General features: G+C 67.8%; 50 protein-coding genes (1 of these 50 running past the window's edge). 22 read left to right on the top strand and 28 right to left on the bottom strand.

Annotated features, from left to right (window positions below; translation table 11 throughout):
• Positions 1 to 759, top strand: the 3' portion of a protein-coding gene (locus tag CDO44_RS15465) for a lysylphosphatidylglycerol synthase domain-containing protein (protein WP_087781103.1). Its footprint begins 228 nt before the window's first position; the window shows 759 of its 987 coding nt (coding positions 229-987); its start codon lies beyond the left edge, outside the window; the stop codon is at positions 757 to 759.
• A gap of 1 nt (position 760) precedes the next feature.
• Here CDO44_RS15465 and CDO44_RS15460 read toward each other — a convergent pair whose 3' ends face one another.
• Together CDO44_RS15460 and CDO44_RS15455 are read right to left on the bottom strand one after the other, a co-directional pair.
• Positions 761 to 1,192, bottom strand: a complete 432-nt coding sequence (locus CDO44_RS15460; RefSeq protein WP_158213301.1) for a MarR family winged helix-turn-helix transcriptional regulator — start codon at positions 1,190 to 1,192, stop codon at positions 761 to 763.
• Positions 1,193 to 1,413: 221 nt separating this feature from the next.
• Positions 1,414 to 2,502 carry a porin gene (locus CDO44_RS15455; RefSeq protein ID WP_087781101.1) on the bottom strand — a complete coding sequence of 363 codons (1,089 nt, stop codon included), beginning with the start codon at positions 2,500 to 2,502 and terminating at the stop codon, positions 1,414 to 1,416.
• A 160-nt stretch (positions 2,503 to 2,662) separates the two neighbouring features.
• On the opposite strand from CDO44_RS15455, the gene opgC reads away from it, so the two are divergent.
• Positions 2,663 to 3,895: an OpgC domain-containing protein gene (gene opgC / locus CDO44_RS15450; RefSeq protein ID WP_233146201.1), complete on the top strand. Its 1,233-nt coding sequence runs from the start codon at positions 2,663 to 2,665 to the stop codon at positions 3,893 to 3,895.
• A 28-nt stretch (positions 3,896 to 3,923) separates the two neighbouring features.
• On the opposite strand, the gene CDO44_RS15445 is transcribed toward opgC, so the two are convergent.
• A complete protein-coding gene (locus CDO44_RS15445) occupies positions 3,924 to 4,613 on the bottom strand; it encodes an SGNH/GDSL hydrolase family protein (protein WP_087781099.1) in 690 nt (229 codons plus the stop codon).
• Between the two features lie 209 nt (positions 4,614 to 4,822).
• Here CDO44_RS15445 and CDO44_RS15440 point away from each other — a divergent pair, with 209 nt between their 5' ends.
• Positions 4,823 to 5,122 carry a hypothetical protein gene (locus tag CDO44_RS15440; RefSeq protein WP_087781098.1) on the top strand — a complete coding sequence of 100 codons (300 nt, stop codon included), beginning with the start codon at positions 4,823 to 4,825 and terminating at the stop codon, positions 5,120 to 5,122.
• A gap of 72 nt (positions 5,123 to 5,194) precedes the next feature.
• Here CDO44_RS15440 and CDO44_RS15435 read toward each other — a convergent pair whose 3' ends face one another.
• The 3 genes from CDO44_RS15435 to dusA form a co-directional block, all read right to left on the bottom strand.
• Positions 5,195 to 6,061, bottom strand: a complete 867-nt coding sequence (locus tag CDO44_RS15435; protein ID WP_087781097.1) for an SDR family oxidoreductase — start codon at positions 6,059 to 6,061, stop codon at positions 5,195 to 5,197.
• A 70-nt stretch (positions 6,062 to 6,131) separates the two neighbouring features.
• A complete protein-coding gene (locus tag CDO44_RS15430) occupies positions 6,132 to 6,770 on the bottom strand; it encodes an AAA family ATPase (RefSeq protein WP_087781096.1) in 639 nt (212 codons plus the stop codon).
• A 191-nt stretch (positions 6,771 to 6,961) separates the two neighbouring features.
• Positions 6,962 to 7,975, bottom strand: a complete 1,014-nt coding sequence (gene dusA, locus CDO44_RS15425; RefSeq protein ID WP_087781095.1) for a tRNA dihydrouridine(20/20a) synthase DusA — start codon at positions 7,973 to 7,975, stop codon at positions 6,962 to 6,964.
• 155 nt (positions 7,976 to 8,130) lie between these two features.
• Between dusA and CDO44_RS15420 the strand changes: the two genes are divergently transcribed.
• Positions 8,131 to 8,316: a hypothetical protein gene (locus CDO44_RS15420; RefSeq protein ID WP_087781094.1), complete on the top strand. Its 186-nt coding sequence runs from the start codon at positions 8,131 to 8,133 to the stop codon at positions 8,314 to 8,316.
• Between the two features lie 9 nt (positions 8,317 to 8,325).
• Here CDO44_RS15420 and CDO44_RS15415 read toward each other — a convergent pair whose 3' ends face one another.
• The 3 genes from CDO44_RS15415 to wrbA are packed head-to-tail and all read right to left on the bottom strand — an operon-like array spanning position 8,326 to position 10,794.
• Entirely contained in the window at positions 8,326 to 9,729 is a 1,404-nt protein-coding gene (locus CDO44_RS15415; RefSeq protein ID WP_087781093.1) for an FAD-binding oxidoreductase, read from the bottom strand.
• Positions 9,730 to 9,787: 58 nt separating this feature from the next.
• On the bottom strand, positions 9,788 to 10,186 hold the full coding sequence (locus CDO44_RS15410; protein WP_087781092.1) for a DUF2069 domain-containing protein: 399 nt from the start codon (positions 10,184 to 10,186) through the stop codon (positions 9,788 to 9,790).
• Positions 10,183 to 10,794 carry an NAD(P)H:quinone oxidoreductase gene (gene wrbA / locus CDO44_RS15405; protein WP_087781091.1) on the bottom strand — a complete coding sequence of 204 codons (612 nt, stop codon included), beginning with the start codon at positions 10,792 to 10,794 and terminating at the stop codon, positions 10,183 to 10,185. Before wrbA ends, CDO44_RS15410 begins: the two co-directional genes overlap by 4 nt.
• A gap of 42 nt (positions 10,795 to 10,836) precedes the next feature.
• Here wrbA and CDO44_RS15400 point away from each other — a divergent pair, with 42 nt between their 5' ends.
• Together CDO44_RS15400 and CDO44_RS15395 are read left to right on the top strand one after the other, a co-directional pair.
• Entirely contained in the window at positions 10,837 to 12,279 is a 1,443-nt protein-coding gene (locus CDO44_RS15400) for a YihY family inner membrane protein (protein ID WP_087781443.1), read from the top strand.
• A gap of 11 nt (positions 12,280 to 12,290) precedes the next feature.
• Positions 12,291 to 12,491: a hypothetical protein gene (locus CDO44_RS15395; protein ID WP_087781090.1), complete on the top strand. Its 201-nt coding sequence runs from the start codon at positions 12,291 to 12,293 to the stop codon at positions 12,489 to 12,491.
• A 13-nt stretch (positions 12,492 to 12,504) separates the two neighbouring features.
• On the opposite strand, the gene CDO44_RS15390 is transcribed toward CDO44_RS15395, so the two are convergent.
• The 12 genes from CDO44_RS15390 to CDO44_RS15335 form a co-directional block, all read right to left on the bottom strand.
• Positions 12,505 to 13,353: a hypothetical protein gene (locus CDO44_RS15390; RefSeq protein WP_087781089.1), complete on the bottom strand. Its 849-nt coding sequence runs from the start codon at positions 13,351 to 13,353 to the stop codon at positions 12,505 to 12,507.
• Between the two features lie 14 nt (positions 13,354 to 13,367).
• Positions 13,368 to 13,673, bottom strand: coding sequence for a hypothetical protein (locus CDO44_RS15385; RefSeq protein WP_087781088.1), 306 nt, complete (start codon positions 13,671 to 13,673; stop codon positions 13,368 to 13,370).
• 35 nt (positions 13,674 to 13,708) lie between these two features.
• Positions 13,709 to 14,428 carry an ABC transporter ATP-binding protein gene (locus tag CDO44_RS15380; RefSeq protein ID WP_087781442.1) on the bottom strand — a complete coding sequence of 240 codons (720 nt, stop codon included), beginning with the start codon at positions 14,426 to 14,428 and terminating at the stop codon, positions 13,709 to 13,711.
• On the bottom strand, positions 14,425 to 15,183 hold the full coding sequence (locus CDO44_RS15375) for an ABC transporter ATP-binding protein (protein WP_087781087.1): 759 nt from the start codon (positions 15,181 to 15,183) through the stop codon (positions 14,425 to 14,427). Before CDO44_RS15375 ends, CDO44_RS15380 begins: the two co-directional genes overlap by 4 nt.
• Entirely contained in the window at positions 15,180 to 16,166 is a 987-nt protein-coding gene (locus tag CDO44_RS15370) for a branched-chain amino acid ABC transporter permease (RefSeq protein ID WP_087781086.1), read from the bottom strand. Before CDO44_RS15370 ends, CDO44_RS15375 begins: the two co-directional genes overlap by 4 nt.
• Complete coding sequence (locus tag CDO44_RS15365; RefSeq protein ID WP_087781085.1) at positions 16,163 to 17,044, bottom strand: branched-chain amino acid ABC transporter permease; 882 nt, start codon at positions 17,042 to 17,044, stop codon at positions 16,163 to 16,165. The genes CDO44_RS15370 and CDO44_RS15365 overlap by 4 nt, the downstream gene beginning before the upstream one ends.
• 14 nt (positions 17,045 to 17,058) lie before the next feature.
• On the bottom strand, positions 17,059 to 18,222 hold the full coding sequence (locus tag CDO44_RS15360; RefSeq protein WP_087781084.1) for an ABC transporter substrate-binding protein: 1,164 nt from the start codon (positions 18,220 to 18,222) through the stop codon (positions 17,059 to 17,061).
• Positions 18,223 to 18,242: 20 nt separating this feature from the next.
• The gene (locus tag CDO44_RS15355) at positions 18,243 to 19,106 is read right to left on the bottom strand and encodes an alpha/beta hydrolase (RefSeq protein ID WP_087781083.1); all 864 of its coding nucleotides are present in this window, start codon (positions 19,104 to 19,106) and stop codon (positions 18,243 to 18,245) included.
• Positions 19,103 to 20,095 carry an MqnA/MqnD/SBP family protein gene (locus CDO44_RS15350; protein ID WP_087781082.1) on the bottom strand — a complete coding sequence of 331 codons (993 nt, stop codon included), beginning with the start codon at positions 20,093 to 20,095 and terminating at the stop codon, positions 19,103 to 19,105. The genes CDO44_RS15355 and CDO44_RS15350 overlap by 4 nt, the downstream gene beginning before the upstream one ends.
• A gap of 19 nt (positions 20,096 to 20,114) precedes the next feature.
• Entirely contained in the window at positions 20,115 to 21,098 is a 984-nt protein-coding gene (locus tag CDO44_RS15345) for a tripartite tricarboxylate transporter substrate binding protein (protein ID WP_087781081.1), read from the bottom strand.
• A 90-nt stretch (positions 21,099 to 21,188) separates the two neighbouring features.
• On the bottom strand, positions 21,189 to 22,289 hold the full coding sequence (locus CDO44_RS15340) for an amidohydrolase family protein (RefSeq protein WP_158213300.1): 1,101 nt from the start codon (positions 22,287 to 22,289) through the stop codon (positions 21,189 to 21,191).
• Between the two features lie 143 nt (positions 22,290 to 22,432).
• Positions 22,433 to 23,956 carry an isochorismatase family protein gene (locus CDO44_RS15335; protein ID WP_158213299.1) on the bottom strand — a complete coding sequence of 508 codons (1,524 nt, stop codon included), beginning with the start codon at positions 23,954 to 23,956 and terminating at the stop codon, positions 22,433 to 22,435.
• A gap of 127 nt (positions 23,957 to 24,083) precedes the next feature.
• Here CDO44_RS15335 and CDO44_RS15330 point away from each other — a divergent pair, with 127 nt between their 5' ends.
• From CDO44_RS15330 to truA, 10 genes are all read left to right on the top strand, one after another.
• Positions 24,084 to 24,806, top strand: coding sequence for a GntR family transcriptional regulator (locus CDO44_RS15330; protein ID WP_233146199.1), 723 nt, complete (start codon positions 24,084 to 24,086; stop codon positions 24,804 to 24,806).
• Between the two features lie 106 nt (positions 24,807 to 24,912).
• Positions 24,913 to 25,377, top strand: a complete 465-nt coding sequence (locus CDO44_RS15325) for a CBS domain-containing protein (RefSeq protein WP_198951372.1) — start codon at positions 24,913 to 24,915, stop codon at positions 25,375 to 25,377.
• 115 nt (positions 25,378 to 25,492) lie between these two features.
• Entirely contained in the window at positions 25,493 to 26,593 is a 1,101-nt protein-coding gene (gene aroC, locus CDO44_RS15320) for a chorismate synthase (protein WP_087781078.1), read from the top strand.
• Between the two features lie 57 nt (positions 26,594 to 26,650).
• A complete protein-coding gene (locus CDO44_RS15315) occupies positions 26,651 to 27,493 on the top strand; it encodes a M48 family metallopeptidase (protein WP_369824682.1) in 843 nt (280 codons plus the stop codon).
• 344 nt (positions 27,494 to 27,837) lie between these two features.
• Positions 27,838 to 29,241 (top strand): 3-isopropylmalate dehydratase large subunit, encoded by a 1,404-nt coding sequence (leuC, locus tag CDO44_RS15310; protein WP_087781076.1) that lies wholly within the window; start codon positions 27,838 to 27,840, stop codon positions 29,239 to 29,241.
• Positions 29,242 to 29,252: 11 nt separating this feature from the next.
• Positions 29,253 to 29,918, top strand: a complete 666-nt coding sequence (leuD, locus tag CDO44_RS15305) for a 3-isopropylmalate dehydratase small subunit (RefSeq protein WP_087781075.1) — start codon at positions 29,253 to 29,255, stop codon at positions 29,916 to 29,918.
• Positions 29,919 to 30,070: 152 nt separating this feature from the next.
• Complete coding sequence (leuB, locus tag CDO44_RS15300; RefSeq protein ID WP_087781074.1) at positions 30,071 to 31,144, top strand: 3-isopropylmalate dehydrogenase; 1,074 nt, start codon at positions 30,071 to 30,073, stop codon at positions 31,142 to 31,144.
• 80 nt (positions 31,145 to 31,224) lie between these two features.
• On the top strand, positions 31,225 to 32,352 hold the full coding sequence (gene asd / locus CDO44_RS15295) for an aspartate-semialdehyde dehydrogenase (protein WP_087781073.1): 1,128 nt from the start codon (positions 31,225 to 31,227) through the stop codon (positions 32,350 to 32,352).
• 184 nt (positions 32,353 to 32,536) lie between these two features.
• Positions 32,537 to 34,495: a FimV/HubP family polar landmark protein gene (locus CDO44_RS15290; RefSeq protein ID WP_087781072.1), complete on the top strand. Its 1,959-nt coding sequence runs from the start codon at positions 32,537 to 32,539 to the stop codon at positions 34,493 to 34,495.
• Between the two features lie 8 nt (positions 34,496 to 34,503).
• Positions 34,504 to 35,295, top strand: a complete 792-nt coding sequence (gene truA, locus CDO44_RS15285; protein ID WP_087781071.1) for a tRNA pseudouridine(38-40) synthase TruA — start codon at positions 34,504 to 34,506, stop codon at positions 35,293 to 35,295.
• Positions 35,296 to 35,367: 72 nt separating this feature from the next.
• On the opposite strand, the gene CDO44_RS15280 is transcribed toward truA, so the two are convergent.
• On the bottom strand, positions 35,368 to 37,239 hold the full coding sequence (locus CDO44_RS15280; protein ID WP_087781070.1) for a tannase/feruloyl esterase family alpha/beta hydrolase: 1,872 nt from the start codon (positions 37,237 to 37,239) through the stop codon (positions 35,368 to 35,370).
• A gap of 251 nt (positions 37,240 to 37,490) precedes the next feature.
• Between CDO44_RS15280 and CDO44_RS15275 the strand changes: the two genes are divergently transcribed.
• The 5 genes from CDO44_RS15275 to CDO44_RS15255 all read left to right on the top strand — a co-directional run bounded on the left by CDO44_RS15275 (position 37,491) and on the right by CDO44_RS15255 (position 41,857).
• Positions 37,491 to 38,132, top strand: coding sequence for a phosphoribosylanthranilate isomerase (locus tag CDO44_RS15275; RefSeq protein ID WP_087781069.1), 642 nt, complete (start codon positions 37,491 to 37,493; stop codon positions 38,130 to 38,132).
• A 73-nt stretch (positions 38,133 to 38,205) separates the two neighbouring features.
• Positions 38,206 to 39,405, top strand: coding sequence for a tryptophan synthase subunit beta (gene trpB / locus CDO44_RS15270; protein WP_087781068.1), 1,200 nt, complete (start codon positions 38,206 to 38,208; stop codon positions 39,403 to 39,405).
• Positions 39,406 to 39,416: 11 nt separating this feature from the next.
• Positions 39,417 to 40,292 (top strand): tryptophan synthase subunit alpha, encoded by an 876-nt coding sequence (gene trpA, locus CDO44_RS15265; RefSeq protein WP_087781067.1) that lies wholly within the window; start codon positions 39,417 to 39,419, stop codon positions 40,290 to 40,292.
• Positions 40,289 to 41,158: an acetyl-CoA carboxylase, carboxyltransferase subunit beta gene (accD, locus tag CDO44_RS15260; RefSeq protein ID WP_087781066.1), complete on the top strand. Its 870-nt coding sequence runs from the start codon at positions 40,289 to 40,291 to the stop codon at positions 41,156 to 41,158. The genes trpA and accD overlap by 4 nt, the downstream gene beginning before the upstream one ends.
• 162 nt (positions 41,159 to 41,320) lie before the next feature.
• The gene (locus CDO44_RS15255; protein WP_087781065.1) at positions 41,321 to 41,857 is read left to right on the top strand and encodes an acyloxyacyl hydrolase; all 537 of its coding nucleotides are present in this window, start codon (positions 41,321 to 41,323) and stop codon (positions 41,855 to 41,857) included.
• Between the two features lie 75 nt (positions 41,858 to 41,932).
• Here the strand turns inward: CDO44_RS15255 and moaA are convergent, their stop codons facing one another.
• Positions 41,933 to 43,036: a GTP 3',8-cyclase MoaA gene (gene moaA / locus CDO44_RS15250; protein ID WP_087781064.1), complete on the bottom strand. Its 1,104-nt coding sequence runs from the start codon at positions 43,034 to 43,036 to the stop codon at positions 41,933 to 41,935.
• A 209-nt stretch (positions 43,037 to 43,245) separates the two neighbouring features.
• Here moaA and CDO44_RS15245 point away from each other — a divergent pair, with 209 nt between their 5' ends.
• Positions 43,246 to 44,811, top strand: a complete 1,566-nt coding sequence (locus tag CDO44_RS15245) for a hypothetical protein (RefSeq protein ID WP_087781063.1) — start codon at positions 43,246 to 43,248, stop codon at positions 44,809 to 44,811.
• Between the two features lie 144 nt (positions 44,812 to 44,955).
• Here the strand turns inward: CDO44_RS15245 and CDO44_RS15240 are convergent, their stop codons facing one another.
• Genes CDO44_RS15240 through bcsQ form a run of 5 tightly spaced genes read right to left on the bottom strand, consistent with a single transcriptional unit; the run spans position 44,956 to position 55,978 of the window.
• Complete coding sequence (locus tag CDO44_RS15240) at positions 44,956 to 49,479, bottom strand: cellulose biosynthesis protein BcsC (protein WP_087781062.1); 4,524 nt, start codon at positions 49,477 to 49,479, stop codon at positions 44,956 to 44,958.
• Positions 49,455 to 50,693 carry a cellulose synthase complex periplasmic endoglucanase BcsZ gene (gene bcsZ, locus CDO44_RS15235; protein WP_369824681.1) on the bottom strand — a complete coding sequence of 413 codons (1,239 nt, stop codon included), beginning with the start codon at positions 50,691 to 50,693 and terminating at the stop codon, positions 49,455 to 49,457. The genes CDO44_RS15240 and bcsZ overlap by 25 nt, the downstream gene beginning before the upstream one ends.
• A 4-nt stretch (positions 50,694 to 50,697) precedes the next feature.
• Positions 50,698 to 53,007 carry a cellulose biosynthesis cyclic di-GMP-binding regulatory protein BcsB gene (gene bcsB / locus CDO44_RS15230; protein ID WP_087781060.1) on the bottom strand — a complete coding sequence of 770 codons (2,310 nt, stop codon included), beginning with the start codon at positions 53,005 to 53,007 and terminating at the stop codon, positions 50,698 to 50,700.
• A complete protein-coding gene (bcsA, locus tag CDO44_RS15225; RefSeq protein ID WP_087781059.1) occupies positions 53,004 to 55,208 on the bottom strand; it encodes a UDP-forming cellulose synthase catalytic subunit in 2,205 nt (734 codons plus the stop codon). Before bcsA ends, bcsB begins: the two co-directional genes overlap by 4 nt.
• Positions 55,205 to 55,978 (bottom strand): cellulose biosynthesis protein BcsQ, encoded by a 774-nt coding sequence (bcsQ, locus tag CDO44_RS15220; protein ID WP_087781058.1) that lies wholly within the window; start codon positions 55,976 to 55,978, stop codon positions 55,205 to 55,207. The genes bcsA and bcsQ overlap by 4 nt, the downstream gene beginning before the upstream one ends.
• Positions 55,979 to 56,138: the final 160 nt, after the last annotated feature.

Below are 56,138 nucleotides of genomic sequence, written 5' to 3'. Positions count from 1 at the left end.
CTGGCGATCGTCAGCCACCTCTTGTTCGGCGCGTTCGACCAACTGGGCAGGCGCTATGTCGGACACCGGCTCGGCGCGGGCCAGGTCGCCGTGATCGCGGGCGTCTGCTATGCCTTCACCTTGAACCTGGGGGCGTTGGTGGGCGGCGTTGCCTTCCGCTATCGGCTCTATTCCCGGCTGGGTCTTTCCGCGCCCGATATCACCAAGATCTATGCGCTGAGCGTGGTCACCAACTGGCTGGGATACCTCATCCTGCTCGGAGCGGTGCTGGTGTGGGGCGGGATACAGCCGCCCCGCCAGTGGGGCGTGCCCGCCGGCGTTCTGCCGGTGGCCGGCATTGCCGCGTGGATCGTGGCGGCGGCTTATCTGGCGATGTGCGCCGGCGCGGGGCGCCGCCGATTCACTTTGCGCGGCGTCGAGATCGCGTGGCCCAGGTGGCCGATGGCCTTGGCGCAGCTCGCGATGTCGATCGCAAACTGGTTGGTCATGGGCCTGATCATCCACCTGCTGCTGGGCAGCCGGGTCGACTATCCGATGGTGCTCGGCGTCATGCTGATCAGCGCGGTAGCCGGCGCGCTGACGCACGTGCCGGCCGGTCTGGGCGTGCTGGAGGCGGTGTTCCTCGCGCTGCTCTCGGGCCGTATCCCTGCCCATGAGCTGCTGGCCGGCCTGCTGGCCTACCGGGCCATCTACTACCTGTGCCCGCTCGTGCCGGCGGTCGTGCTCTACGCGGTGCTCGAGGCGCGGGCGCGCCGGTAGTTCAGGCGCGCGTGCCGCGTGCGATCTTGGAGAGCAGCTCGCCGAGGATTTGCCTTTCGCCCCGGCTGAGGGGGGCAAGGGCGGCTTCCTCGATGCCGTGCGAGCGGCGTTCGGCTTCCAGGGCGAGCGCCTGCCCGGCCTCGGTCAACACCACATGATGGGCCCGGCGGTCGGTGTCGCTGCGCTCGCGCGACAGCAGTCCCCGCTCCTGCATGCGGTCCAGGATCAGTGCCAGCCTTGGCGCCGACAAGGCGAGGCTGCGGCACAGGTTTTGCTGGTTGGCCTTGTCGTTGTGGGCCAGCAGCACCAGGATCGAAAACTCCACGGGGCGCAGGTCCAGTTCCTTCATGTGCGCGAAGAAGGCCTTCTGCAGCCTGACGTGCGCAAGCGAGGTCTGGAAGCCCAGCAGGTGGGAGAGGTGGGATTGATCCAAGTCGGATTTGGTCGATCGCGGCGAGGCGGTTTTGCTAGGCGCGGTCTTCGGCATGTGGCGATTGGATGGATGAGGGAACGCCCTGGTGCTTGCTGCGAGGCCTTCCCTGCGGGGGAGCGGGCTTCGCCCAGCGGCGGCCCGGGCAAAAAAAGGCCGCCGCGAAGGCGGCCCAGTCCAGTGCCACAACATACCATGCGAGGCGGCTGCGCGCCGCCCCATGCTCAGAAGCTGTGCCGCATGCCCAGCATGACGCCGGTCTGGTTCAGGCCGTTGGGAAGACCGGCCAAGGCCTGGCCGCCGCTCACCGAGAGGTTGGCGTTTTTGTTGTTGTCGATGTAGCCCACCAGGCCATAGACCGCCGTGCGCTTGGAGAGCGAATAGGTCGCGCGCACCGTGGCCAGCGTCGAACGGCCGTCGGTAGTCTTGTTCTTCAGCCGGGCAACCTGGCCGTCGATGGTCCACGCCGACGACAGGGCGTAGGAGGCGCCGAGGTAGTACAAGTCGGATTCCGAACGGGTGGCCGCCCGCGTGGTGCGTCCCATCCAGCCGCCGCCGATCTTCAGGCTGCCGAAGCGGTAATAGCCGTTGAGCAAGGTGCGGGTGTCGGACGTGTCGCTGCTCGTGAGGCCTCCGGCCGCCCCCGGCCCGCCGCGCATCTGGTCGTAGCCGGCGGCGATGCCGCCCGGGCCGAGGTCGTACTTGAGCATCGCGGTGACCTGGCGGCAGGCCTTGCGGTCGCCCGGGACTTCGCCCGCGCAGTTCGTGGCGGCGGGGCCACCCGCGGCCGAGGCGTCGCGCCCGAAGCTGTAGGTGGCGCCCACCGTCAGGCCGGAGAACGTGCCACGGTAGCCGATGGCGTTGTCCGAGCGGGTGTTGGGGATGTAATTGTCGAGCGAGCCCAGTCCGAAGACCGCCGGCCCCATGACGTCCGAGTCGAGCAGGGTGTAGAACGTCATGTTGTATTGGCGGCCCAGGGTGAGCGTGCCCCAGTTGCCGCTGAGGCCCACCCAGGCGGCGCGGCCGAACAAGCGGCCGCCCTGGCCCGACGTGCCGGTATCCACGCCGAAGCCGCTTTCGAGATTGAAGATGGCCTTCATCCCGTTGCCGAGATCCTCCGTGCCGCGCAGCCCCCAGCGCGACGGCATGATGCCGCCGGTGTTGCTGGGCATGCGCCATACCGAATCGCCGTTTGCATTGGCATGGTTCAGGTATTCGATCCCGGTGTCGATGATGCCGTACAGCGTGACGTTTTGCGCGTGGGCGCCGGTGGCGGCCAGGCCGAGAGCGCTGGCCAGCAGGATGCGTTTCATGAGTCTCCGTCCCCTGTGGTGGTTCATTGAATTGTTTAACAATGATAAATATTAATCTTGTGAAGTAATTAGGGGCTTACCCGTATCCGAATGCAACAAGTGCGAATTGTTCGCAGTTCGCATGGTCCATGTTGTCCGACCCTGACTCCGTATCCGTCCCGTGTCCGCCGCTCCTCCTTCTTCCTTCGCTTCGCCGCTGCCCGCTTCTTCCCGCCGCTGGGAACTGGATGCCTTGCGTGGGCTGATGCTGGTGCTGATGACGTCCACGCACCTGCCGACCTGGTTTTCCATCCCGGCCAGCCAGCCTTTCGGCTTCGTGTCGGCCGCCGAGGGGTTCGTCTTCCTGTCCGCCTACATGGCGGGACTGGTCTATACCCAGCGCGCCGTGCGCGACGGCATCCCGGCCATGCGCCGCGCCTTCCTCCGGCGCGCGTTGATCATCTACGCCTGCCAGGCCGCTTCGCTGCTCTTCCTGTTCACCGTCATCGCCGCGCTCGGCATGAAGTTCCACCAGCCCGCCGCGAACAACCTGATGTCGTTCTACCTGCATGCGCCGCTCACCGGCCTGTGGACCGGGCTGCTGATGATCTACAACCCGCCGCTGCTCGATATCCTGCCGGTCTACATCGTGTTCATGCTGGCCAGTCCATGGGTGTTGAGCCACGGGTTGCTGCGGGGATGGAAGCAGGTTCTGGTCGCCAGCGTCCTGCTATGGGGGGCGGCGCAGTTCGGCCTATCGAGAGTGCTGTACGACGCGCTGGTGGCCGCCACGGGACTGCCCGTGCCGTTCCGCGAGACCGGGGCGTTCGAGACCTTCGCCTGGCAATTGCTGTGGATGCTGGGGCTGTGCCTGGGGTCCTACCATGCGCGGGTGCCGGCGGACCAGCGCATCGTCCTGCCTCGCTGGCTGGCGCTGGGCGCCCTCGGTGTGGCGGCGGGGTTCTTCGTCTGGCGGCACTTGACGGGTCTCGCGCCGTTTCCCGAGGGCGATCCGCTGAACCTGTGGTTCGACAAATGGCACGTCGGGCCGCTGCGGCTGCTCGATTTCCTCGCGCTGGTCGCGGTGCTGCTGCACTACGGTGAATGGTTGACTCACCATCTGCCGCGCGTGCGGCTGCTCGAGACCCTTGGATCGGCATCGCTGCCGGTCTTTTGCGCTCACCTGGTGATCGTGCTGGTGGCGCTCGCGGTGGTGGGCGAGAGTCATCCCGGCCGGCCGGTCTGGTTCGACCCGCTCATGTTCGCCTTGAGCATAGGCGCCCTCTATGCGGTGGCCAAGCTGGTGCACATGTTCGGGTCCGGCTCGAATCCCGGGGCGGGGCGGCGCCCGGCCGCCGTACATCGTTCCGCCGGCGCCCGGCCCATGCTGCGGACGAGCGCCGGACCGCGTTGAGCGCTATCCGCGGGAGGCGATGCAGGCCCTAGCGCAGGTACGCCGAGATGACCGATGTCCACAGCGCATAGCCGGCCTGGTTCAGGTGCAGCGCGTCCTCGCGGAACAATTCGGCGCGGGGCAGGCCGTCGGCGGTCAGCATGGGCGTGAAAACGTCGATGTAATCGGTGGCGGGTACCGTCCGGGCATAGGCCTCGACCAGCGCATTGGCGGCGCGCGCCCGTGAAATCAGCGAGAACCGGGCCGGGCTCGGCTTGATCGAGATATAGGCGATGCGGGTATCCGGCAACTCGCGCCGCACTCCCTCCACGAAGGCGGCGAAGCTCTCGAGAATGTCGCGCGGCGAGCGTCCTTCGGCGAGATCGTTGTCGCCGGCATAGACCAGGACGACGCGGGGCCGATAGCGCGTGACCAGCCGGCCCAGATGACGCGTGCAATCGATCATGCGCGAACCGCCGAAGCCCCGCTTCAGGACGCGAAGCGGCTTGAAGCGGGTTTCGAGATCGTCCCACATCCGTATCGATGAACTGCCCACGAACAGTACGCCGCCCATGGGCGGGGCATGCAGGCGATCGGCCCGGTCGAACGCCGCGAAACTGGCCGCCCACTGGGAATCGGCAGCCTCGGTGCCGGCCGCGGTTTCCTGGGCGGCCAGGACTGGCGGGCAGGCGCTGCCCATTGCGAGCAGCATGGCGAAAACGGCGTGGCGGGGCTTCATGGAAGCGGCCGGACGACGCCGGCAGGCACGGGGATAAAACTTTGATGATACCGGCCGGTCCTGCGGCCGAAAGCGAAATTGTTGCCGGTGTGGTGCCAGCCGCCACAAGAGTGTAGGGAATGTAAACTTTTGCTAGCATCGGGGAGCCGCGGCTAATTTTTGCACTCCAATGAGCTAGCATCAAAGACATGGACTCTTGGAGACTAGCTATGAACCAAGTCGTCGACCACCCCGCCGTGCAGTATTTCCTCAAGTCGCGGGTTCACGATTTGCCCGAAGGGCAGTTCCGCGGCTATGTCGAGATCAAGGCCCGCGCGGGCAAGGATATGCTGGACAGCCGGCTCAAATACTGCCCGCTCATACGCGGAACGTGGAACGAAGCCATCGAAGATGCGGAGCGCCTGGCGGCAACCATGCGCGCCACCGACTACCAGGACGGCGAGTGCTTCGTGTTCTCCACGCGGGGCGCGAGTAGCTTCGACGCATTCATGACCATGTTCGCGAGATAGCGGGTCCGCGAGGGGCGGGGCTGGACCGGCGAAGCCGGTTCCCCGGCCCCGAGGCGGCGAGCGGCTCTTTCCTCAGCCGTTGATGATCTCGCCGCCGTTGGGATGGAGAACCTGGCCCGTCATGTAGCTGGAGTCGTCCGAAGCGAGAAAGACATAGCAGGGCGCCACCTCCTCGGGCTGGCCGGGGCGTTTCATCGGAACGCTGGCGCCGAAGGTCGAGACTTCCTCGGCCTTGAAAGAGGCCGGAATCAACGGCGTCCAGATGGGGCCCGGCGCGACCGCATTGACCCGTATGCCGCGTTCCACTACGGCCGAGGACAGCGACCGTGTAAAGGCCACAATGGCGCCCTTGGTGGCGGCGTAGTCGATCAGGTGCGCGCTGCCGCGATAGGCCGTGACCGAGGTGGTGTTGACGATGGCCGAACCCGGTCCGAGGTGGGGCAGCGCCTCGCGGGTGAGATTGAACATGCCGAAGAAGTTGGTGCGGAACGTGCGCTCCAATTGCGCGCTGTCGATGTCCTCCAGCGCTTTCTGCGGATGCTGCTCGGCGGCGTTGTTGACCAGGATGTCGATGCGCCCGAATTCCTTCATGGCGCGGCGTACGACGTCCCGCGCGTGCGCCTCGCTCCCCAGGTCGCCGGCCAGGCCCACGCAGCGACGGCCGGTTTGCGCCACCTGGCGTCGAGTCTCTTCGGCGTCGGCCGTCTCGTCCAGGTAGGTGAACAGGATGTCGGCGCCTTCCTTGGCGAAGGCGACCACCACGGCCCTGCCTATGCCGCTGTCGCCGCCGGTCACGATGGCGCACCGGCCTTGCAGCTTGCCCGATGCGCGATACTCCGGCCCGGTGCTCCGGGGCTCGGGGTGCATGTCGCCCTGGATTCCGGGCTGCTTGGGCTGTTCCTGCGGTGGCAAGGTTTGCTGGTCCGATTTGCCTGGCATGGTCGTTCTCCCGTGGATAGGTCCGCGTGGGGCCAGTCTTCCAGCAACAAGCATGCCGCATGCGCGGCGGTCAGCGCCCGGTGTCGATGGCGGCCGGGCTTTCGTATTGCACGTCGAGCAGTTCGAATACCTGCATGGCCAGCGCCACGCAGGCGTTGGTCAGTTGCCAGGGCAGCCCGCGAGGGATACGGTCCTGCAGCAGGAGCTTGGTAGCCCACAGGTGGGGGACGGGGTCGAGCAGCCGGTGGCGATAGGCGCCCAGCAGGAGATCGATCGACGCCTCGGCCGCGCGCCTGGCGGCATCGTCCGCCGGCCATTGCGACGGCAGGCCCCAGGCGCGAGGCATCCATTCGAGGTCGCGCAGCACCGTGCGCATGTCTTCGTGGGAGTCGCGAAAGGGCAGGAGCACGAGATCGGCCTGGTTGGCGAGATGGCTGTCGGCGTCGGATCGATTGCCGCCGCCATCGATGACGCCGAACCAGTCGTCGACGCGGTTCAGGGTGGCAACGACCTTGGACAGGTTGCCGGCCTCGCGAGCGTCGAAGGGCAGGTACAGGCGGCCGTCCTTGGACAGGCGTTCGCGCTCGAGATCGGTCAGCACGCAGACCACGCGCTTGCCGAGCAGCGCCATGCCGTGCGAGATCATGTGGGACAGCGTCGTCTTGCCGGTGCCGCCCTTGTTTCCCAGTACACAGACGATCTGGGCCATGTCTCCATACCTTGCGTGCGCCGTGGAGGGCCATGGCGGCGCGCAGGCCGCTCTCGGGCCGGAGGTGGCCGGCGGGCACGGGCGCCAGCGTATCCGCCCGCCAGTATCGCGCGCCCGCCGCGCCCGCCAAAGCAGGAATAGGGCGCTTTAGGCGGGCTTGTTCGGCCGCGTGTCCGGCCAGGCCGCCGCGCCTACGCGGCCCGCCGTTGGCCGCCCTGGCCGACGACCGCCCAGGCTTGCCCGATCAGGGCCGGGTCGTTGCCGGCGAGCAGGCGGCTGTCGGACAGCATCTGGCGCCAGCGCCGGGCGCCGCCCTGGGCGTTGAACAGGCCCAGCATATGGCGCACCACGGCGCGCAGCGGCACGCCTCGCGCCACTTGCCCGCTCGCGTAATCGGTCATGGCGCGCACGACCGCCTCGTCGTCGGCAATGGCGGCCTCGGGCCATAGTTGCCGCGACAGCTCGGACAGCACGCGCGGCCGATGGTAGGCCTCGCGTCCCAGCATCACGCCATCGAGTTCGCCGCCGCCATGCCCGATGTGAGACAGCGCCGCACCCGCATCGACCAGTCCGCCGTTGAGCACGATGCGTGCGTTCGGGAAATCCTGCTTGAGCTGCCGCGCGACGTGATAGCGCAGCGGAGGAATTTCGCGGTTTTCCTTGGGGGACAGGCCCTTGAGCACGGCGTTGCGGGCATGCACGATGAAGACCTCGCAGCCGGCCGCGTGCACGGTGCCGACGAAATCGCGCACGAATCCGTACGATTCCTCGTAGTCGAGGCCGATGCGGTGCTTGACCGTGACCGGGACGTCGACGGCGTCGCGCATGGCCTTGACGCAGTCCGCCACCAGTGTCGGCTCGGACATCAGGCAGGCGCCGAAGGCGCCTTTCTGCACGCGGTCGGAAGGGCAGCCGCAGTTGAGGTTGATCTCGTCATAGCCCCAGTCCTGGCCGGCCTTGGCGGCGCGGGCCAGGGCCTGTGGCTCGTTCCCGCCCAGTTGCAGCGCGACCGGGTGCTCGGCCGGATCGAAGTCGAGGTGCCGGGCGGCATCGCCGTAGAGAATCGCCCCGGTGGCGATCATTTCGGTATAGAGGCGCGCGCGCGGCGCGAGCAGCCGATGGAAGAACCGGCAGTGGCGGTCGGTCCAGTCGATCATCGGCGCGACGCACAGCTCCCAGCCGCCAAGTTGTTGATTTGAAAGCATAATGCGTAATGATAACCTGTCAGCTGCGGGCACCGGCCGCCCGTGGGGGAACGCCCGGCGATCCGGGCGTTGGGAACCGCGGCTAGGCGCCAGCGGGGAACCACATCCGCGGCACGAAAGTTGCGGCGCCGCGGTTCCTCGTGAAGGAGTGCGCTATGCCCAACAGCCCCGCAACCCCGCCCAGCCCCAAGCAGTCGGACGACCAGCCGCGCGAACAGCAGCGCAGCCATGGCGATACGCAGAACCGGACGAAGAAGGACGGCCACACGGACCAGATCGGCACCGGCGGCGACCAGACATCGCAGCGGCAGCGCGGCGGCGGCGCACGCCGTCCAGGCTGAGTCCGAACGCTAGGGCGGCAGGATCTTGCCCGGATTCATCAGGCCGTCCGGGTCCAGCGCGCGCTTGAGGCGCCGCATCAGTTCGAGTTCCAGCGCGCTCTTGTAGCGCGCCATCTCGCCGCGCTTGAGCTGGCCGATGCCGTGTTCGGCGCTGATCGAGCCGCCGTGCGCGTGCGCGCTGTCGTGCACGAGGCGGTAGACCTCGTCCTGGCGGGCGAGGAATTCGGCCTCGGCGATCTCGGGGGGGCGGGTCACGTTGTAGTGCAGGTTGCCGTCGCCAAGATGGCCGAAGGTGATGTGGCGCACGCCCGGAATCGCCGCCTGCAGCAGGGCGTCGGTCTCGGCCACGAACGCCGGAATGCGCGACGTCGGCACCGAGATGTCGTGCTTGATGTTCTTGCCTTCCCATGCCTGGGCGGCCGAGATGTTCTCTCGCAGGTGCCACAGCGCGCGGCTCTGGGCGAGGCTGGCGGCCACGGCGGCATCCACGGCGGTGCCGTTTTCCAGCGCCGCCTGCAACACATCCTGGAAGCGCGCCTGCGCGTGCGATTCGCTTTCGCTGTCGGACACTTCCAGCAGCGCATACCACGGGGCGGGCGCGAGCGGCAGCTTCTGGTCGGGGAAGGCGCGGGTCACGACCTCGAGGCTGGCGTGCGACATGACTTCGAAGCCGGTCAGGCCCGCGCCGAAGCCGGCCCGGGCCTGACCCAGCAGGGTGACCGCGGCCGCGAGCGAGGGCAGGCTGACCAGCGCGGTGCACTGTGCCACCGGCAGGGGATAGAGCCGCAACGTGGCGGCGGTGATGATGCCCAGCGTGCCTTCGCTGCCGATGTAGAGATCGCGCAGATCGTAGCCCGTGTTGTCCTTGCGCAGGCCGCGCAGGCCATCCCAGATCTCGCCTTCGGCGGTGACCACCTCCAGCCCAAGGGCCAGCTCGCGCGCGTTGCCGTAGCGCAGGACCTGGGTGCCGCCGGCGTTGGTGGCGAGGTTGCCGCCCACCGTGCAGCTGCCTTCGGAGGCGAGGCTGAGGGGGTAGAGGCGACCGGCCTGGCGCGCCCAATCCTGCACCGCCTGCAGCACGCACCCCGCCTCGACGGTAATGGTGTCGTTGTCGGTGTCGATCGCGCGCAGGCGGTCGAGGCGACGCGTCGATATGACCACCGCGCGTCCGCTGGCATCGGGCGTGGCACCGCCGGCCAGGCCGGTGTTGCCGCCCTGGGGTACGACCGGGGCCCCGTACCGCCGGCACAGCCGTACGACCTGGGCCACTTCGTGCGCGGTGGCGGGACGCACGACCGCGCACGCGGCGCCGGTATAGCGTCCGCGCCAGTCGGTGAGGTAGGGCGCGGCATCCTCGCCGGTAAGCACCTGCTCGGCGCCCAGCGTCGTCTTGAGCTCGGTCAACAAATCCATGCATCCTCCATCCGGAGCCGGGCCGGGCGAAAGCCAGGAGGGCGTCCGCGGCCGGCCGTCAATGCGCCGATTCGCCGGCCGCCTTGCGCGCGGCCTTGGCCGCCCGTTTCGCCGGGCGCACGTACAGGATCGCACACCAGAAGAAAATCGTCGTCAGGACGACTTCGACCCACGCCACCTGCGCCGAAAAGCCCGGATCGCTGGTGGCGCGCACCACGCCTTCCATGAAATAGAGCAGGATCAGCATGGAGGCCCATTGGTAGGTATAGAGGTTGCCGCGCAGAATGCCGCGCAACGGCAGCAGCAGCGGGATTGCCTTGAGCACCAGCATCGAGCCGCCCGGGCGCAGCGGCGCCAGCACGGTCTCCCAGACGATGCACAGCGCGATGAGGGCAAGCAGGGATGCCGAGGCCGCCAGGCGCAGGCGCGGGTTGAGGGCGACGGGGGCGGCGCTCATCGGGAACGGGCCTGGCGGCCGGCCTGGAGTTCGAGGGCGGTGCTGGCCAGGCGCGAGCCCAATGCTTCGGCAAGCTGGGTCTCGTCGCGCTGCAGCGGCAGGCTGTTGTCCACTCCCGCGACGTGCGAGGCGCCGTAGGGCGTACCGCCGTGGCGGGTGCCCATGAGCGCCGGCTCGGTAAAGGGCAGGCCCACCAGCAGCATGCCATGGTGGAGCAAGGGCAGCATCATGCTGAGGAGCGTGCTTTCCTGGCCGCCGTGCATGGAGCCGGTGGAGGTGAAGACCGCAGCCGGCTTGCCGGCCAGGCTACCCGCCAGCCATTGCTGGATGGTGTGGTCGATGAAGTACTTCATTGGCGCCGCCATGTTGCCGAAGCGGGTGGGGGAACCCAGCGCCAGTCCGCCGCACTCTTCTAGGTCCGCCGCTTCGACGTAGGGAGGACCGCTGTCCGGGATGGCCGGAGCCGTGGCCTCGCACACGGCCGAGACGGGCGGAACCGTGCGCAGCCGCGCCCGCGCGCCGGGTACGCGCTCGACCCCCAGGGCGATGTGTTCGGCCAACTGGCGTGTCGAGCCGTGCCGGCTGTAGTACAAGATCAGAATATCCATAGGCCGGTATTATCTCTCGTCATGGTCCAGAACGCTTCCGAGATGCCGATTTCCGCCACGTCACCGACGCCGTCCTCTTCCGCAGCGGGGCCCGCCCGTCCCGAATCCCGCACCGCGGCGCTGCGCCGCCATCTGCTGGCGCACGAGTCCTGGCCGGCGCGCGTGGGCAGGCTCTTGAGGTTCGCCCTGCAGCGCGCGGCCGAGGAGCGCATTACGCAAGTCGCCTCCAGCCTGACCTTTACCTCCGTGCTCTCCATGGTGCCGCTGCTGGCGGTGGCGCTGGCGCTGTTCACAGCCTTTCCGCTGTTCCGCGAATTCCAGGGGGCCCTGGAGGCGTTCCTGGTGAGCAACCTGATGCCGCCGTCCGTTGCCGACAACATCATGGACTACCTCAACCAGTTCGCGCAGAAGGCGAGCCGGCTGACGGCGGTGGGCGGCATCTTCCTGATGATCACCGCCGTGTCGCTGATGCTCACCATCGACAAGGCGCTGAACGAGATCTGGCATGTGCGCAAGGGCCGGCCCCTGGCGCAGCGGGTGCTGATCTACTGGGCCACGCTCACGCTGGGGCCGGTGCTGATCGGCGCCAGCCTGTGGGCCACGTCCTTCCTGGCGCGCGAATCCATGGGGCTGGTGGGAGACGTGCCCGCGCCCATCGGCGTGCTGCTGTCCTTCATTCCGCTGATTCTGACTGGATTGGCCTTCGGCGCTCTGTTCATGGTGGTCCCCAACCGCCATGTCGAGACACGCGACGCGATGACGGGCGGTTTCGCGGCCGCCATCGTGCTGGAAATCATGAAATCCGGCTTCGCCTTCTACCTCACCCGCTTTCCCACCTACACCGTGCTGTACGGCGCCTTCGCCACGCTGCCGATCTTCCTGATTTGGGTCTACCTGTCGTGGCTCGTGACGCTGTTCGGCGCCACCCTGGCGGCCAGCCTGCCCCTGATCCGCATGGGGCGCTGGGAAACGGTGCGGCGGCCGGGGCGGCCCTTCGTCGATGCCTTGTCCATCCTGCGCGCCCTGTCTTCCGTGCGGGACCGCAACCCGCCGGGGCTGAGCACGCTATCGCTGCGCAGCCGGCTGAACCTGCATCACGACGAACTGATGGTGGTGCTCGATACCCTGGCCAGCATTGGCTACATCGCGCGCATCGGCGATGCCGGCAGCGCCCGCGAGCGGTGGGCCATGGTGTGCGACCCGACGGTGGCGACCTTGGCGCCGGTGGTGGACCGGCTGCTGCTGGACCGGGGCCCGCTGGCCGATGATCCCATGCTGCTGCGGGCGGTGAACGCGGCCTGGGAAAGCGGTTCGGTCACCATTGCCGAGGCCTTGAAACAACGGCCGGAGGAAGTCGAGGCGGAACTGGCCCTGGATCGCGAACTGGAGCTGGAGCCGGACCAGGGCGAGCGGGAGGCCGAGGCCGAAGAAGAGGCGACCGAAGCCGTGCAGGACGAGAGACTGCGTCGCCTGCGCGCGTCCTGACCGCCGCGGCCATGACAGTCCTTGCCACGCTCCGCGCGTGGGCGCGCCGGATCAAGCGAGACGCGTTCACGCTGTGGGTGGCCAGGCAGGCCGAGGAGCGAGAGCTGCAGGCTGCCCCGCCCCGCAGCGTGGCGGGGGCCGTGGCGATCCTGCTGTTGTGGACGCTGGCCTTGACGGCCTGCGCCGCGTGGATGTTGCGCAGGTTCGCCTAGCCCGGCGCGCCCGTCAATCGAGCCGCCAGTAGACTCCACCCATGCCGCAGCGCATCGGCACCGAGGGCACGTAGAACACGGTTTCCGCACGCGTATTGCCGCATACGCCGGCCGCGCCCATGGCGACGACCCATGCCAGCAATTCGCCCGCGCCGCCGTCGCCCCCGGTCAGCAGCTTGTCGAAGGTGAGTTCGCGCTTGACGCGCTCGGCATCGCCGGATTCCATCAATTCGAGGAACCAGCGGTCGAATTCCTCGTGCACCGTGAAGTAGTCCTTGCCGCCGGGATCGTGCGAGAGGCCGCCCGTACCCATGACCACCACCCGCTCGTCCGACGGGAATTGCTGGACGATGCGCGCGATGGTCTCTCCCACCGCGTAGCAGTGCGCCGCGCTGGGCACCGGCGGCACGATGGGATTCATGTGGATGGGGACGAAGCGCACGTCGTAGCGCGGGAACAGGAACTTGAGCGGCACCGACCAGTTGTCGTCGAACAAGAGCTTGTCGGCGAAGGCATGGTTGATGCCCGCCTTGGCCGATTCGCGCACGAGCGCGCGCCCGAGTTCGCGGTGGCCGGCCACCGTGTAGTCCGGGATGTTGAGCCAGTCGCGGAACCAAGGCGCCGGGCCGGCCCATTGTTCGCCGATGCCCACGCAGAAGTCCGGAATGTTGTCGAGCGAGAAGTTCAGCAGATGGTCGTTGGCGATGCCGATGACCACGTCCGGACGCACCTCGTCCATCAACTGCTGGAACCTGGCATAGCCGGCCAATACGCCGTCCTGCTCATGCTGCGGCGCCTTGTCTATCCAGCCGGTGACGCCGGGAGCGTGGGCCACGCCCAGGGTTGCTACGATCTTTGCCATGCGAGTCTCCGGAGTCAGTCCTTGGATGCGATACCCATTTTCTCGGCATACAGGCGGGCCGCGTCGCTGTCGTTGTGGTTGCGCGAGCCGCCCTTGAACAGGCGCGAGACCTGGGGCAGGAAATAGGGGTGCATGCCCATCGCGCCGAGGGCCTCGATGTCTATGGCGCGCCAGGCGCGTTTCTCTTCCTCGCCCAGGCCGTAGGCCGCCATGGTGGCTTCCAGGTCCTCTTTGAAGGCGAGGTACTTCTGCTCGTCGCGCCGCAGCTCGAACACCATGCGGTTGGAAGGCAGGGTCTTGTCGGTGTCTCGGATTCCCATGCTGGCTCCTTGATTCGATGAAAACGATAAGTCGTTCACTCGGCCGCGGCAACATTGAGCCAGCGGTCGAGTATCTCGGGCGACGCCCGCAGTTCTTCGCTCGAGGACCGATGCACGATGCGGCCGCGGTCCAGGATGATGGCGGTCGAGGTCATGGCCAGGGCGATGACCGGGTGTTGCTCGACCACGATGGTGCTCATGCCTTCCTGCGTGTGCAGGGCAATGATGGCGGCGCCGAGTTCCTCGACGACGATAGGAGCCAGGCCTTCCATGGGTTCGTCCAGAAGGAGCAGGCGCGGGTTGGTCATGAGCGCGCGGCCTATCGCCAGCATCTGCTGTTCTCCGCCGGACAGTTCGTTGCCCAGGTTGTTGCGCCGCTCGCGCAGTCGCGGAAACAGACCGTATACCCGGTCCAGCGTCCACGGGCCGCGGCAGGCCACCACGGTCAGGTTTTCCTCGACGGTCAGCGAGGCGAACACCTCTCGCTCCTGCGGCACCCAGCCCAGCCCGGCGCGAGATCGCTGGCAGGCGTCCAGCCTGGCGAGGTCGCGGCCTTGCCAGAGGATGCGCCCTGCCGTCAGGCGCGTGTTGCCCATCAGGGTTTCGAGCAGGGTGGTCTTGCCCACGCCATTGCGTCCGAGCACCGCCAGACCGTCGCCGGCGCCCACGGAGAACGAGAGATCGTCCAGCACCATCGCGTCGCCGTAGCCGGCGCGCACGTGCTCCAGTTGCAGCAGGCTGTCCGTAGCGCTCATGCGCATGCCGCCTCCAGGGGCGCCGCCTGCCCGAGGTAGGCCTCGCGCACGCGGGGATCGCGGGCGATGTCGCCAGGTAGCCCGGTGGCGATGAGGCGGCCGGCGACGAGCACCGAAATGCGTTGCGCAAAACGGAAGACGAGGTTCATGTCGTGTTCGATCAAAAGGATGGCGATGTCCTGGGGCAGTCGATCCAGGACCGCGAAGACATGGCGGCTGTCGGCCGCCGAGACGCCGGCCGCCGGTTCGTCCAGCAGCAGCACCTTGGGCTTGCGCGCCAGCGCGAGCGCGATTTCCACCAGCCGCTGCCTGCCATAGGCGAGCTGCCGGGTGGGCCGATGCGCGTCCTGCGCCAGGCCGATGCGCTCGAGCAATTCCCAGGCCTCGGTGGCCGCCGGCTCATGCCGGCGCAGCGACCCGAACAGCGAGCGGACGGCTCCGGTGCGCGCCAGCACGACCAGCGTGACCGCCTCCAGCACGGTCATATCCAGGAACAGCGTATTGATCTGGAAAGTGCGCACCAGCCCCAGGTCCACCCGTTTGTCGGGCGGCGCCGCGGTCACGTCCGCGCCGTCCAGCAGCACGCGGCCCGAGGTCGGGCGCAGCATGCCGGTCAGCAGGTTGATGAAGGTCGTCTTGCCCGCGCCGTTCGGGCCGATCAGCGCATGCCGGTCGCCGGGAGCGAGCGACAGGTTCACGTTGTCGGTCGCCACCAGCGCGCCGAAGCGCTTGCACAGGTCCACGGTCTGTATCATCGTTGCGCCTCCTTGTGCGCCAGGCGCCGGGCCAGCCGTGCGGCGGTGCCCATGATGCCGCCGCGGGCAAAGAAGATGGTGAGCACCAGCAGCAGGCCCAGCCAGAAATGCCAATAGGCGGGGCTGATGCCGGACAGCAGGTCGCGGCCCACGACGAATACCAGCGCGCCGATGAAGCCGCCGTACAGGTAGCCCACGCCGCCCAGCGCGGCGATGATCAGGATGTCGGCCGACCGCCCGAAACCGAGCGCATCGATGGTGATGAACTGCGTGATCTGCGTCGTCAGCGCGCCCGCGACGCCCGCCACCGCCGCCGAGGCGACGTAGGAGATCGCCAGGGTGCGGCCGTCGTCGATGCCAACGGCCAGCGCGCGCCGGCGGTTCATGCGCGTGGCATGCAGGGACAGGCCATAGGGCGAATTGACCAGCCTGCGCACGAGGTAGAGCGTGACGAAGGCCACGATGGCCGCGTATGCGTAGGCGGTCGATCCCATGAGGTCGAACGGGAAGAGGCCAAGCAGCGGCGCGAACTCGATGCCTTGCAGGCCGTCGATGCCGCCGGTGACCGCGGTGGCCTTGTTGGCGGCCTCGTACAGCACGAGGCCGATGGCCAGCGTCACCATGAGCCGGCTCAGGTCGGTGCCCCGCACGACCAGCCGGCTGCCGAGCGCGCCCGCGCATGCCGTGACGGCGGCGGCGATGGCCAGCGCCGAGACCGGTTCGTGCCAGCCGTACTTGCCGAGCCAGCCGGCGGTGAACGCGCCCACGCCGAAGAACGCGGCATGTCCCAGGGTGACGATGCCCGCGTAGCCCAGCAGCATGTCGAGCGACAGCGCGAAGATGCCGGTCACCAGCACTTGCGCGCCCAGGCTGCGGTGATCGGGAAAGACGAAGAAGGCCGCGACGACGAGCGTCCAGAACACGAGCTCGGGCACGCGCCAGCGCGAGCGGTCCAGCAGGGGGCGCAGCGGGCTGCCGTTCATGCGGCCCTCCTGCGCGCGAAGAGGCTGTAGAGGCCTTGCGGCCGGTACAGCAGGACCAGCGCCATGAGCACGTAGATCATGAAGGCCCCGAACTCGGGGACGTAGTATTTGCTGCCGATGTCGCAGATGCCCAGCAGCATGGCGGCGAAGAAGGTGCCGTTGACCGAGCCGGCGCCGCCCAGCACCACCACGAGCAGGCACAGCACCAGCGTGCGCGTGGCGAAGGCCGGATCCAGGCCCAGCACCTCGGCCCCGAGTGCGCCGCCCAGCGCCGCGAGCCCGCTGCCGATCGCGAAGGCGATCATGAATACGCGCTTGACCGGTATGCCCATCGCGGCCGCGATGCGCTGGTTGTCGACCGAGGCGCGGATCATCGCGCCCAGGCGGGTCGAGTCGAGTCCCCAGTTCAGCAGGGCGAGCAAGGCCAGGCCCGTGCCGAGCAGCATCAGCCTGTACTTGGAGACGCTGAGATCGCCCAGGTACCAGCGGCCGTCCAGGTACTCGGGCACCCGCACCGCCTGTTGCGACGGCCCCCAGAAATAGTGGACGATGCCGCCGGCCATCAGCATCAACCCGAAGGTCAGGAGGCTCTGGTCGAGCGCCGTGGCGCGATAAAAGGGCGCATAGACCACGCGTTCCAGCACCAGGCTGGCCAGGGCGATCGCCGCCACGACCACGGCCACCGACGCGAAGAACGGCCAGGCCAACTGGTTGACCAGCGTAACGAGGAAATAGCCGCCGAACATGGCGACGGCGGTGTGCGCGAGGTTGACGAAACCCATCAACCCCAGCGTGATGGACAATCCGAGCGCGATCACGAACAGCATGGCGCCGTACGACGTTCCATCGATGATCACGCCGACGAAGTCGGTCAGCATGCGGACTCCTTTGGCTAGCGGGCCTTGACGGCCTTGATCTTGTCGAACTCGACGTTGTAGAGCTCGCCTCCGACCTTCTGGACTTTGCGGATGTAGATGTCTTGCACGATGTCGCGCGTGGCGGGGTCGATCGAGATCGGGCCGCGCGGGCTGTCGAGCTTGAGTCCTTTCATCGCCGCGACGAGCTTGTCGCCGTCGGTATCGCCGCCGGTTTTCTTGACCGCGGCGTAGATGACGGCCATGGCGTCATAGGCGCCCACTCCGATGAAGTTGGGCCGCTTGCGTCCCTGATCCTGGACCGCCTTGACGAAGCCGCGGTTCAGGTCGGAGTCGTGCGCGGCCGAGTAGTGGTGGGCGGTGACGGTATCCAGCGCGACGTCGCCGATGGCCGGCAGCGAGTCGTCGTCGACCAGGTCGCCCGTGCCGATCAGGCGAATGCCCGCTTGCTTGAAACCGCGTTCGTTGTACGCCTTCATGAAGGCGATGGCGGCTTCGCTGCCCGGCACGAACACGAAGATGGCGTCGGCGCGCGCGTCGCGGGCCCGTTGCAGGAAGGGCGCGAATTCCATGCTGCTGACGGGCATGCGTATTTCGCCCGCCATCTGGCCGCCGGCGGCGGTGAACGCATCCTTGAAGGCCTGCGCGGCGTCGTGCCCGGGGCCGTAGTCGGACACCAGCGAGAATACGCGCTTGATGCCGTTCCTGGCCGCCCAGGTGGCCATGGGCGCCGACGTCTGTCCGAGCGTGAACGCGGTGCGCACGATATAGGGAGACTTCTCGGTGACGATGGCCGTGGCCGCGAGCGCGATCATCGGCGTCTTGGCCGCGGTGGCGATGGGCGCGGCGGCCAGCGCGTTGGGGGTGAAGTTGAAGCCCACCAGCGCGTCGACCTTGTCGCGGGTGACCAGTTCCTGCGCGTAGCGGCGCGCGTTCTCGGGCGAGATGCCGCCGGTGTCGCGCAGGATGAGCTCGACCTTGCGGCCGGCCACGGTGTCGCCGTTGAGCTTCATGTAGGCGCGCATCGCGCTTTCGATGGACTGCCCGGCGGAGGCATAGGTGCCGGAGAACTCGGTGACGACGCCGATCTTCAAGGGCTTGTCGGCGGCATGCGCAGGGCCGTGCGCGGCCGCGGCGGCCAGGACGCATGATGCGAGGCAAGAGCGAAGATGCAGTTTCATGATTCGGGCTACTCCTTTATTCAGGTGTGGGCGCGGGAAGCGGCGCCGCGGTTGCGAAGGCCGATCTGTTCGAACATCGCCGCCAGCAGCGGGCCGTCGGGCCGGTTGAGCTCGTCGATGATGGAAAAATGGTCATGGCCCGGCATGGGCATGAAGCGCGAGGGGTAGCCCGCGGCGGCCCATGCCCGCGCATAGCCGGCGGACTGCTCGATGAATTCGGGCAACTCCTTTTCCCCCACGGCGCAGACCAGGGGGCAGGCCACGCGAGGCAGGTGCAGGAGGGGGCTGTTGCGCGCGGCGCTTTCCGCATCCAGGCGCAGCCACTCGTTCATCAGCGATCGGGCCATGGGCCGCATGTCGAAGATACCGCTCACCGTCGTGATGCCCTTGACGAGGTCGGCCGGCAGGCCGTGCGCCGCCCAGTCGGTGGCCGCCGCCATGCCGGCCAGATGGCCGCCCGCGGAGTTGCCGCAAAGGAAGATGCGGCCGGGATCGCCGCCGAAGGAGGCCGCGTGGCGATGGACCCAGGCCACGCCCTTGCGTACCGCCGCGACCATGTCGTCCACGCTCGCGGCGGGCGCCAGGGGATATTCCATGGAGACCCAGATGGCGCCCGCCGGCCCGAAGGTATCGGCGGGAAAGCCGCGGTCCGATTTGCTCGACCCTTTCCAGGCGCCGCCGTGCAGGTAGATCACCACGGGCGCGTGGGGAGCGTCCGCCAGATAGACGTCCAGCGTGTGCGCGGCTCCTTCGCCGTAGGCAAGGTCGAGCCGGGTCGGCCGTCGCTCGCGCGTGAGCCGGCTGGCTTCGGCGTAGCGCTGCAGGTGGGTGCGGAAATCGGGGACCGTGGCCTCGATGTCGTAGAGTGCGGGGCGTTCGTTCATGCGGATCTCGTGGTGACGCGGTTCGAAGAAAAATTCGCGGGGGCGAGCCAATCGCCGGGGCTGTGCAGCCGGGCGGACAAGCCCTGCTGGAAGTGGTAGCGCGCGAAGGCCTGCAGCACCTCCCGGTTGGCATCCAGGCCGTACGGCCAGTAGTCCTCGCCCATCAGGTCCACCGTGCGCTGGTATTCCGCCACGACCCAGGGCAGGGTGGCGGCCAGCTGGCAGACGTCCCGGAGGTCCTGGAGCGCCATGCGCCGGGCGGCCTCGAAGCCTTGGCAGATCGCCTGGGCCAGCCAGGGATGGCGCTCGTGCAGGTCGCGCCGCAGTCCCAGCACATGCATGATGGGAAAGAAGCCGGTGCGCCGGTAGTAGTCCTGCTCAACCCGTTGATGATCGGGGAACAACCGGGCCACGCCGTCCTGCCCGGGGCCGAAGCAGGACGGCACCTTGGCGCCGACGACCGCGTCGATCTCTCCACGGGCCAGCATGCCGGACAAGTCCTGGTCCGGCAGGGCCAGGATGGAGACGCCCGGGACGGCGGTGGCGGTGGCCGGCCCCGGTTCGCCCGCTTCCATGGCGGCCTCCATCCACTGCATTTCGTGGGGCTGGACGCCGTGGTCGTGGGCCAGGAAAGCCCGGATCCAGACGTTGGCCGTCGTCTTGTAGTCCGGCGTTCCGATGGTCCTGCCGCGCAGGTCGGCCGGCGAGCGGATGCCGCGGCCCGCATGGACATAGATGCCGCTGTGGCGAAAGGCCCGCGAGGGAAAGACCGGCAGCGCGACATAGGTCGGCTTCCCGGCATCCAGCGAGCGCAGGTAGCCGCTCAAGGACAGCTCGGTCAGGTCGAACTCGGCCGCCTTCGCGCGCGCGAAGGCGGCCTCGGGGTGCAGCGTCGTCGCCCGCAGTTCGACGCCTTCGATGGCGACCCGCCCGTCGATCAGCGGCCGCGTCCGGTCATAGGCGGCGCAGGCAAGCGTCAGCGTCAGCATGGTCGGAGCCAGCCCAGGATCATTTCGCGATCCCCGCGTCGGCGATCACTTTCTTCCACCGGGTCGCCTCGGCGTCGATGAGCGCCGAGAATTGCGTGCGGCTGGTATTGCCGGTCAGCATGCCCATCTCCGCATAGCGCTTGCGCACCTCCGGGTCGGCCAGCGCCTGCCGGACGGCCGCGTTGAGCTTGTCCAGCACGGCGGGATCCGTGCCCTTGGGCGCGGCCAGCCCTATCCAGCTGCCCGTCTGCAGGGCGCCGAAGCCCGCTTCCGCGGTGGTCGGCACGTTGGGCAGGATGTCGAGCCGTTCGCTGGCCGCGACCGCGATGGGCTGGATCGTGCCGGCCTTGAGCGGGCCCGCGATGGGGCCGGCGGTGTAGAAGGCCACGTTGACATCGTTGCGCAGCAGGGCGAGCACGACGGGGGGCGAGCCATTGAACGGGACATGGGTCATCGAGACGTTGGCCAGGTTCGCGAAGAACTCGGCCGCGAGATGGGGCGGGGTGCCGATGCCCGGCGAGCCGAAGTTCACCTTGCCCGGCCGCTCCTTCGCGTAGGCGGCCAGTTCGCGCAGGCTGCGGGCCGGCACGGCGGGATTGACGACGACGATCGTGGGCGCGTTGCTGATCAGCGCGATGGGATCGAACGCCGTCAGCGGATCGAAGGTCATGTCGCGGTAGAGATACTGGTTCGTCGCGAAATTGTTCACGGCACCCAGCAGCAGCGTATAGCCGTCCGGGGCGGCGCGCGCCACGTCCGCGGCGCCCAGGTTGCCGGAGGCGCCGGGCTTGTTCTCGATGACGAGCGGCTGCCCGAGCTGCTTTTCCATCAGCGGCGCGATCAGCCGGAAGCTGACGTCTCCCAAGCCGCCGGCCCCGTAGGGATTCACGATGCGTATGGGTCGGGACGGATAGGCATTGTTCTGGGCCCAGGCTGCGCCGTGGGCGGCCAGGGGCAGCAGCACGAGGGAATATCGGGCAAGGCGATGGTGGAACGGCTTCATGGAATCTCTCCTGGAGTGACGTTTCTCCTTACCGGTGGGCGCGCCGCAGGCCGGATGCCTCGCGGCGCGCCACGCCTTTCGCTCCGTGTATCAGGGCTCCCCGTAGAAGTTGGCCGCGTTGTCGTACAGGAACTTGCGCTTCTGCTCCTTGGTGAGGTCCTGGCGCTCGATGATCTCCATCGCGGCGTTGTCCCGTCCTTCGCCATGAGGGAAATCCGAGGAATAGAGGAGTTGCCCGTCGCCCAGCAGCTTGAGCTCGTGCGGCAGCATGGCGTCGCTGGATTCGGGGCCCAGGTAGATGCGCCCCGACTTCACCAGGTCTTCCACGTCGCTCTTGGGCAGCATGCTGGGATCGGCCATGCGGCCCTTGTTGACCTCGGCGTACTGCTTCATGCGTCCCACCGAATAGAAGATCCATTCGCCGCCGAACTCCAGGAAAGCGACCTTGAGGCTGGGGTATTTGTCCAGCATGCCGTGGCCGGCCATGGCCATGAAGGCCAGTTGCGCGGGCATGGCCTTGCCTATCATGTTGGCGTCCTGGATCGACTCGCACAGCTGGGCCAGCGGCGGAAAGCTCATGGCCATGTGCACGCAGAGGGGCAGCCCGGTGCGCGAGAACTCGTCCCATATCGGCGCGAAGCTCGGGTGCGAGAGCATCCTGTCGCCCACGGTCCCGAACACGACGGCGGCCGCCGCGCCCATGGAGACCATTTCGCTCATGGCGAGCCTGGCTTGCTCGGCGTCCCGCATCGGGAGCAGGCCGACCCAGCGCAGGCGCTTGGCGGCATCCCGGCAGCGCGTGCCGATATAGCGGTTGTAGGCGCGGAAGAGCTCCCCTTCCAGCGTCGCGTCCGCGGCAATGGTGGCGTATATCGTGCTGGGGAACAGGACCTGGACGTCGATGCCCAGCTTGTCCATGGCGGTGAGCCGGTCCGCGACGTTGCCCAGCGTGACACAGCCGACGGGAAGGGAGAAGGCGGTGAAGTCGCCGGCCCGCGCGCGGTTGGCGCCATATTCCTCCAGCACCATGCCGGGGGTGTTGGCGGCGTGGGTGCCGGGTCCGAACGGGTGCGGCTCGATGCGGCCATCCACCAGCCACGCCGTGCCCCAGTTGCCGAGCTCATGGCCATCGCCGAACTTTACCGGCCGCGGGCGGCGCAGCCAGTACTGTTTGGGAAGGGTTTCCCACATTTCCGGGGTCATTAGAACGTGGGCATCTGCATCATAAATCTTGAATCCTTCAAGCATGTTCAGTCCTTTCACGTAATGATGGGGAAAGCAGCAGGGCTACTGGGTCAGTGGGTGGGCAAGTTCCTCCTTCGCGGTGGCGGCATTCAACCCGACAGGCCCATCAACCGCAGCGCGGCCTGGGAAAGGGCGGAGTCGGGGGCGTTCAGGTGGGTCACGATTTCGTAGTGATTCGTGGCGGGCAGCTGCATCAGCTCCACCTGCCTGTCCTGTTCCTGCGCGGCGCGGACGAAGTCGCGCGCCTGCCGCTGGAATTCGGGACTTTCGCGGTCGCCGATCGCGACGACCGCCGGACAGTTCAGGCGGCACAGGTGCCGGATCGGGCTGTAGCGCTCGATCTCGTCCGGCTGGAGTTTGACGTAGTCGCTGCGGGCGCTGAGCATCACGGGATGCAGGTCGTACATGCCGCTGATCAGCAGCGCGCTCTTGACCAGGTCGGCGGGCAGGTGCAAGGACTCCCAGTCGGTGGTGGCCAGGACCGCGGCCATGTGCGCGCCGGACGAGTGGCCCGACAGGTGGATGCGGTCCGGGTCTCCGCCGAAGCGGGCGGCCTTGGCCCGGACCCAGGCCAGCGCGCGGCGGGTCTGGGCGATCATCTCGGGCAGGCGCACCTCGGGTATCAGCGAAAAGTCCAGCACCACCAGCACGCCGCCCGCGCGAACCACGGTGCGGGCCAGGAAGGACTCGTCGTCCTTGCTGAGATTGCGCCAGCCGCCGCCGTGCACATGGACGTGGATGGGCGCGCCTTGCCGCTGCGCCGGAAAGATGTCCAGGGTCTCGTGGGGGCCCGGGCCATAGGGGACGTGCCGGTGGTGCGGATATTCCTCGCGGGCGCTGGCGCTGGCCTGCGCGTACCAGGCCAGCATGGCGTCCCGGTTGTCGGCCCAGGCGCGCTGGTCATAGGCGCGATCCAGTTCCTCCTGCGTGTAGTCGAGATACACGTGCGGCGGCGAGGTCTTCCAATGAGACGCGAGGTCGTCCAGCCGGGTCACGTCGCCGAGCAGGAAACGGACGTTGTTCAGCGTGGCGTCGTGCGCGGGCTGCGTGTGCGAGGCCACGCAGTCCTCGGGCACGACGCAATGGAACCCCAGGGCGTTCGCGTGCCGCAGCGTGGCTTCGACGCAGATGTTGGTCTGGACGCCCGCGAAGACCAGGGTGCGGATGCCGCGGTCGCGCAGTTCGTGTTCGAGCGTGGTGCCGACGAAGCCGTCGTAGCTGTGCTTTTCCACTACCAGTTCGCCGGGCAGCGGCTGGACGCCGTACCAGTCGTAGCCCCAGGTGTCGCGGTCGCAGCAGACGTCAGTGATGCCTTGCTCGGCCAGCTTGGTGCGCATGGATGCAGGCAGCAGGTCGGGCCGGTAGCAGGCTCGCAGCCAGAAGACGGGGACGCCGTGGTCGCGCGCGGCGCCGATCAGGGATTGGAGCCGGGGGACGATGGCCCCGCATGCCGCGACGTCCTTGCCGATGACCCGTTCGACATAACCGCCGGAGGCGCAGAAATCGTTCTGCATGTCGATGACCAGCACGGCCGTGTGGGCGACGTCCACTCGGGCCGCCAGCGAAAGGAGGGGCTGCGCGTCCGATAAATCGCGATAGGCGTCGGCTTTCAATTCCTTCTCCATAATCGATGATTTTTTTATTTTTCGATTTTTCGGAGATTTTTTAGAATAATCGATTATCTGTCAACAGAAAGATGATTCTTGCCTCGTGTTACGATGAGACCAAAAGATGAGGAGCATGATGAAACTGGCATCGGTCTTGCCGGCGCGGCAGCCGGCTCCGAGCACGGGACAGAATTTCGCGAGCGCGATCGCGACCCGGTTACGCAACGACATCGTTTCCGGACGGCGTCCTCCCGGTGCCAGACTTTCCATCGAAGAACTCAAGGGAGACTTCGGCGTAAGCCTTTCCCCGTTGCGCGAGGCCCTGGCCAGACTGGCGACCGAGGGCTTCGTGGTCAACGAGGACAAGAAGGGATTCAAGGTCGCGCCCGTGTCGCGCGAAAACCTGCTGGAGGTGGCGAAGCTTCAGTCCACGCTGGAACCCATGGCCTTGCGGGAGTCCATCCGGCATGGCGGCCGCGATTGGGAGGACGGAATCGTCCTGACCCACCACCGGCTGTCTCGCTACGAACGTCCGGAGCAGAAGGATGGCGGCGGCGTGGACGAATGGGAGGCCCATCACCGGGAGTTCCACCTGGCTTTGCTGGCAGCGTGCCGCATGCCCCTGGCCCTGATGGTTTGCGATTCGCTCCAGCATTTCAGCGCGCGCTACCGGCGCCTATTCCTGGCCTACCAGCCGTTCGACCGCGACGTTGCCCAGGAGCACCGTTCGCTGGTGGACGCGACGCTGGACCGCAAGGAAGATCTGGCTGCGGAAATCCTGGCCGAGCACATCGAGCGAACAGCCCGAAACATCCTTGCCGCGCTGGATGCCGGCGCCGTGGCCGCGGCGAGTTGAAGCGCCTTTCCAAGCGCGCTAGCATAGCCACATGGCCATGCACGAGCCGATATATTCCCAGTCGACCCCATAAACAAAACCGGCGTGCGTGGCCGAGGAGGCCGTCATGATCAAAGTCAGTGAAATCCTGCGCGTCAAAGGCGACGCGCTCTATACCGCCAGCCCGGACACCCCGGTCTCCCAAGTCGTCGACACCATGGCGCTGCAGGACATCGGTTCGCTCGTCATCATGGAATTCGGCGAGCTGGTGGGCATGCTCACCTTCCGCGAAATCATCCGGCACCTACAGGCCAACGGCGGTTCGCTGGGCACCACGACCATCCGTTCCATCATGGACGATGCGCCGGTCACGGTATCGCCCAATACCGAAGTCAACGAAGTTCGGCGCCTGATGCTCGACAAGCACGCGCGCTACATCCCGGTCATGGATGGGCGCATGCTGCTCGGCGTGATTTCCTTCTACGACGTGGCCAAGGCCGTACTCGAGGCCCAAGGCTTCGAGAATCGCATGCTCAAGGCCTACATCCGCGACTGGCCGGGCGAACAGCGGGAAACGGAAGGGACTCTATAACGGGAAGCCCACCCCCTCGCGCTTCGCGCCCCCCTCAAGGAGGAGCGCGAAGCGCGAGGGGGTGGGCTTCCCTACGGGTACAATGCTTCCGTCCTAATCGGAGCCCAGACGTCCCATGCCAGGCAGCACCCTCGGAGAGCTCTTCCGCGTTACCAATTTCGGCGAATCCCACGGGCCGGCGGTCGGCTGCGTGATCGACGGCTGTCCTCCGGGCATGGCGTTGACCGAGGCCGACATCCAGGTCGAGCTCGATCGCCGGCGCCCCGGCACGTCGCGCCACGTCACCCAGCGGCAGGAGCCCGACCAGGTCGAGATCCTGTCGGGAGTCTACGAGGGCAAGACCACGGGCACGCCGATCGCGCTCCTGATCCGCAACCAGGATGCCCGCAGCAAGGACTACAGCAGCATCGCGGACACTTTCCGCCCCGGCCACGCCGACTACACCTATTGGCACAAGTTCGGCATCCGCGACCCGCGCGGCGGCGGCCGTTCCTCTGCCCGGCTGACCGCGCCGACGGTGGCTGCCGGCGCGGTGGCCAAGAAGTGGCTGGCCGAGCGCCATGGCGTGCTGGTGCGCGGCTACATGAGCCAGCTGGGCAACATCGAGATTCCCTTCGAAAACTGGGAAGCCGTCCATACCAATCCGTTCTACGCGGCTGGCAGCAGCAGGGTGGCCGAACTCGAGGCCTATATGGACCGGCTGCGCCGCGACGGCGATTCGGTCGGCGCCCGCATCGAAGTGGTGGCCGAGAACGTCCCGGTGGGCCTGGGCGAGCCGATCTACGGCCGCCTGGATGCCGACATCGCCTACGCGATGATGGGTCTGAACGCGGTCAAGGCGGTGGAGATCGGCGCCGGCTTCCATAGCGTGGCCCAGCGCGGCACCGAGCATGGCGACGAACTCACGCCCGAAGGCTTCCTGTCGAACAATGCCGGCGGCATCCTGGGCGGCATCTCCACCGGCCAGCCGATCACGGTGTCGCTGGGCATCAAGCCCACGTCCAGCATACGCAGTCCGCGCCGCTCCATCGACAAGGCGGGCGAGCCGACGGTGGTCGAGACCCACGGCCGCCATGATCCCTGCGTCGGCATACGGGCCACGCCCATCGCCGAGGCCCTGCTGGCGCTGGTGCTGGCCGACCATGCGCTGCGCCACCGGGCGCAATGCGCGGACGTATCCGTCCCGACTCCCGACATCGGCCGCCTCCGGCGTTAAAGAAAGTAACACCCGTTTTGGTGCAAAATTGCCCCTGGCTTTCTTGCCGGGGGCATCATGCAAAACACCACGAAGCACTCCTCTTTCGCCCGCCGTGCCACGATGGCGGCGGCAGCCTTGGCGCTGGTGGCAGCGGCCGGTTGCGAATCGGTCAATACCACGCAGGGCGGCGCGATAGGCATCAACCGTACGCAGCGCATGTCCAGCCTGGTGTCCGAGGCGCAGTTGGACCAGGAAGCGGTCCAGCTTTATCAGCAGACCCTGTCGGGGGCGCGCAGCAAGGGGCAGCTCAACACCAATTCCGCCCAGGTCGCTCGCGTGCGGACGATTTCGCAGCGGTTGATCTCGCAGGTGGGGGTGTTCCGGCCCGATGCGGCGAACTGGAAGTGGGAAGTCAACGTCATCGACAGCAAAGAGGTCAACGCCTGGTGCATGCCGGGCGGCAAGATCGCGGTCTATACCGGGTTGCTCAATTCGGTGAAGCCGACGGACGACGAACTGGCCGCGGTGCTGGGGCATGAGATCGCGCATGCGCTGCGCGAGCACGCGCGGGAGCGGGCCTCCGAGCAGATGGCGACGAGCATGGGGTTGAGCGTGTTGGCGGCGATTACGGGATCGCAGGCGACGTCGGATCTGGGCGGGGCCTTGGCCAACGTGATGTTCGGGTTGCCGAATAGCCGGTTGCATGAAACCGAGGCCGATCGCATGGGGGTGGAACTGGCCGCGCGGGCGGGGTATGACCCGCGGGCGGCGGTGACGCTGTGGACGAAGATGGGGCAGGTGGGCGGCTCGGCGCCGCCGGAGATCCTGTCCACGCACCCCTCGGCGGAATCGCGCATCGCGGATTTGCGCCAGGCTTCCGAGAAAGTGCTGCCGCTTTATCAGCAAGCCAAGAAGTAAGTTCTGAATACGGTCGTGTGCGGGACAAAAACGCCCCCCCGCCAGCCGAGCGGTACCCCAGGATGCGGTGGATCCGGCTTCGCCGGTCCACCCGCATTGCCCCCCGGGACCCGGCGCCGGGCCGCCCCAAGGCGGGTCCCGGCCCCTTTGGGGGGCTGCCGCGTAGCGGCTGGGGGGCCACCATGCTGGGCGCGCGTAAGCGCGTAGGGAGGGGATTCATATACAATCAAGAGTTCCCTATACCTGAGCGGGTCCGTCGAGGCTGGTCCTCGCGCCAGAGCGGCGCCAAGAGGCGCCGAACCGTGCGGCAACAATGAGCCCGTTCAATTTTTGGCCGGAATCTCATGCCTCAGACCCTTTACGACAAACTGTGGGACGCCCACGTCGTCCACCAGGAAGAAGACGGTACCTGTCTGATCTACATCGACCGCCATCTGGTCCACGAAGTGACCAGCCCGCAGGCGTTCGAGGGGCTGAAGCTCGCGGGGCGTCCGGTCTGGCGCATCAGCGCCAACCTGGCCGTGGCGGATCACAACGTGCCCACGCACAATCGCGACAAGGGCATCGCCGATCCGGTCTCGCGCCTGCAGGTCGATACGCTGGACGCTAACTGCAATGAATACGGCATCGTCGAATTCGACATGGGCGACCGCCGCCAGGGCATCGTGCACGTGATCGGACCGGAGCAGGGCGCGACGCTGCCGGGCATGACGGTGGTCTGCGGCGATTCGCATACCAGCACGCACGGGGCGGTGGCCGCGATGGCCTTTGGCATCGGCACGTCCGAGGTGGAACATGCCCTGGCCACGCAGACGCTGCTGGCCAAGAAGAACAAGAACATGCAGGTGCGCGTGGAGGGCAAGCTGCCCGCCGGCTGCACCGCCAAGGACCTGGTCCTGCACGTGATCGGCAAGATCGGCACGGCCGGCGGCACCGGGCATGCCATCGAATTCGCCGGCAGCACGATCCGCGACCTGTCCGTCGAAGGCCGCATGACGATCTGCAACATGGCCATCGAGGCCGGCGCGCGCGTCGGCCTGGTGGCCGTGGACGAGAAGACGATCGAGTATTTCCGCGGCCGGCCCTACGCACCCAAGGGCGAAGCCTGGGACCAGGCCGTGGCCTATTGGAAGACGCTGCATTCGGACGAGGGCGCGCATTTCGACCGCGTAGTCGAGATCGACGCCGCCGAGATCCAGCCGCAGGTGACCTGGGGCACCTCGCCCGAGATGGTGTTGCCGGTGGGCGCCAACGTGCCCGATCCCGCCAACGAGACGGACGAGACCCGCCGGTCGGGCGTGGCGCGCGCGCTGGAATACATGGGGCTGACCGCCAACATGCCGATCACCGACATCAAGATCGACAAGGTCTTCATCGGCTCGTGCACCAATTCGCGCATCGAGGATTTCCGTGCCGCTGCGGCGGTCTTGCGCGGCAAGCGCATCGCTCCCAACGTCAAGCTGGCGCTGGCCGTGCCCGGTTCGGGCCTGGTCAAGGCGCAGGCCGAGCAGGAAGGGCTGGACAAGGTCTTCATCGAGGCCGGCTTCGAATGGCGGGATCCGGGCTGCTCCATGTGCCTGGCCATGAACGACGACCGCCTGGAGCCGGGCGAGCGCTGCGCCTCGACCTCGAACCGCAATTTCGAGGGCCGGCAGGGCGCGGGCGGCCGCACCCACCTCGTGAGCCCCGCGATGGCCGCGGCCGCTGCCGTGGCCGGCCATTTCGTCGACGTCCGCAAGGTCAACTGAGGTAGAACATCATGCAAGCATTCACCACTCATGAAGGCCTGGTGGCGCCGCTGGACCGCGAGAACGTCGATACCGACCAGATCATTCCCAAGCAGTTTCTGAAGTCGATTCATCGCAGCGGCTTCGGCCCCAACCTGTTCGATGCCTGGCGCTACCTGGACGAAGGCCAGCCCGGCATGGACAACAGCAAGCGGCCGCTGAACCCGGACTTCGTGCTGAACCAGCCGCGCTACCAGGGCGCTTCCATCCTGCTGTCGCGCAAGAACTTCGGCTGCGGCTCGAGCCGCGAGCACGCGCCGTGGGCGCTGGACCAGTATGGCTTTCGCGCGGTGATCGCGCCGTCGTTCGCCGACATCTTCTTCAACAACTGCTTCAAGAACGGCGTGCTGCCCATCGTGCTGTCGGAGGAAGACGTCGACAGCCTGTTCAAGGAGGTAGAGGCCAAGGAAGGCTATAAGCTCACCATCGACCTGGATCGCCAGGTCGTGACGACGCCGGCGGGCCGCGAGCTGTCGTTCAACATCGACAGCTTCCGCAAGTACTGCATGCTGAATGGCCTGGACGAGATCGGCCTGACGCTGCGCCATGCGGACAAGATCAAGGCCTTCGAGCAGAAACGCCTGGCCGCCCAGCCCTGGCTGGACGTGGCTGAGTTGAGGTCGCCCCCTGCGCGCTGACGCGCGCCGGATGAGGTGGGCCCCCAGCCGCTACGCGGCAGCCCCCCGAGGGAGCTGCCCGGCGCCGGGCCCAGGGGCTCTACTTGCGGGCCGGCAAAGCCGGATCCGCTGTGCCCTGGACAGGAATCAAACAGAGTTTTCTTGGGTTGAAGATGACACAACATATCGCAGTGCTGCCGGGTGACGGCATCGGTCCGGAAATCGTCGAGCAAGCCGTGCGCGTGCTGACCGCGCTGGGCGAATCGTTCACGCTCGATACCCAGCCGGTGGGCGGCGCCGCGTACGAGGCAGCTGGCCATCCGCTGCCGCCGGCCACGCTGGAGCTGGCCAAGAAGGCCGATGCGGTGCTGTTCGGCTCGGTGGGCGACTGGAAGTACGACAAGCTCGAGCGCTCGCTGCGTCCCGAGCAGGCCATCCTGGGCCTGCGCAAGAATCTGGGGCTGTTCGCCAACCTGCGCCCGGCCATTCTCTATCCCGAGCTGGCCAATGCCTCGTCGCTCAAGCCCGAGGTGGTGTCCGGCCTGGACATCCTGATCATCCGCGAGCTGACCGGCGACATCTACTTCGGCCAGCCGCGCGGCATCCGCACGGCGCCCGACGGCGCGTTCGCCGGCCAGCGCGAGGGCTTCGACACGATGCGCTACGCCGAGCCGGAAATCCGCCGCATCGCGCACGTGGCCTTCCAGACCGCGCGCAAGCGCCGCGGAAAGTTGTGCAGCGTCGACAAATCCAACGTACTCGAGACCTTCCAGTTCTGGAAGGACATCGTCACCGAGGTCGGCAAGGAGTATCCTGACGTGGAACTCAGCCACATGTACGTGGACAACGCCGCCATGCAACTGGTGCGCGCTCCCAAGCAATTCGACGTGATCGTGACCGGCAACATGTTCGGCGACATCCTTTCCGACCAGGCTTCGATGCTGACGGGCTCTATCGGCATGCTGCCGTCCGCCTCGCTGAACGAGACCGGCAAGGGCCTGTACGAGCCCAGCCACGGCTCGGCGCCCGACATCGCGGGCAAGAACATCGCCAATCCGCTGGCAACCATCCTGTCGGCGGCGATGATGCTGCGCTACTCGCTCGACAAGGCGGCCCAGGCCGACCGGATCGAGGCAGCCGTCAAGAAAGTGCTGGAGCAGGGCCTGCGTACGGCCGACATTTACGAAGAAGGCACGACTAAGGTCGGCACTGCCGAGATGGGCAGTGCCGTGATCAAAGCTCTGTAACCAGCCTGCGTGTCGCGCCCCCCGGGTGTGATGCGCCCGGCAAACAGTTTCAATCTGGACTACTTGGTAGGGGTGTGTAAATGAAAGCAGTTGGTCTGGTCGGCTGGCGAGGCATGGTCGGTTCCGTGCTCATGCAGCGCATGCGCGACGAAAACGATTTTTCGCTGATCGAGCCGGTGTTCTTTTCCACCAGCAACGCCGGCGGCGCGGCGCCCTCGTGGGCGCAGGGCGCGGGCCCGTTGCAGAACGCGTTCGACATCGAGGCGCTCAAGAAGCTGCCCATCATCGTCACGGCTCAGGGCGGCGACTACACCACCGAGGTCTATCCCAAGCTGCGCGCCGCCGGCTGGGACGGCATCTGGATCGACGCGGCCAGCACGCTGCGGATGAAGGACGACGCCATCATCGTGCTCGATCCCGTCAACCGCAACGTGATTGACCAGGCGTTGAAGAAGGGCGTCAAGAACTACATCGGCGGCAACTGCACGGTCAGTTGCATGCTGATGGGCCTTGGCGGCCTGTTCCAGCACGACCTGATCGACTGGATGACCAGCATGACCTACCAGGCCGCCTCCGGCGGCGGCGCGCAGCACATGCGCGAGTTGCTGACCCAGTTCGGCCTGCTCAACGCGACGGTGTCCGACCTGCTGGCCGACCCCGCCTCGGCCATCCTCGAGATCGACCGCACCGTGCTGGCCAAGCAGCAGGACGGTTCGCTGCCGCAAGAGCATTTCGGCGTGCCGCTGGCCGGCAACCTGATCCCGTGGATCGACAAGGACCTGGGCAATGGCGTATCGCGCGAGGAATGGAAGGGCGGCGCCGAGACCAACAAGATCCTGGGCCGCGGGGAAGGCTTCGGCTCGTCGCCCATTCCCATCGACGGCCTGTGCGTGCGCATCGGCGCGATGCGCTGCCACAGCCAGGCGCTGACCATCAAGCTGAAGAAGGACGTGCCCCTGGACGAGATCGAGGGCATGCTGCGCGAGAACAACCAGTGGGCCAAGGTCGTCCCGAACACGCGCGAGGCGTCGATGCAGTCGCTGACGCCGGTAGCCGTCACGGGCACCCTGGACATCCCGGTCGGCCGCATGCGCAAGCTGGCGATGGGTCCCGAGTACCTGAGCGCCTTCACCGTGGGCGACCAGTTGCTGTGGGGCGCGGCCGAGCCGCTGCGCCGCATGCTGCGCATCGTGCTGGGCGAGCTCTGAGCCGTCCGGACTGCATCAGAACGTACCCGAGCTTGCGAGGGTAGGTGGCTGATGATACAAGGGACCCCCTCTACGCCTCTCCTCGGTTGGCTCGCAGCTTGGCGGCGGGGTGCCGGAGGGGAGGGGGATCGGCTGGGGGCTACCGGGCGACACGTTTGTGAGGGCACTGGCGCATGGGACTAGGATGAAAGGACTTCCCTATCAAAAAGCAGGTTCGGGTCGGGCACGCGGTTTTTCGCGCAAGGGTGGGCAGCCGTCCAGGCTCCTGGCGCTGGGATTGGCGATCGGCGCCGCGTCGTCGGTCCACGCGGCGGACCTGGGGGGATTGAAGGTCTTGTCGGCCGCCGGCGAGCCGTTGCGGGCCGAGATCGCAGTCACGGCACTGACTCCGCAGGAGGCCAGCACGCTGAAGGCGGCCGTGGCGCCGCGCGAGGTGTATCGCCAGACCCGGCTCGAGTACGACGAGGCGCTGTCCAACCTGAAACTGGACGTCGAGGACCGCCCGGACGGGCGCAAGGTCGTCATCGTTTCTTCATCTACGCCCCTGAACGTCCACGTGCTGGATCTCCTGGTGGAACTGACCTGGAACATGGGGCGCTTCATCCGCCAGTACACCTTCATCCTGGATGCGCCGCCGCCCAAGGCGCAGGCGCCCGAAACGCAAGCTTCCACAACCGGCGCGACCCAGGTGAACCCCGGCGACACCTTGTACGGCATCGCCGGCCGCTTGCGGCCGGAAGGCGCGTCGCTGATGCAGACCATGGCCGCGTTGCTGCGCGCCAATCCGCAGGCTTTCGTCGATGGCAACATGAACCGGCTGCGGGCCGGGGCATCGCTGGCCACGCCGGGCGCCAGCGACATCGCCGCGATCGACCAGGGGGAGGCGGAGGCCCTGTTCGCCGCGCAGGCGCAAGCGTTCCAAGCCTATCGCCAGCGCATCGCCGGCAATGCGGGCCAGGCGCCGGCGACGGCGGACCGGCGTGGCGCCGAGTCGGGCGGCGACATCGCGAAGACGCCGGCGCCGCCGTCCTCGCCCTCGGGCGCCGAGGGCGATGCCCTCAAGCTCTCCGGCGGCGGCCAGGGAGGCAACGAACAGACGGCGCGCGACAGGCTGGAGGAGGAGCGCGATGCCACCGCCAAGGCGGTGCGCGAGGCGGAGTCCCGCATGCAGGCCTTGCAGGGCAACGTGGAGGCCATGCGCGGCCTGCTCGAGGCCCAGAACGAAACCCTGGCCCGCATGGAACAGCAGGCCCGCGACCGGGCCGCGGGTGAGGCCGGCCAGCCGTCCACGGCGCCGGCTCCGGATGCCAGCGCCACTTCGCCCGCTGCCGTCCCGGAAGCCGGTGCGCAGGCGGGAGCCGGGGCCGACGCCGTGGGGCAGGCAACGCCTTCCGGTGCAGCTCCCGAGGCGCCCGCCCAGGCGGCGGTGCCGGCCGGCGCCGCCGAGGGGCAGCCTGCCGCGGCGGCGCCCGCGGGGGAGGACGCCCCGCCAGCCACGTTTGCCGCTTCGGTGGCGCGCAAGGTCCGGGACAACAGCGTGGCGGTCCTTGGCGCCATTGTCGCGGTGTTGGCGGTGATCTTTGGCGCTCTTGCGCTGCGCCGCCGCGCCGCTCGCGCGGAAGAAGAGCAGGCGCGCGAGACGGCGCGCCTCGAGACCGAGGAAGCGCAGGAGGAAGCCGATGCGCTGCCGTCTGCCGAGCCGGAACGGGTCAACCATCTGCGCGACTGGGACGATATCCCGCCGTTCCCCATTCCCGACACGCCGGTCCATACCGCCGGCGAACCGGAAGACTACCCGGACGACGACGAGCCGGACGAGCCGCCGCCCGGCCGGCCGGCGCCTCCCATGTCGGCCGCGTCGGCGGCGGCATTCGGTCTGGACTTGAACCTGGACGGCGCGCCGCCCGCGGGCAAACCGGCGCACGACGGCGCCGCGGCGCCCGCCCGGGATGCCGCGCTGCCGAACCTGGACCTGGATGCCGACCTCGACGCGCCGGTGGATCCGTCCGCCAAGCTGGACCTGGCCAAGGCCTATGCCGACATGGGCGACCGGGACGGCGCGCGCGAATTGCTGGAGGAAGTCCTGCGCGAAGGGGACGCCGGACAGCGCGAACGGGCGCGGGCGCTGCTCGCTTCCTGGTAGGGAAGGTCATGGCGCGCATCGCCCTGGGCCTGAGCTACGACGGGGCCCCGTGGCAAGGTTGGCAGACGCAGCCGCATCGGCGTACGGTACAGGATGCCCTGGAAGCGGCGTTGGCCGCTTTCGTCGGCCAGCCGGTGAGTACCGTCTGCGCCGGCCGTACCGATACGGGGGTGCACGCCGCGCAGCAGGTCGTCCACCTCGATACCGGGGTCGAACGTCCCGAACAGGCCTGGGTGCGCGGCGTCAATGCGCACCTGCCCTCGAGCATCGCCGTGCGCTGGGCGCGTCCCGTGGCGGATGATTTCCACGCCCGGTTTTCGGCTCGTTCACGCTCCTATGTCTACCTGCTGCTGGAGGATCCCGTCCGGTCGCCGTTGTGGGCGGGGCGGGCGGGGTGGAGTTTCCGCCCGGTGGACCTGGCGGCCATGCAAGCCGGCGCGGCCCATTTGCTGGGCGAACACGACTTCAGCAGCTTTCGTTCGTCGGAATGCCAGGCCGCCTCGCCCGTGCGTACGCTGCACGAGCTGCGTATCGAGCGCCGGGGGCGGATCGTCGTTTTCACGCTGCGGGCCAATGCCTTCCTGCACCACATGGTGCGCAACATCGTCGGCGCGCTGGTGTACGTGGGCCAGGGGCGGCAGCCGGCGGACTGGATCCCGGCGCTGCTGGCCGAACGCAACCGCACCAAGGCGGCGCCCACCTTCTCGCCCGACGGGCTTTACCTTACCGCCGTCGGCTATCCCGATGGCCATGGCCTGCCGTCCACCGACGCCACCGACGAGATCCGGCTGGGACTTTGAGGAAGCCGGGCATGCCGGGCAGGTGCCGCCGCGGGCGCGGCACGTTGCCCGCGGCGCTGCAGGTGGCGTCCGCTATCTGCAGGCGTAGTTCGCGCCGTCCGTTATCGCGCCGCTGCCCTTGTAGACCGCCTTCTGGGGATAGACGCAGATCGGCATGCTGACGCTCGCGTTGGCAGATTTCAGCATCATGCTGCCGGGGGCCGTGCCTTTTTCCACCCACGCGACCAGGGCTTCGAAGAACTGGTCGGTGGCGGGCAGGGGAACATTGTCGGGCGTGGCCGGAGGGCCGGCCGTGCCGCTGACGGTGCCCACGCCGGCGCAATGCCCCATGCCGGGTACGAGATACAGCCGGTTGAAGGCCTGGGTGGCGGCGACGCCGCCCATCTTGTCCGCCACGCGCGTGAAGTAGTTGACCGATCCCGCCGGCGTGATCAGCTGGTCGCCCAGGCCGTGGTAGCTGATCACCTTGCCGCCGCTGTTGCGCAAGCCGCCCAGGTCCGGGTTGTCGGTATTGATGTGCCCGAACGAGGCTTGCAGCGCGATGCCGCGGTCATAGGCATTGGCCAGATCGCCATAGTTCAGATCCATCCATCGGTTCGCGCCGTTTCCGGTCGCGTTGATGAAGGATGGCGTGGCATAGGATGGATCCTGCAGTTCGAGCGCCACCATGTCGGTGGCAATCGTGAACGGGCGGGCGACGGGCGGGGTGCCGGAGGAGCCGGCCAGCGCGGCGAGGTCGGTGCCGCGCGTCACGCCCCACCAGAGCTGCTTGCTGGCCAGGGTGGCGCCGCTGGCGTTGTCGGCCTGCGGGTCGGGAACGCTGCCGTCGGCCGTCTGGCCGTACCAGATCTTGTTGATGGCCCGCGCCTCGGCCAGCGATACGCAGGCGGCATCGGTGCTGGCGCCGGTTACGCCGTTGCCGGCCACGCCGGCGCACAGGGCCGAGGCGTCGCGCGTGGGATCGTAGCGGCATTGGCTGGTATCGGCAATGAAGCCCAGATGCCGGCCGCCCACGGTATCGCAGGCATCGACCGCCGCCGCGCTGACACGCTTGAGTTTTTCCATGGCGATCGGGCCGCCCAGGTCGCGCTGCATGACGATCTGCGGATACAGCTCGTTGGTGATGAAGCGCGTCCAGTTGAAGGCGGGCGCCCCGTTCAGGTAGCCATCGTAGTCCCCGGGATGCTCCTGCGCGATCTTGTAGCCTTGCCGGCCTCCCGTGGAACAGCCTTCCCAGTACGCGTACTCCTGGGGCTCGCCGTAATAGGCTTGCACCAGCGCCTTGGTCTTGACCGCAAGCTGGTGCAGGCTGTTCTCGGCAAAGTCGCGCCAGAGCGCGGTGTTGATGGTGCCGTCCTCTTTCATCGCGAATGAACCCGAGCCCTGGACCGAGTGGCCCGTATCGGTGGTGCCGACGGCGTAGCCCTGGGCTGCCGTGGCCGCCGCGCCGGCGTTGCCGATGAGGGTGGGCGAGGCCTGGTTGCCTCCGGCCCAGCCTCCGCCGCCCAGGTTGCGGATGCGCCGGTTCCAGTCCGCCGGTGCGGGCAGCCAGACCTCGATGCCTATGCCGGGGGACGTGGAGGGTGCGCCGGCGGTGCCGGCGCTGCCCGGCCCGACGACCATCTTGACCAGGCACATGTCCTTGGCCGCTTTCGCCGGTGCGGGGGCGGACGGCGTGCCGGCCAGGGCCAGCGGGTCGCCCTGCTTGAAGGATTTGACCAGGACGACCGTGGTGTCGGCATCCGGCTTGAAGGCGGCCTTCATGCTGTCGTCGCAGCTGAGCGTCGCCGCGGGCGGCGGCGCGGGGGTATCGTCGTCGCTGCCGCCGCAGGCGCCGAGGGCGGCCAGCAGTCCCACGGTCAAGACGCGGGGAGACAGGGGCCGCCGCCCGTGGCCGGCAGCATGGAAGAAAGAGAGGCGAGGGGATTGTCTGAAGCGTGCCATGTTCGAGCTCCTCGGTGGATGGCGCGGGCGGCCATGTTCTTGTTGAGGCGAGACAACTGCGGGCGTATCACTTCGTGCATGCAAAATAATTCTTGTTATTGTGGGCGGGATGATGTACTAAAATGCATGTTTGCTCAATTTAGGGCATGTACCTAGGCCTTGGTTCGAACAAGGGCGCGGCGCGGAACGCGCCCGACGCCATCCAAGGCCGGACGGGCCGGCATCGGCTCCGCCGGCGGTATGATTGCGGTATGTCCCGTACCCGTATCAAGATCTGCGGCCTGACCCGCGAAGAGGATGTCGCCGCGGCGGTCGCCGCCGGGGCCGACGCCATCGGCCTGGTCTTCTATCCGCCCAGCCGCCGCGCGCTCGCTCCGGCCCGCGCCGCCGAGCTGAGGCGGCTCGTGCCGCCTTTCGTCGACGTGACCGCGCTGTTCGTCAATGCCACCGATGCGCAGATCCGCGAGGTCCTGGACCGGGTCCAGCCGGATCTGCTCCAGTTCCACGGCGACGAGACCCCGGAGCAATGCGAACGCTACGGACGCCGCTACCTGCGGGCCTTTCGCGTGGGTGCCCCGGGTATGGAGAACTCGCAGGCTTTGTTAAAATCCTGTGAACTATACGGTTCCGCCGCCGGCTGGCTGTTCGACAGCCATTCCGAAGGCTACGGCGGCAGCGGGAGAGTGTTCGATTGGTCTCTGGTCAGCAGCGAAAGCGCGCGTCCGGTCGTTTTGTCTGGTGGGTTGCATGCCGGAAATGTGGCGGCGGCCATTGAATCCGTGCGCCCGTTCGCTGTCGACGTAAGCAGCGGCGTGGAGCAATCGCCGGGCATCAAGTGCGCCGACAAGATTGCGCAGTTCGTCGCCCAGGTGAAGCGGGCCGACGGCAACTGACGCCGCCTTTCGCAACCTCTCCGGCACGTGTCCCACGGACACGGTCCGGTTTCCCTAGCCGGAACTATTCCAAGTGAAAACCTACGATTTCCCCGATGCCAGGGGCCATTTCGGCCCGTATGGCGGCGTGTTCGTGGCGGAAACGCTCATGCACGCCCTGGACGAGCTGCGCCAGACCTACGCGCGCTACCAGCACGATCCCGACTTCATCGCCGAGTTCAATGACGAGCTCGAGCACTTCGTCGGCCGTCCCAGTCCGGTCTACCACGCCAGGCGCTGGTCCGAGGAACTCGGTGGCGCGCAGATCTGGTTCAAGCGCGAAGACCTGAACCACACCGGCGCCCACAAGGTGAACAATTGCATCGGCCAGGCGCTGCTGGCTCGGCGCATGGGCAAGCGGCGGGTGATCGCCGAGACCGGCGCCGGGCAGCACGGCGTGGCCACGGCCACCGTCGCGGCGCGCTACGGCATGGAGTGCGTGGTCTACATGGGCAGCGAGGACGTCAAGCGCCAGGCCGCCAACGTCTACCGGATGAAGCTGCTGGGCGCCACCGTCGTGCCCGTCGAGTCCGGCTCGCGCACGCTGAAGGACGCGTTGAACGAAGCCATGCGCGATTGGGTGACCAACGTCGAGGACACCTTCTACATCATCGGCACGGTGGCCGGGCCGCATCCCTATCCGATGATGGTGCGCGATTTCCAGACCGTCATCGGCAACGAATGCCTGGTCCAGATGCCCAAGGCGGCCGGGCGCCAGCCCGACGTGGTCATCGCTGCCGTGGGCGGCGGGTCGAACGCGATGGGTATTTTCCATCCCTACCTGCCGTACGAAGAGGTCGCGCTGGTGGGCGTGGAGGCCGCCGGCGAAGGCATGCACACCGGGCGGCACGCGGCTTCGCTGGCGGGCGGCGCGCCGGGCGTGCTGCACGGCAATCGCACCTACGTCCTGCAGGACGAGAATGGACAGGTGATCGATACCCATTCGATCTCGGCCGGATTGGACTATCCCGGCGTCGGCCCCGAGCACGCCTGGCTCATGGACAGCGGGCGGGCCACCTACGTCGGCGTTACCGACGAGGAGGCCCTGGCGGCGTTCCACCATTGCTGCCGGGTCGAGGGGATCATCCCGGCGCTGGAATCGTCGCATGCGATCGCGCATGCCGTGCGGCTGGCGCCCACCCTGCCAAAGGACAAGATCCTGCTGGTCAATCTTTCCGGGCGCGGCGACAAGGACATGCATACCGTCGCCGAACGCTCGGGCATCGTGCTTTGAAGGCGGTCCCCATGTCGTCATCTTCCCGTATCGCGGCGGCCTTTGCCCGCCGCCAGGCAGCCGGCCGCGCCAGCGCGCTGATTCCCTATGTCACCGCGGGCTTTCCCAGCCCGGCCACGACGGTCCCCGTCATGCATGCCCTGGTGGCCGCCGGGGCCGACGTGCTCGAACTGGGCGTGCCGTTTTCCGATCCCATGGCCGACGGACCCGTCATCCAGCGTTCCAGCCAGCATGCGCTCGAGCAGGGCGTGGGCCTGCGCGACGTGCTGGCCATGGTGAAGGCGTTTCGCCAGGCCGACGACAGCACGCCGGTGGTCCTCATGGGTTATGCCAATCCGGTCGAACGCATGGGCCAGGCCGAGTTCGCCGCCGCCGCGCAGGCGGCCGGCGTGGACGGTTGCCTGGTCGTGGATTACCCCCCCGAAGAAACCGGCGAGTTCGGGGCGCTGCTGGAGCGCCACGGCATCGATCCGATCTTCCTGCTCGCGCCCACCACGACGGACGAGCGTATCCGCGCGGTGGCGCAGGTCGCGCGCGGCTATGTGTACTACGTGTCGCTCAAGGGCGTGACAGGAGCCGGCCACCTGGACGTGGACGACGTGTCCCGCCGGCTGGCGCATATCCGGCGCTTCGTCTCGCTGCCGGTGGGCGTGGGCTTCGGCATCCGCGACGCAGCCAGCGCGCAGGCCCTGGGCGCCGTGGCCGATGCCGTGGTCATCGGGAGCCGCCTGATCCAGGAGATCGAAGCCGCCGCCGATGGCGTCCGGCCCGGGCAACTGCCTGAAATCTGCGCTCGCGCAGCCGGCGCGTGGTTGCGTACAATCCGGGTGGCGCTCGATGCCCCGCCTCCGGGCGGGGCCACCCATGAATCAAGGAAATCCGCATGAGCTGGATAGAAAAACTGCTCCCTCCCCGCATCAAGACCACCGACGGCTCCGCGCGCCGCGTGCCGGAGGGGCTGTGGGTCAAGTGCCCGTCGTGCGAATCGGTGCTGTACCGCGACGACCTGGACAAGAACCTGAACGTCTGCCCCAAGTGCGAGCATCACATGCGCATCGGCGCCCGCCAGCGCATCGATGCGCTGCTCGACGCCGAGGGCCGCTACGAGATCGGCATCGGGACCTTGCCGGTCGATAGCCTCAAGTTCAAGGACACCAAGAAGTACCCCGACCGCCTGCAGGACGCCATGGCGCAGACCGGCGAGACCGACGCGCTGGTGGTCATGGGCGGCGCGATGCATACGCTGCCGGTGGTCGTCGCGTGCTTCGAGTTCGAGTTCATGGGCGGCTCCATGGGCTCGGTGGTGGGCGAGCGCTTCGTGCGCGGTGTGCAGGCGGCCATCGAGCAGAAGGTGCCGTTCATCTGCGTGACCGCCTCGGGCGGCGCGCGGATGCAGGAAGGCCTGCTGTCGCTGATGCAAATGGCCAAGACCACGGCGGCGCTCACGTTGCTGTCCTCGCGCAAGCTGCCTTTCATCAGCGTGTTGTCCGATCCCACCATGGGAGGCGTGTCGGCCAGTTTCGCCTTCATGGGCGACGTGGTGATCGCCGAGCCCAAGGCGCTGGTCGGATTTGCCGGCCCCCGGGTCATCGAGCAGACCGTGCGCGAGAAGCTGCCGGAAGGGTTCCAGCGCGCCGAGTTCCTGCTCGAGAAGGGCGCCATCGACATGATCGTCGATCGGCGCAAGATGCGCGAAGAAATCGCCCGTTTGCTGGCGTTGCTGACGCAGCAGCCTGCCGACGCGGTAGCCTGAGGCTGCATCGGCATGGCGCGGGCATGTCTCGCTCGCGCCACACCCGCAGGGCGGGCGAGGCAGCTGCTATAGTCTGGTTTTCCCCTAGGGCGCGCTCCGCATCGCTGCATTTCGCGGCGGCATGGCTGGTTCCGCGCCGCCCATAAAAGCCAGGCAGATCAAATGAAAAAAATAGCCCTACTCGCCGTTCTTTTGCCTCTTGCCGCAATGCCGGCCCATGCCGCCGATCCGACCGGCGGCTTCGCCAATGGCGGCTGGAGTACCCAGTACGGGGTCATCGACGGCAATCACCGCCTCACTCTCAATTACGAGACCTCGCCGCTGTGGCATCTGAAGCTGGGTTCGACCCGCCTGGAGCTGGTGGGTGAGCTGGGCGGTTCGTATTGGTGGACTTCCAGCGCGCTGCCGGGATATGCCCGTCACATGTGGCAGCTCAATGCGATCCCGATGTTCCGCTGGTGGCCGACGGAGCGCTTCTATATCGAAGGCGGCGTGGGAGCTACGCTGGTCAGCGAGAAGAAGTTCCACGATAAAGATATCAGCTCGACCTTTCAGTTCGGTGACCACATCGGCGCGGGGTTCAAGCTGAGCGACAACATGCGTGTGGGCGTGCGTGTTTCGCACTTCTCCAATGGCGGGATGAAGAAACCCAACCAAGGGTTGAACCAGGTCCAGCTCAACTTCGCCATGGCCTTCTGATGAGGCCCGCCCCTAGCGGCCGAAGGCCGCAAGGGGGTGGGCTTCCCTCGCGCGTAAGCGCGTAGGGGGGGCTTGCTACCCCCCGATATAGCTCATCTCGATCCGGCCGGCCCGCGGGGTGTCGGCGGAGCGGCGTTCGGAGTAATTGTCGGTGCGGCCATGCCAGATGTGGGCGATGGCGGTGGCGAGATCGGCGTCGCTGGCGCCGCCGCGCAGCAGGGCGCGCAGGTCGTAGCCCTGGTCGGCGAACAGGCACAGGTACAACTGGCCTTCGGTCGAGAGCCGGGCGCGGGTACAGGATGAACAGAAGGCCTGCGTGACGCTGGAGATGACGCCGATCTCGCCCGCGCCGTCGCGATAGCGCCAGCGCTGGGCCACCTCCCCGGCGTAGTGCGGCTGCAGCGTTTCCAGGGGCCAGCGGGCGCCGATGCGGCGCAGCACGTCGGCAGAAGGCAGGACTTCGTCCATCTTCCAGCCGTTGGAGGCGCCCACGTCCATATATTCGATGAAACGCAGCGTATGGCCGGAATGGCGGAAGTACTCGGCCATGGATTCGATCTGGTCGTCGTTGACTCCCTTCTTGACCACCATGTTGACCTTGATCGGCCCCAGGCCGGCTTCGGCCGCGGCGTCGATGCCGCGCAGGACGTCGGCCACGGGGAAGTCGACGTCGTTCATGCGGCGAAAGACCGTGTCGTCCAGCGCATCGAGGCTGACGGTGACGCGCCGCAGCCCCGCATCGGCCAGGGCCCGGGCCTTGCGCGCCAGCAGCGAGGCATTGGTGGTGAGCGTCAGGTCGAGCGGCTGGCCGGCCGGTGTGCGCAACTCGGCCAGCTGGGCAATCAAGGCTTCGATGTTCTTGCGCAGCAGCGGTTCGCCGCCGGTGAGCCGGATCTTCTCGACGCCGTGCGCGACGAACAGGCGCGCCAGCCTGACGATTTCCTCGAAGCTGAGCAGGGCGTCGTGCGGCAGGTAGGGGTAGTCCTTGCCGAAGACTTCCTTCGGCATGCAGTACACGCAGCGGAAGTTGCAGCGGTCCGTGACCGAGATGCGCAAGTCGTGCAGCGGCCGCCCGCGCGTGTCCGCCAGCCGGCCGGACGGCGCGATGGGCACGCCCGGCACGACGGGGGCGGGGCGGCGGCTGCGATGGTCGGTGAGCAGGATGGTCTTGGCGGTCACGGCGGATATCAAGGCGAAAGCGGGCCGGCACGGGCGGCCTCACTTGTAATACTACTCCATGGAGCGCGGCGGCAAGCGCCGCGTGCCTGGCGGCTCGATTGCAAAGGTTTAGGCTTGGGCCGGTTCGGCGATGCCGCAATACGTGGAGGGGCGCGGCTACAATGCTCGACATGGCGGCTCCTGGGGGAGCGTTCTTGCAAGGGAAGAAAATGAATCTGAGATCGAGCCTGGTGTGGGCCGGCGTGGCGATGGTGCTCAGCGCATGCGGAGGCGGGGATTCGGGGGACGGCGGGACGGCTCCCGCCGTGCAGCAGTACCCGGCGGGCATCTATACCGGCAAGGCGGGGCCGCTGGGGGCGCAGCGGGATTTCATCGGCGTGATCGACGGGGGCCTCGACGGCAAGGGAGGCAGCTTCTATTTCGCGCGCTATGCCAGCAGCAGCAGGGGCTACGATGGACTCTACGGCGATTTGTCCGTCAACGTGGCAATGCTGCGCGCAAGCAATGCGACCTATTATTCGACGCAGGACGGAAAGTTCGCATCGAACATCACCGTTTCGGGAACCGTGACGGGCGCGGCGACGGCCGAAAGCCCGAATGCCCGCATCAGCGGCAACTACAGCAACCCGACAGGCACGGCGGCCGCGGCGTCCGGCACCACGCTGGTTCCGTTCACGCTGGAATACCGGCCCGATCTCTACATGCATGCTTCATCGCTGCAGGCCATGGCGGGCAGCTACAGCGGTGGCGGCGCGTTCGGCGGGGGCTGGAGCATGACCGTGGACGCAGCCGGCCGGCTGACGGGCAACAACGGCGGCTGCAAGCTCACCGGAAGCGTTTCCACGCCGAATCCTGCTCGCGGCGTGTACGGCATCGTTCTCAGCCTGTCGGGAGATTCGTGCTCCCGGCCCGGGTCGACGCAGACCGGCTGGGCCGTGCTCGAATACGGTTCGACGGGAGCCAAGACGGGCATCTGGGTATTCACGGCCGATTCCAATCCGCAGGCGTTGAATACGTTCATCCTCCGCGGCACCGCGGATACCAGCACCGAACCGCCCGACCCCGGCACGCCGCAATTCGCCGAGGGCTATTGGACCGCAGCCCGCGGCGGTTTCGAGGGCGTGGTGACGCCGGACGGGTACTACTTTTTATATCGGCGCAATGGCGGCGGCTATGACGTGTTGAGCGGCCTCCTGGCCCGGGCCGCTGGCAGCAACAGCAGGATGGTGGACGACGCCGCGACCTTCTATAGTTCGCAAGGCACGAGCACCACGACGTCGTTGAGCGGGACCGTAATAGGCAACACGTTCACGGCAAGTTTCGCCGATCCGGCTTCTGGCGATGCCGTGACGGAATTCTCGTTGAATCGTAGCGACGTCTATAGCGCCAACCCGGCCAAGCTCTCCGCGGTGGCCGGCCGGTCATACCAGACGGCTTCCTTCGATACGCCCGCGATGACCGTCAGCGTGGGCGCCGACGGTATCCTGAGCGGCACCCGCGACGCCTGCAAGATCGTGGATGCCTCGACCGACGGCGGACCGGTAAGCCGCCTCGGCCCTTATCCGGGCATCAGCACGCAGAACCTGTACCAGGTCAAGCTGATCTTCACCGGCGCGGCTTGCGCGGGAAGCGAGGACGGCGTCGCGATAGCGGACTACGATACCGGGGCCGCCACGGCAAAGGGCTTGTGGATCTTTACGCTGGGAACGTTGACCAGCAGCACGCAGCGGTTCGCGAGGGTGGCGAAGCTGGGGTTCGTGCCGGCAACGCCGTAGCGCGAGCCAGCGTCGCGGAGCTCGCTCCCGATATTCTTCCGGCAAGAGAAAAAAGCCCGCTTCGGTCTCGAAGCGGGCTTTTCTCATTGCGCGGATTGCGTACCGGCATGCTGCCCAGACCGGGGGCGGCCATGGCCGACACTCTCAGTTGCTCGGATACAGCGACCGATACGGCGTGAGCGGGTACGCGGCCGGGCCGCTGTAAGGCTGGAACGCGTAGCGCAGATAGACGCCTCCCATCAGTTGCCGATAGTCGCGCGCATTGTCCATCGCCAGTTGTCCGCCCAGCGTCAACTGGGGGGCGATCTGGTACTCCATGGCGGCGGCCAGGCTGTAGCCCAGGCCGGTCTTGGTCTGGCCCGGATAGAAGGCGCCGCTGGTGTTCGACGTCAGGCCGAAGGCGGCGGCGTCGATGGCGGCCTGCTGCGCGGCGGACTGCAGCGAGCCGCTGGTGGGGAAGTACGGCGCCGAGTCTTCCTTGAAGCGTTGCACCCCCAACGAACCCTTGACCTGGTAGGACAGTTTGCCGCTGCGCTGCGTCCACGAGACGGGCACGCTGGCGGCGAAGAATTGCTGCGGGCTGAAGTAGCCGCCGTGGCCGTAGGTGAAATAGCGCAGGTTCTTGTCGTAGCCGATGCCGGTGAAATTGACGCCCGCGGTCAACTCGGAATCGGGCGAGCGGAGCAGGCGCCAATACAGGCCGCCGCCGCCCTCGACGCGGGTGTTCGAGGCGACGTTGGTACCGTTGAGCGAGTGGAACGCGCCGTAGCCGTAGATGCCGTAGTCGCCGTTGTCCCAGGTCAGCTCGAGGCGTCCGCCGGTGGCCGAGACGCCGCCCCAGGCCTGTCCCGTGCGCGAGTCTCGGGCGCCGGCGAACGACAGCAGGCTGTCGGTGACCGGGCGCCGCGACAGGTCGATCGCGTAGGACACTTCGCTGGAAATCGGTCCCTTGAATTTGAGGCCCGCGTTGATATCGGTGTAGCGAAAGCCCAGCGGCGTGGTGCCCAGGTCCGCCTGCACTCGCTCCGACTCGTAGGCCACGGCCAGGCCGACGCCGGACTGGCTTTGCGAGCCCGCGCCGCCCGTGGACCCGGCCGCCTGCTGGAGCGCGGCGGCCGGCCCGCCGCCGAAGCGGCTCGAAGCGTCATATGAACTGCCTGGCGTGCCGGCGTCGAGCGAGACGGGCGTGGCGCGAAGCGCCAGCTTGCCGTCGCCCACCGGGAAACGGTACTCGACGGGCGCCTGGATGTCGGTCAGCTGGCCCAGGCCTTCCTCGCCGTCGCGGGTCCTGACCGTACCGCCGACCGTCAGCGCGGGGCTGCGCGCCTGCTGGATCTCGTTGAGCTCGTCGAGCGCGGTGCGCGGCCGGTCGGCCTGCGCGGCGGCGGGATCCCAGGGGCGCGCCTGGGCCGCAGGCAATTGGCCCGGATAGGCGCCGTAGGCCGGTTGGACGTTTTGCGCGACGGCCGGGGGGGCGTAATAGGAGGCGCCAAGCGGGGCCGGCTGCACGGGAGCCGGCACATAGGCGGGGGCCTGGGCGGAACCGGCGCCATACGGGACGGCGCCCGGATAGGCGGCCGGCGGCATGGCGTTCGCATGGGGCGAGGCGGCGTTGCCGCTCGGCGCCGCGGCGCGTGCACTGTTCGAGCTTGATTGCGCCGGAGCGGTGCCCGTCGCGCCGCGCCGGGAGGCCGCGGCCGCCGTGCCCGGACGAGCGGCGGCCGAACTGCCGCGTTGGCTCGCGTTGCCTGCCGGTGCGCGGGTGCCGGCGGCGGGCTGGGCGGCGTTTTCCTGCGCCAGGTAGTCCGTCGGGGTGGGCGGGCCGTTGTCGATCGCGGCGGGCGTGCCATAGGGCGTATAGCCGGAAGCGGAGGCCAATTGGACCGGCTGGGACGGGAACCGGTAGGCGCCGGCAGGAGGAGGAATGTACGGCTGCGAGGCGCCGTAGCCGGATGCCGCGCCGCCGTATGCCGCTTGCGCGGGGGCTTGCGGCAGCGTGGCAGGGTAGGCGGGCGCATAGCCGCCTGCCGCCGCCATGGGCACGGGCGCGGCGCCGCCATACGGAAGCGCCGGCGCGACGGGGTGGGGGGCCAGCGTGGAGTTCGAGCGCTGGCCGGGCAGGCCGACGAAGGGATTGGCCGAGCGAGCGGGCGCCATGCCGGGCTGGCCGCTCGCGACGTAGCCGGGCGCGATGCCGCGCTGTCGATTCTCGGCCTCGACGGCCGCGGCGAAGTATTGCGACGCCTTGCTGGACTTACCCTGCGCGCGGTAGAGCCGCCCGGCGGCCGTCAGCACCTCGGGATTCTGGGGTGCTTGGCGCAAGGCGTTGTCGATGACGTTTTCGGCATAGCCGTATTCCTTGGCCGAAATGGCCATGGAAGCGGCCGCGATCATGGTCTCGAGGTTGCGCGGGTCTTTCTCCAGCAGCCGGTTGTAGAGACCCAGCGCCTGCTGGTAGTCGCGCGCGTCCGCATACATGCGGGCCAGGGCGCCGACGACTTGCTGGTCGTCGGGGCGCTCGGCCAGCAGCGGGGCCAGCGTGTCGTAAGCCATGACGAGATCGCCCGAGGTGCGCAGCGCATCCGCCTGGCGCACGATGTAGGCCACGCGTATGTCGTCGTAGCTCTTGCGCTCGGCCGCGCTCATGGGTTCGGACTGGAGCTGGCGCAGGATGCCGGCGAGTTCGACGTCCTGGCGCGTGCGCAGCAGGATGGCGGCATATTGGAGCCGCATGCCGGCATCGGGACGGGTGGTGCGCGCCAGCAGCTGGCGCATCATGTTGAGCGCGCGGCCGGTATCGCCGATGTCGGTATAGGCCACCGCGATGGCGCCGAGCAGTTCGGGATCCTGGCCCGCGTAGGGTTCGGCCTGGGCCAGCAGGGCGGCGGCTTCCTGCCTGCGCCCCTGCCGGGCCAGCTCGCCCGCGTCGGCCGCCTGCACATGTACCCAGGCCCGCTTCTGCAGCGCGGCCATCTCGCGCGTGCGGTTCTGCTGCGGGATGTTGTCGAGCGTATTGAGGGCGCCGCGCCAATCCTGCATTTCGGAGGCCAGCAGGGCGCTGGCGTACTGGGCGTCGGGCAGGTTGGGATTGGAGATCAGCAGCCCATCCATGACGCCGCGGGCGTCGTTGTAGGCGCCCATCTTCATGTACAGGCGGGCCAGGTCCAGCCGTATCCACGGGCTATTGGGATCGTTCAGCAACGCGTCTTCGAGCGCTACGCGAGCGCCGGCATCGTCGCCGCGCTGGGCCGCGGCCTTGGCCGCCCCGACCGCCTGGGCGGCGCGCAAGCGGCCGAGTTCGCCGATCTTTTCCTGCTGCTGCGGCGTGAGTTTTTCGACCAGCGCGAGAGCCTGGTCGGGCTTGTTGTTCTGCGCCATCACGCCGACCAGGCCGCGCAGGGCATCCGGGTTGTCCGGCTGGCGCGCCAATACGCGGCGATAGGCAGCCTCGGCCGCGTCGAGCTGTCCGCTTTCCGCCAGTACATCGCCGAGGCTGTTTTGCGCCGTGGGTTCGGCAGGATCGAGCTTGACGGCCTGCTCGAGCGTGCGGCGGGCGCCGTCGAGATTGCCCCCGGCGCGGGCGCCGCGCGCCTGTTCGACCAGGCTCCAGTAGGTGGCGCTATTGAGCGCCGAGCGCCAGCGCGAGGCCGATCCCTGGCGCGAGGCGCGCTCGAGCAGATCTTTGGCCTGCCCGAAGTTCTCTTGCCGCAGGCGCAGGATGCCGAGGCCGCCGAGCGCGTCGCCGTCGCCGGGGCGAGCCGCCAGCACGGCCTGGAAGTCGCTCTCGGCCTTGGCCAGGTCGCCCTCGTCGAGAGCCTGGAAACCCGCGGCGGCTCGCTGGCGCAACGGGTCGGCCGAGGCCGCCGAGGCCTGGCGGCCTTCGCGCTGCTGGCGTTCGATTTCCTCCAGCTTGGTCTTGACGCCCACGTCGTCCGGATGCGCTTCGAGGTAGGCGCGATACAGGGGCGCGTCGGCGGGCCGTGTTCCGGCCCAGGCCAGCGCCTTGCGCCAGCTGTCGCTGGCCGCCTTGCCCACGTCCGGCCGCTTGGACAGCGCGGCGAGCTGCTGGATGCCTTCGCGCCGGGTGGCTTCGCGGTACGTCAGGTGCTGGGCGAGCGCCAGCGCGATCTGGGGATCGTTGGGCGATTCGCTGGCGAGCTTCTGCAGGCCGCGGCGAGCCTCTTCCCAGCCCTGCGGCGTGCCGCCCAGGGTCTGGTAGTACTCCAGTGCCAGGGGCCCTTCGGGAGCCTTGCCACCCAGCGCCGTCTGGTACGTGGCGAGCGCTTCGGCGGTCTGGCCGCTGCGTGCCTGCTCGCGCGCCTGCTGCAGCACGCGGCTGCTGCCACCGAGATTGATGGCCTGCTCGAGGCGGGCGATCAGCGGGCTGTCGGGACGCGTGCGCTTGAGCTGTGCAAGGTAGCCGCGGGCATTCTCGGACCGCCCCGCGTCCAGTTCCACCTGTGCCAGGCCATACAGCGCGTCGGGATGGTTGGGGGCGAGCTTGAGCAGCTTCTGCCAGGCCTCGGCCGCGCGTTCGCCATTGCCGCGCGATTGCCAGTAGCGCCCCTGCTCGACCAGTACCTTGACCGGATCGCCTTGGGCGAGTGCGCCACCGTGGATGAGTGCAGCCAGTAGCCCCAGGACTACCGTGTTGCGGCGTGCGGACATGCCTTCTCCCAGCTCAACTTGAGTGTTCCCGCTGACAGGAATCGATATCGTTGTTCGTCCCAGCCCGTTCCGAACAGGCCCAGGACATAATCGTAGTAGCGCGGCGCCTGCTCGGGCGGCGCGTGCGGGGCGGCGGGCAACTGCGCGCGCACCCGGGCGCGCTGGCGTTCCAGCTCTTCCTTCGCGCCGCGCGCGGCCAGATAGGGTAGCAGCGCCGCGGAAAACCCCACGGGACCCTGGCCCTTGACGGCCCCGGTGGCCGCGTCGACCGATTCCGGGGGCACGCCTTCCGCGATCGCGCCCTCCATGCCCGACAGCGTGCGCAGCATCGGCCGGGCCGCCGCATCGGCCGGCGCGGTCATGCCCGCCCATAGATAGTTGCGGATGGCGTCATAGCTCCCGACGGCGCCTTTTTCCGGGTCGGGCGCGAAGGCAGGCGGCGCGCCGGCGGGAGCCTGGTAGGCCACCCAGTCCGCGACGAACCCTTTGGGCGAGACCGCCTCGACCATTTTCACGGTGTTGGCGGCGATGGCGCGCCATGGCCCGCCCTGATCGAACTGTGCAAGCCGGCGCAGCACGGGCAGCGGCAGATAGCTCGGATTCAGGCGCCAGAGGGGACCGGCAAGTTCGAAGCCGGCCGGGCCGGGCAGCAGCATCTTGCCCAGCCCGGGCAGCTCCGCCACTTCGTCGGCCGCGATGCGCGCCAGGAGCGCGCGCGCGTCGCGCGCATAGTCCGGGCGTTTCCATAACCGGGCTGCTTCGGCCAGCGCGTAGGCGAACCAGAGATCGGCGTCGGACGCCGCGTTGGCGTCGAGCAGGCCCCAGGTGCCATCCTCGCGCCGGCCCCATTGCCATGCGGGCAGGCGGCCGGCCGCATCGCCCTGCGCGAGGTTGTCCACGCTCCAGCGCCAGGCGCGCTCGAAGGCGGCCGGGTCGTTGGCGACCAGCGCGAAGAACATGGCGTACGACTGGCCCTCGGACGTGGAATGCTGCTGCGGCACGCTGGGGTCGATGACCCGGCCGTCGGCTTGCATGAAACGCCGCTGAAAGTCTTGCCACAGCGGCCACGCGATAGGCGGGCACGACGCGGCGGAGGCGGCCGCGGGCAGCGCCAGCGCCAGGGCCGCTGCCCAGCGCGCCAGCCGCGTGCCGGCCCCTCGGCCGGACCTGGCGGACGAGTTACGCTGGAAGCCGGACGCGGGCGTGGGCATCATCGCCTCAGAGCGCCAGCCGCCGCCGGGCCCGGGCACGCAGCGACAGGTACAGGATCACGGCCAGCAGCAGCGCGGCGACGATGCCCAGCAGCGCCAGCAGCAGCGGGTGATTGGACAGGAACCACTGGACGTAGAGCAGCGGGTTGAGCGATCCGACGAAATAGGTCTGATCGGCCGTCAGGCTGTCGACCTGCTTGTTGCGGACCACGACCGCGCTGCCTTGTATGCGCTTGACCAGGTCCGGGTCGAGCATGGCCCGCACCGCGTCGTGCAGGCCGGCGGCCTGGTTGGCCGAGATCAGCACCACGCTGCGTCCGCTCGCGAGCGGAGACTCGAAGCCGGCGATGACCGCGTCGGTGCTGGCGCTGTTGAAGGCCAGCTCCTGCCGCGTGGGCTTGACGTTGGTGCGCGCATCGGTGTCCCACCACGTAAACAGCTGGTACACCTTGTCGGAAAGCGAGAAACGCTTGGCGTTGCCGTCCAGGCTTACCGGCATGTGTTTCGCCCATTGGTTCAACAGCGGCTGGCGGCCGCCGGAGGCGATCACGAGCAGGTCCTTGCCGGACACCGTCTCCACCCGCTGCGCCTGCGTGACGGTCACGCCGGTGGCGGGGTAGCCGGTGGAGTCGCCCATGCGCCCGAGTACCGTGAGGTAGGTCGAGTAGTCGGCAGGCGTGGGGGAATCCGGCAGCACCACCGCCGTGTCGGACAGGTCCGCCATCCGGGTGAACGGGAAGCCGCTGTTGCTGAAGGCGGCCAGGTCCGGCATCGCAATGAAGTGCGAGAAGTGCGAGATATCGATCGTCGAGTCGGGCTCTATCGTGCCCCGCACGTTATCGAGGACCACGTCCTTGCATTCGCCCTGCTTGATGTAGTCATAGTAGTAGTGGAACTGCATCTGCGTCTGCGCGGGCAGCATGAACAGCGGGATCTGGAACTTCGTCCGGGCCGGGACGGTGCCGTCCGGCAGCACCTTGTTCAGCAGCCGGTCCACGTGGGTGGTGGCGTCGTGGCGGATCGCGCGCAGCGGTTCCGAACGCAGGAAGCGTTCGTTGATGTTGATGTTGAGCGTGGACTTGTCCGGCTCGGCGCGCGGCGTGTAGCGATACCGCAGGTCGACCGGAATGCCCTTGTCGCGCCAGGCGAACAGGTCGGGCGGCATGCGGAAATTGACCCGTATCAGGTCGGGCGAATAGCCGGACACGTTCAGCGCCGCCGTGTCGGCCAGTTCGCCGAACTTGACCGGCCGGTCGGCGCGCAGCCAGTTGGGCGCGTCGTAGGGTTGGCGAGGCTTGAGCTGTTCGATGTTGGTAATGGTGGCGACCTGGCCCGACAGCGTGGGCGCTCCCACGGTGAGCGCGGTGGCAGCGGTTTTCAATTCGGCGGCGTCGCGGCCGAGCACGAGCAACAGCTTGCCGTAGGGATCACGGGGATTGGTTGTCACCGCCACGGTGGGGCCCTGGATCTGGGGCCACTCTATGCCCGCGACGCGCTCGTTGCCCGTGGCCAGGATCACCGCATTGCCGCTTTCGGGAATGGCGTTCTGGGCGACGGGGAACGTGGCGCCGCGGTAGCTGGCCAGCGCGCCGAACCACGACGACAGCACGCCCGCGGCTTCCAGCGCGCCGTTGCTCGGCGTGGCGGGGAAGATGAAGGGCAGGTTCAGCGGACGGATGTCGCGGCGGTCGAAGAACGGCTGGGGCAGCAGCGCCAGGTCGTTCTCCAGCGCGATGCGGGTGACCGTCAATTCCAGCACGCTGGCGTTGCTGACGTTGGTCCACAGGCTGGAGTGGGCGGGATCCTCGCACTCCATCGTGTAGTGCCCGATCAACTGCAGGTTCAGCCGGTTGAACTCGGTGATCAGCCGGGGCGGAATGGCGATCTCCCGGGTAAGATTCATGCCGCCTTGTTCCCGGGTCACGGGAATGGAGGAGGAGACCTCGCCGTTGACCAGGACGTTGATATGCGAGAGCACCGGCAGCAGGGCCGGGGAATAGGCATAGGACAGGCGCAGGGTTGCGCCGGTCACGACCTCGTCGGCCCGCACGCTGAAAGGAACGCCGTAGATGCCGTCGATGCCGCGCAGCTGCAGCGGATACAGCGCGCCGAGCTGCTTGAGCGTGTAGGTGTAGGTACGGGTCGCGCCCGCCGCGGCCGGCTTGGCGTTGGGCGCCCCCGCGCCTGTCTGGGCGGGGGCCTGGGCGGCGAAGGACAGGCCGTTCGGGCCGCAGGCGAGCACGCCGGCTATCAGGGCGGGCAGCGTGCGCACCCGCGCCGCCGCAGCGAATTTCCTAAGGGCAGACCTCGAGATCATTGATCCCTCATATCGAGAGTGGATTGAACGGCGCGGGCGCGCCGTGAAGGAATGGCCAGCCGGGCCACGCTGCGCGCCAATTCGCCGAAGCCTTTCATGGAGATCCTTAGCACCGAGGCGAAGGCGTGGGGCAGCGAGTCGCGCTGCCGCTGGCCCCAGACGTTGGCCCAGTTGTCGGCGCACGCGAATGTCATTTGCGCCAGTTCGACTTCCTGCTGCACGTTGAGCCCCTGGAACTGCAGGCCGAGGTGTTCGCCGCGGCGGAACGCGGCGGTGGCGGGAAACACGCCTTCTTCCTGGCCGCGGTACAGCGAGACGTGCATCGGCTCGCTCATGGGGATCTCGGCCTCGGCGGGAACGCGCAGGCCCAGGCCGGTCTGCGAGAAGTCGATGGTCTCGCAAGCCAGCGTCTTGCCGTTGGCGAAGGTCAGGCTGGCGGGCAGCCTGGTGCTCACCCGGGGCGAACGGCGCACCTGGCGGGTTTCGCTTGCCACGGCGACCGCAGCGCCCGTCATGATCACGTTGTACCCGGTCCAGGCGAGGTTGATCAGCAGCGTGGCCGTGTCCGGCGATTCCTGCAGGATCAGCCTGCTCACGCCCACGGCCACGCCGAACAGGTTCAACGTCAGCAGCACGAGGTAGGGGCGGGCCATGTCCCAGTCGAAGAAGCCTTGCTCCGTGATGCCGCCCTTGGCCGTCACGTTGAACTTGCCGCCCTTGGGGTTGATGAAGGCGACCAGCGTGGGGCGCAGGATGTACCAGGCCAGCACGGATTCATACACCTCGTTCCAGAACGAGTGGCGGAACCGGCCCTGTATGCGCGAATTCGTCACCGAGGCGTGGAACAGGTGCGGCAACGCGTACGCGGCGATCAGGAATGCGGTCGCCTGGAAGACATGGGCATCGAGCAGCAGGTAGGCCAGCGGGGCGGTCAGGAACACCAGCCGCGGCAGGCCGTAGAAGAAGTGCATCATCGCGTTCAGATAGCACAGGCGCTGCCCGAGGCTCAGCCCGGGTCCGAACAGCGGGTTGTCGAGCCGGCATATCTGCGCCATGCCGCGTGCCCAGCGCACGCGCTGGCCGATGTGGCCCGACAGGCTTTCTGTGGCGAGCCCGGCCGCCTGGGGGATAGCGAGATAGGCGGTGTTGTAGCCCGCGCGGTTCATCTTGAGGGCGGTGTGCACGTCCTCGGTCACGGTCTCCACGGCCACGCCGCCCACCTCGAGCAGCGGCGCGCGGCGCATCATGGCGCAGGATCCGCAGAAGAACGTGGCATTCCAGAGATCGTTGCCGTCCTGCACCAGGCCGTAGAAGAGCTCGCCTTCGTTGGGGACGACCTGGAACGTGTTGAGGTTCTTCTCGAATGGGTCCGGCGAGAAGAAATAGTGCGGCGTCTGCAGCATTGCCAGCTTCGGGTCCCGCAGGAACCACCCCATGCAGATCTGCAGGAACGAGCGCGTCGGTATGTGATCGCAGTCGAAAATGGCGACGTACTCGCCATCGGTGAGCGTCAGCGCGTGGTTGATGTTGCCGGCCTTGGCGTGGGAATTGTTGTCGCGCGTGATGTAGCCGACCCCCACTTCCTCGCAGAATGCCTTGAACTCCGGCCGGCGGCCGTCGTCGAGCACGAATACCTTGAACTTGTCTGCGGGCCAGTCCATGCCCACCGCGCTGTAGACAGTCTGCCGGACTACGTCGAGCGGCTCGTTGTAGGTCGGGATGAAGATGTCCACCGCCGGCCACAGGGCGGGGTCGGGGGGCATCGGCGCAGGCTTGCGTCCCAGCGGCCAGGCGGTCTGGAAATAGCCCAGGAGCAGGACCAGCAGCGCATAGAACTCGGCCAGCACCAGCCCGAAACCGAAGAACGCGTCGATGAAATTCTCGAAGCCCAGCGTGGAGGTCAGGCGCCAGTACATGTAGCGCAGCGAGGCCGTGATCGACAGGACCATCATCGCCAGGGTCGCGAGGCGGCCCGCCGCCGTATTGAGCGCGAGCGCCAGCCCGAAGCAGGCGACGGCGAAGACGATTTGCTGTTCCAGTTCCAGCGGGACGGTGATGGCGAGCGCGAACAGCAGGGCGCCCAGGACGACGATCGCCAGCCGCGCGACGGGATGATGCCACGCTTTCCACTGGGTCACGCGGTCGCTCCAGCGGTCCAGTGTGCGGGATGCCGAATGCCGGGGGGGAGGGGCGTCTGTCACGAGGCGGGTCCGAATGCGCTCAAGGCCGCCGCGACGCTGCGCGCGCAGGCCAGATAATCTTGCGTTGCCTGGCAACGCGGGTCGTAGTCCAGCACGCTTTGATTGAAAGCCAGCGCTTCGCAGACGGACTGGTCCTGGTGGATGATCCCGACGATGCGCTCGCCGAAATCCGCGCGCATGATCTGCGAAACGTCGCGCGCCAGCAGCCGGGAATTGTCCACCTGGTTGATCACGAAAGCGTGATCGATGAAGTCGGGCCGCGGGATGCAATAGGTCTGCACCAGGCCTTCCATCATCGGCAACGTGGCGTATGACGCCGCATCCGGCAAGGTGACGATCAGCGCCAGGTTGGCGGCCGAGAGCGCGGTCCGCATGTAGATCGACGGGCCCGGCGGGGTGTCCACCACGACGATATCGTCCGGGCCCAGGTCCAGCGCCCGCAGATTGTCGGCCAGCCAGCGGGGACGGCTTTCCAGGCGGTTCTCGAACGCCCGGCGGTCGTCCTCGTTGACCGCGCCGTATGGCATTACGACGACGCCCGTGGGGCTGACGAAACCGACGTCGCGCCAGTCTTCGCCGGCCAGCGTGGCGCGGGAAGTGCCGGCGATGCGCTGGGGATCGCCGCCGAAATGCAGGTGCAGGGCGTTTTGCGGGTCGAGGTCGACGGTCAGGACGTTGCGGCCTTCGCGCCTGAGCGCCGTGCTCAGGTTGGCGGTGACCGTGGTCTTGCCGACACCGCCCTTGGCGGAGACAACAGCAATGATCTTCACAATCGATTCAACCGCTGGAGGAGGGAGGCGTTCTTGTCTTCTGCCGGCGCCGGCGCGGCAGGAGCCGGCTGGGCCAGCCGGGCGAAGACGGCATGGAGCCCGGTATCGGCGGCGCGAGCAACCGGCGCCGCTGCCGGCCCGTCGGAGGGGGCCGGCAGCG

The sequence above is a fragment of the Pigmentiphaga sp. NML080357 genome (assembly GCF_002188465.1).
Taxonomy (GTDB): Bacteria; Pseudomonadota; Gammaproteobacteria; order Burkholderiales; family Burkholderiaceae_B; genus Pigmentiphaga.
This window is presented reverse-complemented; position numbering and strand designations above follow the sequence as displayed.

Excerpts from the sequence above, each read along its gene's own strand:
- accD (WP_087781066.1), top strand. The coding sequence starts at position 40,289 with ATGAGCTGGATAGAAAAACTGCTCCCTCCCCGCATCAAGACCACCGAC.
- CDO44_RS15290 (WP_087781072.1), top strand. The coding sequence starts at position 32,537 with ATGAAAGGACTTCCCTATCAAAAAGCAGGTTCGGGTCGGGCACGCGGT.
- CDO44_RS15280 (WP_087781070.1), bottom strand. The coding sequence starts at position 37,239 with ATGGCACGCTTCAGACAATCCCCTCGCCTCTCTTTCTTCCATGCTGCC.
- bcsB (WP_087781060.1), bottom strand. The coding sequence starts at position 53,007 with ATGATCTCGAGGTCTGCCCTTAGGAAATTCGCTGCGGCGGCGCGGGTG.
- trpA (WP_087781067.1), top strand. The coding sequence starts at position 39,417 with ATGTCGTCATCTTCCCGTATCGCGGCGGCCTTTGCCCGCCGCCAGGCA.
- dusA (WP_087781095.1), bottom strand. The coding sequence starts at position 7,975 with ATGCTTTCAAATCAACAACTTGGCGGCTGGGAGCTGTGCGTCGCGCCG.
- CDO44_RS15275 (WP_087781069.1), top strand. The coding sequence starts at position 37,491 with ATGTCCCGTACCCGTATCAAGATCTGCGGCCTGACCCGCGAAGAGGAT.
- CDO44_RS15325 (WP_198951372.1), top strand. The coding sequence starts at position 24,913 with ATGATCAAAGTCAGTGAAATCCTGCGCGTCAAAGGCGACGCGCTCTAT.
- CDO44_RS15255 (WP_087781065.1), top strand. The coding sequence starts at position 41,321 with ATGAAAAAAATAGCCCTACTCGCCGTTCTTTTGCCTCTTGCCGCAATG.
- CDO44_RS15350 (WP_087781082.1), bottom strand. The coding sequence starts at position 20,095 with ATGCTGACGCTGACGCTTGCCTGCGCCGCCTATGACCGGACGCGGCCG.
- CDO44_RS15245 (WP_087781063.1), top strand. The coding sequence starts at position 43,246 with ATGAATCTGAGATCGAGCCTGGTGTGGGCCGGCGTGGCGATGGTGCTC.
- CDO44_RS15355 (WP_087781083.1), bottom strand. The coding sequence starts at position 19,106 with ATGAACGAACGCCCCGCACTCTACGACATCGAGGCCACGGTCCCCGAT.
- CDO44_RS15345 (WP_087781081.1), bottom strand. The coding sequence starts at position 21,098 with ATGAAGCCGTTCCACCATCGCCTTGCCCGATATTCCCTCGTGCTGCTG.
- CDO44_RS15365 (WP_087781085.1), bottom strand. The coding sequence starts at position 17,044 with ATGCTGACCGACTTCGTCGGCGTGATCATCGATGGAACGTCGTACGGC.
- CDO44_RS15240 (WP_087781062.1), bottom strand. The coding sequence starts at position 49,479 with ATGTCCGCACGCCGCAACACGGTAGTCCTGGGGCTACTGGCTGCACTC.
- CDO44_RS15330 (WP_233146199.1), top strand. The coding sequence starts at position 24,084 with ATGATGAAACTGGCATCGGTCTTGCCGGCGCGGCAGCCGGCTCCGAGC.
- CDO44_RS15360 (WP_087781084.1), bottom strand. The coding sequence starts at position 18,222 with ATGAAACTGCATCTTCGCTCTTGCCTCGCATCATGCGTCCTGGCCGCC.
- CDO44_RS15435 (WP_087781097.1), bottom strand. The coding sequence starts at position 6,061 with ATGCCAGGCAAATCGGACCAGCAAACCTTGCCACCGCAGGAACAGCCC.
- CDO44_RS15315 (WP_369824682.1), top strand. The coding sequence starts at position 26,651 with ATGCAAAACACCACGAAGCACTCCTCTTTCGCCCGCCGTGCCACGATG.
- CDO44_RS15400 (WP_087781443.1), top strand. The coding sequence starts at position 10,837 with ATGCCGATTTCCGCCACGTCACCGACGCCGTCCTCTTCCGCAGCGGGG.
- asd (WP_087781073.1), top strand. The coding sequence starts at position 31,225 with ATGAAAGCAGTTGGTCTGGTCGGCTGGCGAGGCATGGTCGGTTCCGTG.
- CDO44_RS15440 (WP_087781098.1), top strand. The coding sequence starts at position 4,823 with ATGAACCAAGTCGTCGACCACCCCGCCGTGCAGTATTTCCTCAAGTCG.
- CDO44_RS15445 (WP_087781099.1), bottom strand. The coding sequence starts at position 4,613 with ATGAAGCCCCGCCACGCCGTTTTCGCCATGCTGCTCGCAATGGGCAGC.
- CDO44_RS15380 (WP_087781442.1), bottom strand. The coding sequence starts at position 14,428 with ATGAGCGCTACGGACAGCCTGCTGCAACTGGAGCACGTGCGCGCCGGC.
- bcsZ (WP_369824681.1), bottom strand. The coding sequence starts at position 50,693 with ATGATGCCCACGCCCGCGTCCGGCTTCCAGCGTAACTCGTCCGCCAGG.
- CDO44_RS15340 (WP_158213300.1), bottom strand. The coding sequence starts at position 22,289 with ATGTGGGAAACCCTTCCCAAACAGTACTGGCTGCGCCGCCCGCGGCCG.
- CDO44_RS15410 (WP_087781092.1), bottom strand. The coding sequence starts at position 10,186 with ATGAGCGCCGCCCCCGTCGCCCTCAACCCGCGCCTGCGCCTGGCGGCC.
- leuC (WP_087781076.1), top strand. The coding sequence starts at position 27,838 with ATGCCTCAGACCCTTTACGACAAACTGTGGGACGCCCACGTCGTCCAC.
- leuD (WP_087781075.1), top strand. The coding sequence starts at position 29,253 with ATGCAAGCATTCACCACTCATGAAGGCCTGGTGGCGCCGCTGGACCGC.
- CDO44_RS15455 (WP_087781101.1), bottom strand. The coding sequence starts at position 2,502 with ATGAAACGCATCCTGCTGGCCAGCGCTCTCGGCCTGGCCGCCACCGGC.
- CDO44_RS15370 (WP_087781086.1), bottom strand. The coding sequence starts at position 16,166 with ATGAACGGCAGCCCGCTGCGCCCCCTGCTGGACCGCTCGCGCTGGCGC.
- CDO44_RS15385 (WP_087781088.1), bottom strand. The coding sequence starts at position 13,673 with ATGGGAATCCGAGACACCGACAAGACCCTGCCTTCCAACCGCATGGTG.
- CDO44_RS15415 (WP_087781093.1), bottom strand. The coding sequence starts at position 9,729 with ATGGATTTGTTGACCGAGCTCAAGACGACGCTGGGCGCCGAGCAGGTG.
- CDO44_RS15430 (WP_087781096.1), bottom strand. The coding sequence starts at position 6,770 with ATGGCCCAGATCGTCTGTGTACTGGGAAACAAGGGCGGCACCGGCAAG.
- aroC (WP_087781078.1), top strand. The coding sequence starts at position 25,493 with ATGCCAGGCAGCACCCTCGGAGAGCTCTTCCGCGTTACCAATTTCGGC.
- truA (WP_087781071.1), top strand. The coding sequence starts at position 34,504 with ATGGCGCGCATCGCCCTGGGCCTGAGCTACGACGGGGCCCCGTGGCAA.
- CDO44_RS15375 (WP_087781087.1), bottom strand. The coding sequence starts at position 15,183 with ATGATACAGACCGTGGACCTGTGCAAGCGCTTCGGCGCGCTGGTGGCG.
- wrbA (WP_087781091.1), bottom strand. The coding sequence starts at position 10,794 with ATGGATATTCTGATCTTGTACTACAGCCGGCACGGCTCGACACGCCAG.
- CDO44_RS15395 (WP_087781090.1), top strand. The coding sequence starts at position 12,291 with ATGACAGTCCTTGCCACGCTCCGCGCGTGGGCGCGCCGGATCAAGCGA.
- CDO44_RS15420 (WP_087781094.1), top strand. The coding sequence starts at position 8,131 with ATGCCCAACAGCCCCGCAACCCCGCCCAGCCCCAAGCAGTCGGACGAC.
- leuB (WP_087781074.1), top strand. The coding sequence starts at position 30,071 with ATGACACAACATATCGCAGTGCTGCCGGGTGACGGCATCGGTCCGGAA.
- CDO44_RS15390 (WP_087781089.1), bottom strand. The coding sequence starts at position 13,353 with ATGGCAAAGATCGTAGCAACCCTGGGCGTGGCCCACGCTCCCGGCGTC.